Source organism: Clostridium aciditolerans (genome assembly GCF_016316925.1).
GTDB classification, from domain to species: Bacteria; Bacillota; Clostridia; order Clostridiales; family Clostridiaceae; genus Clostridium_AM; species Clostridium_AM aciditolerans.
Genome location: NZ_JAEEGB010000026.1, coordinates 173,014 through 230,684, shown reverse-complemented (window position 1 = coordinate 230,684; position 57,671 = coordinate 173,014). Strand labels below are relative to the sequence as shown.

61 protein-coding genes, 1 pseudogene and 1 other annotated feature (2 of these 63 only partly in view) are annotated in these 57,671 nt (G+C 29.9%); of the genes and pseudogenes, 45 read left to right on the top strand and 17 right to left on the bottom strand.

Annotation, left to right across the window (positions count from 1 at the left end; translation table 11 throughout):
• The 3 genes from I6U51_RS17810 to I6U51_RS17800 form a co-directional block, all read left to right on the top strand.
• Positions 1 to 428 carry the 3' portion of a GNAT family N-acetyltransferase gene (locus I6U51_RS17810; protein WP_211143905.1) on the top strand. Its footprint begins 115 nt before the window's first position, so 428 of the gene's 543 nt are visible here — the last part of the coding sequence; its start codon lies beyond the left edge, outside the window; the stop codon is at positions 426 to 428.
• A gap of 122 nt (positions 429 to 550) precedes the next feature.
• A complete protein-coding gene (locus I6U51_RS17805) occupies positions 551 to 976 on the top strand; it encodes a MarR family winged helix-turn-helix transcriptional regulator (protein WP_246517428.1) in 426 nt (141 codons plus the stop codon).
• On the top strand, positions 964 to 1,293 hold the full coding sequence (locus I6U51_RS17800; RefSeq protein ID WP_211143904.1) for a DUF3147 family protein: 330 nt from the start codon (positions 964 to 966) through the stop codon (positions 1,291 to 1,293). Before I6U51_RS17805 ends, I6U51_RS17800 begins: the two co-directional genes overlap by 13 nt.
• Positions 1,294 to 1,421: 128 nt before the next feature.
• On the opposite strand, the gene I6U51_RS17795 is transcribed toward I6U51_RS17800, so the two are convergent.
• Entirely contained in the window at positions 1,422 to 2,870 is a 1,449-nt protein-coding gene (locus I6U51_RS17795; RefSeq protein ID WP_425489777.1) for a thiol-activated cytolysin family protein, read from the bottom strand.
• A gap of 456 nt (positions 2,871 to 3,326) precedes the next feature.
• On the opposite strand from I6U51_RS17795, the gene I6U51_RS17790 reads away from it, so the two are divergent.
• The 7 genes from I6U51_RS17790 to I6U51_RS17765 all read left to right on the top strand — a co-directional run bounded on the left by I6U51_RS17790 (position 3,327) and on the right by I6U51_RS17765 (position 8,828).
• Positions 3,327 to 3,887: a hypothetical protein gene (locus I6U51_RS17790; RefSeq protein WP_211143902.1), complete on the top strand. Its 561-nt coding sequence runs from the start codon at positions 3,327 to 3,329 to the stop codon at positions 3,885 to 3,887.
• An 8-nt stretch (positions 3,888 to 3,895) separates the two neighbouring features.
• Positions 3,896 to 4,030: a hypothetical protein gene (locus I6U51_RS25160; protein WP_281396000.1), complete on the top strand. Its 135-nt coding sequence runs from the start codon at positions 3,896 to 3,898 to the stop codon at positions 4,028 to 4,030.
• Positions 4,031 to 4,105: 75 nt separating this feature from the next.
• A complete protein-coding gene (locus I6U51_RS17785; protein ID WP_178909926.1) occupies positions 4,106 to 4,717 on the top strand; it encodes a helix-turn-helix domain-containing protein in 612 nt (203 codons plus the stop codon).
• A gap of 200 nt (positions 4,718 to 4,917) precedes the next feature.
• Positions 4,918 to 6,234, top strand: coding sequence for an amidohydrolase family protein (locus I6U51_RS17780; RefSeq protein WP_211143901.1), 1,317 nt, complete (start codon positions 4,918 to 4,920; stop codon positions 6,232 to 6,234).
• A 138-nt stretch (positions 6,235 to 6,372) separates the two neighbouring features.
• Entirely contained in the window at positions 6,373 to 7,551 is a 1,179-nt protein-coding gene (locus I6U51_RS17775) for a M24 family metallopeptidase (protein ID WP_211143900.1), read from the top strand.
• 174 nt (positions 7,552 to 7,725) lie between these two features.
• Complete coding sequence (locus I6U51_RS17770) at positions 7,726 to 8,190, top strand: hypothetical protein (protein ID WP_211143899.1); 465 nt, start codon at positions 7,726 to 7,728, stop codon at positions 8,188 to 8,190.
• A gap of 236 nt (positions 8,191 to 8,426) precedes the next feature.
• Positions 8,427 to 8,828, top strand: coding sequence for a DUF4829 domain-containing protein (locus I6U51_RS17765; RefSeq protein WP_211143898.1), 402 nt, complete (start codon positions 8,427 to 8,429; stop codon positions 8,826 to 8,828).
• A 66-nt stretch (positions 8,829 to 8,894) separates the two neighbouring features.
• Here I6U51_RS17765 and I6U51_RS17760 read toward each other — a convergent pair whose 3' ends face one another.
• Positions 8,895 to 9,794 (bottom strand): SDR family oxidoreductase, encoded by a 900-nt coding sequence (locus tag I6U51_RS17760; RefSeq protein ID WP_211143897.1) that lies wholly within the window; start codon positions 9,792 to 9,794, stop codon positions 8,895 to 8,897.
• 306 nt (positions 9,795 to 10,100) lie between these two features.
• Here I6U51_RS17760 and I6U51_RS24850 point away from each other — a divergent pair, with 306 nt between their 5' ends.
• The 5 genes from I6U51_RS24850 to I6U51_RS17735 all read left to right on the top strand — a co-directional run bounded on the left by I6U51_RS24850 (position 10,101) and on the right by I6U51_RS17735 (position 13,638).
• On the top strand, positions 10,101 to 10,640 hold the full coding sequence (locus I6U51_RS24850) for an AarF/UbiB family protein (protein ID WP_211143896.1): 540 nt from the start codon (positions 10,101 to 10,103) through the stop codon (positions 10,638 to 10,640).
• A 319-nt stretch (positions 10,641 to 10,959) separates the two neighbouring features.
• On the top strand, positions 10,960 to 11,259 hold the full coding sequence (locus tag I6U51_RS17750) for a hypothetical protein (RefSeq protein ID WP_211143895.1): 300 nt from the start codon (positions 10,960 to 10,962) through the stop codon (positions 11,257 to 11,259).
• A gap of 221 nt (positions 11,260 to 11,480) precedes the next feature.
• Positions 11,481 to 11,783: a hypothetical protein gene (locus tag I6U51_RS17745; protein ID WP_211143894.1), complete on the top strand. Its 303-nt coding sequence runs from the start codon at positions 11,481 to 11,483 to the stop codon at positions 11,781 to 11,783.
• Between the two features lie 244 nt (positions 11,784 to 12,027).
• Positions 12,028 to 12,222, top strand: a complete 195-nt coding sequence (locus tag I6U51_RS17740) for a transcription initiation factor TFIIIB (RefSeq protein WP_211143893.1) — start codon at positions 12,028 to 12,030, stop codon at positions 12,220 to 12,222.
• A gap of 117 nt (positions 12,223 to 12,339) precedes the next feature.
• Positions 12,340 to 13,638, top strand: a complete 1,299-nt coding sequence (locus tag I6U51_RS17735) for a hemolysin family protein (protein ID WP_211143892.1) — start codon at positions 12,340 to 12,342, stop codon at positions 13,636 to 13,638.
• 126 nt (positions 13,639 to 13,764) lie between these two features.
• On the opposite strand, the gene I6U51_RS17730 is transcribed toward I6U51_RS17735, so the two are convergent.
• Complete coding sequence (locus I6U51_RS17730; protein ID WP_211143891.1) at positions 13,765 to 14,340, bottom strand: methyltransferase family protein; 576 nt, start codon at positions 14,338 to 14,340, stop codon at positions 13,765 to 13,767.
• A gap of 562 nt (positions 14,341 to 14,902) precedes the next feature.
• Between I6U51_RS17730 and I6U51_RS17725 the strand changes: the two genes are divergently transcribed.
• The 6 genes from I6U51_RS17725 to I6U51_RS17700 all read left to right on the top strand — a co-directional run bounded on the left by I6U51_RS17725 (position 14,903) and on the right by I6U51_RS17700 (position 20,804).
• Positions 14,903 to 15,937, top strand: a complete 1,035-nt coding sequence (locus tag I6U51_RS17725) for a sensor histidine kinase (RefSeq protein ID WP_246517422.1) — start codon at positions 14,903 to 14,905, stop codon at positions 15,935 to 15,937.
• A 2-nt stretch (positions 15,938 to 15,939) separates the two neighbouring features.
• Entirely contained in the window at positions 15,940 to 16,590 is a 651-nt protein-coding gene (locus tag I6U51_RS17720) for a response regulator (protein WP_211143889.1), read from the top strand.
• 51 nt (positions 16,591 to 16,641) lie between these two features.
• Positions 16,642 to 17,490: a YihY/virulence factor BrkB family protein gene (locus I6U51_RS17715; RefSeq protein WP_211143888.1), complete on the top strand. Its 849-nt coding sequence runs from the start codon at positions 16,642 to 16,644 to the stop codon at positions 17,488 to 17,490.
• A 207-nt stretch (positions 17,491 to 17,697) separates the two neighbouring features.
• Positions 17,698 to 18,195, top strand: coding sequence for an RNA polymerase sigma factor SigV (sigV, locus tag I6U51_RS17710; protein ID WP_211143887.1), 498 nt, complete (start codon positions 17,698 to 17,700; stop codon positions 18,193 to 18,195).
• 1 nt (position 18,196) lies between these two features.
• Positions 18,197 to 19,099 carry an anti-sigma-V factor RsiV gene (rsiV, locus tag I6U51_RS17705; protein ID WP_211143886.1) on the top strand — a complete coding sequence of 301 codons (903 nt, stop codon included), beginning with the start codon at positions 18,197 to 18,199 and terminating at the stop codon, positions 19,097 to 19,099.
• A 259-nt stretch (positions 19,100 to 19,358) separates the two neighbouring features.
• Positions 19,359 to 20,804: a cell wall-binding repeat-containing protein gene (locus I6U51_RS17700; protein WP_211143885.1), complete on the top strand. Its 1,446-nt coding sequence runs from the start codon at positions 19,359 to 19,361 to the stop codon at positions 20,802 to 20,804.
• A 134-nt stretch (positions 20,805 to 20,938) separates the two neighbouring features.
• Here the strand turns inward: I6U51_RS17700 and I6U51_RS17695 are convergent, their stop codons facing one another.
• Genes I6U51_RS17695 through I6U51_RS17680 form a run of 4 tightly spaced genes read right to left on the bottom strand, consistent with a single transcriptional unit; the run spans position 20,939 to position 24,331 of the window.
• Positions 20,939 to 21,790: an ABC transporter permease gene (locus I6U51_RS17695; RefSeq protein WP_211143884.1), complete on the bottom strand. Its 852-nt coding sequence runs from the start codon at positions 21,788 to 21,790 to the stop codon at positions 20,939 to 20,941.
• Positions 21,790 to 22,695, bottom strand: coding sequence for an ABC transporter ATP-binding protein (locus tag I6U51_RS17690; RefSeq protein ID WP_211143883.1), 906 nt, complete (start codon positions 22,693 to 22,695; stop codon positions 21,790 to 21,792). Before I6U51_RS17690 ends, I6U51_RS17695 begins: the two co-directional genes overlap by 1 nt.
• Before the next feature lie 5 nt (positions 22,696 to 22,700).
• On the bottom strand, positions 22,701 to 23,798 hold the full coding sequence (locus I6U51_RS17685) for an anti-sigma factor family protein (protein ID WP_211143882.1): 1,098 nt from the start codon (positions 23,796 to 23,798) through the stop codon (positions 22,701 to 22,703).
• A gap of 2 nt (positions 23,799 to 23,800) precedes the next feature.
• Complete coding sequence (locus I6U51_RS17680; protein ID WP_211143881.1) at positions 23,801 to 24,331, bottom strand: sigma-70 family RNA polymerase sigma factor; 531 nt, start codon at positions 24,329 to 24,331, stop codon at positions 23,801 to 23,803.
• Between the two features lie 375 nt (positions 24,332 to 24,706).
• On the opposite strand from I6U51_RS17680, the gene I6U51_RS17675 reads away from it, so the two are divergent.
• Positions 24,707 to 25,276, top strand: coding sequence for a phosphatase PAP2 family protein (locus I6U51_RS17675; protein ID WP_211143880.1), 570 nt, complete (start codon positions 24,707 to 24,709; stop codon positions 25,274 to 25,276).
• Between the two features lie 46 nt (positions 25,277 to 25,322).
• On the opposite strand, the gene I6U51_RS25440 is transcribed toward I6U51_RS17675, so the two are convergent.
• Positions 25,323 to 25,931 carry a DUF1361 domain-containing protein gene (locus tag I6U51_RS25440; protein ID WP_425489776.1) on the bottom strand — a complete coding sequence of 203 codons (609 nt, stop codon included), beginning with the start codon at positions 25,929 to 25,931 and terminating at the stop codon, positions 25,323 to 25,325.
• A gap of 820 nt (positions 25,932 to 26,751) precedes the next feature.
• On the opposite strand from I6U51_RS25440, the gene I6U51_RS17665 reads away from it, so the two are divergent.
• Together I6U51_RS17665 and serS are read left to right on the top strand one after the other, a co-directional pair.
• Positions 26,752 to 27,993, top strand: coding sequence for an MFS transporter (locus I6U51_RS17665; RefSeq protein WP_211143878.1), 1,242 nt, complete (start codon positions 26,752 to 26,754; stop codon positions 27,991 to 27,993).
• A 165-nt stretch (positions 27,994 to 28,158) separates the two neighbouring features.
• Positions 28,159 to 28,364: a binding site (T-box leader), on the top strand.
• Between the two features lie 87 nt (positions 28,365 to 28,451).
• Complete coding sequence (gene serS, locus I6U51_RS17660) at positions 28,452 to 29,729, top strand: serine--tRNA ligase (protein WP_211143877.1); 1,278 nt, start codon at positions 28,452 to 28,454, stop codon at positions 29,727 to 29,729.
• A 71-nt stretch (positions 29,730 to 29,800) separates the two neighbouring features.
• Here the strand turns inward: serS and I6U51_RS17655 are convergent, their stop codons facing one another.
• Both I6U51_RS17655 and I6U51_RS17650 read right to left on the bottom strand, forming a co-directional pair.
• Positions 29,801 to 30,679: a hypothetical protein gene (locus I6U51_RS17655; protein ID WP_211143876.1), complete on the bottom strand. Its 879-nt coding sequence runs from the start codon at positions 30,677 to 30,679 to the stop codon at positions 29,801 to 29,803.
• Positions 30,657 to 31,268 (bottom strand): sigma-70 family RNA polymerase sigma factor, encoded by a 612-nt coding sequence (locus tag I6U51_RS17650; RefSeq protein ID WP_211143875.1) that lies wholly within the window; start codon positions 31,266 to 31,268, stop codon positions 30,657 to 30,659. Before I6U51_RS17650 ends, I6U51_RS17655 begins: the two co-directional genes overlap by 23 nt.
• Before the next feature lie 246 nt (positions 31,269 to 31,514).
• Here I6U51_RS17650 and I6U51_RS17645 point away from each other — a divergent pair, with 246 nt between their 5' ends.
• Positions 31,515 to 32,339 (top strand): hypothetical protein, encoded by an 825-nt coding sequence (locus tag I6U51_RS17645; protein WP_211143874.1) that lies wholly within the window; start codon positions 31,515 to 31,517, stop codon positions 32,337 to 32,339.
• 5 nt (positions 32,340 to 32,344) lie between these two features.
• Positions 32,345 to 32,905, top strand: a complete 561-nt coding sequence (locus tag I6U51_RS17640) for a hypothetical protein (protein WP_211143873.1) — start codon at positions 32,345 to 32,347, stop codon at positions 32,903 to 32,905.
• 123 nt (positions 32,906 to 33,028) lie between these two features.
• Here the strand turns inward: I6U51_RS17640 and I6U51_RS17635 are convergent, their stop codons facing one another.
• Positions 33,029 to 33,520 (bottom strand): hypothetical protein, encoded by a 492-nt coding sequence (locus I6U51_RS17635; protein WP_211143980.1) that lies wholly within the window; start codon positions 33,518 to 33,520, stop codon positions 33,029 to 33,031.
• Positions 33,521 to 33,769: 249 nt separating this feature from the next.
• Here I6U51_RS17635 and I6U51_RS17630 point away from each other — a divergent pair, with 249 nt between their 5' ends.
• Positions 33,770 to 34,996, top strand: coding sequence for an MFS transporter (locus I6U51_RS17630; RefSeq protein WP_211143872.1), 1,227 nt, complete (start codon positions 33,770 to 33,772; stop codon positions 34,994 to 34,996).
• Positions 34,997 to 35,115: 119 nt separating this feature from the next.
• Positions 35,116 to 35,739, top strand: a complete 624-nt coding sequence (locus I6U51_RS17625; RefSeq protein WP_211143871.1) for a hypothetical protein — start codon at positions 35,116 to 35,118, stop codon at positions 35,737 to 35,739.
• Positions 35,740 to 35,827: 88 nt separating this feature from the next.
• Here the strand turns inward: I6U51_RS17625 and I6U51_RS17620 are convergent, their stop codons facing one another.
• Both I6U51_RS17620 and I6U51_RS17615 read right to left on the bottom strand, forming a co-directional pair.
• Positions 35,828 to 37,264: a DUF4179 domain-containing protein gene (locus tag I6U51_RS17620; RefSeq protein ID WP_211143870.1), complete on the bottom strand. Its 1,437-nt coding sequence runs from the start codon at positions 37,262 to 37,264 to the stop codon at positions 35,828 to 35,830.
• On the bottom strand, positions 37,264 to 37,830 hold the full coding sequence (locus tag I6U51_RS17615; RefSeq protein WP_211143869.1) for a sigma-70 family RNA polymerase sigma factor: 567 nt from the start codon (positions 37,828 to 37,830) through the stop codon (positions 37,264 to 37,266). The genes I6U51_RS17620 and I6U51_RS17615 overlap by 1 nt, the downstream gene beginning before the upstream one ends.
• A 347-nt stretch (positions 37,831 to 38,177) precedes the next feature.
• Between I6U51_RS17615 and I6U51_RS17610 the strand changes: the two genes are divergently transcribed.
• The 14 genes from I6U51_RS17610 to I6U51_RS17545 all read left to right on the top strand — a co-directional run bounded on the left by I6U51_RS17610 (position 38,178) and on the right by I6U51_RS17545 (position 50,501).
• Entirely contained in the window at positions 38,178 to 38,648 is a 471-nt protein-coding gene (locus tag I6U51_RS17610) for a MarR family transcriptional regulator (RefSeq protein WP_211143868.1), read from the top strand.
• Position 38,649: 1 nt separating this feature from the next.
• Positions 38,650 to 39,195, top strand: a complete 546-nt coding sequence (locus I6U51_RS17605; protein ID WP_211143867.1) for a cyclase family protein — start codon at positions 38,650 to 38,652, stop codon at positions 39,193 to 39,195.
• Between the two features lie 692 nt (positions 39,196 to 39,887).
• Positions 39,888 to 40,781, top strand: a complete 894-nt coding sequence (locus I6U51_RS17600) for a GNAT family N-acetyltransferase (RefSeq protein ID WP_211143866.1) — start codon at positions 39,888 to 39,890, stop codon at positions 40,779 to 40,781.
• 93 nt (positions 40,782 to 40,874) lie between these two features.
• A complete protein-coding gene (gene pdxR, locus I6U51_RS17595) occupies positions 40,875 to 42,320 on the top strand; it encodes a MocR-like pyridoxine biosynthesis transcription factor PdxR (RefSeq protein WP_211143865.1) in 1,446 nt (481 codons plus the stop codon).
• A gap of 200 nt (positions 42,321 to 42,520) precedes the next feature.
• Positions 42,521 to 42,826: a YciI family protein gene (locus I6U51_RS17590; protein ID WP_211143864.1), complete on the top strand. Its 306-nt coding sequence runs from the start codon at positions 42,521 to 42,523 to the stop codon at positions 42,824 to 42,826.
• A complete protein-coding gene (locus I6U51_RS17585) occupies positions 42,816 to 43,634 on the top strand; it encodes an alpha/beta fold hydrolase (protein WP_211143863.1) in 819 nt (272 codons plus the stop codon). Before I6U51_RS17590 ends, I6U51_RS17585 begins: the two co-directional genes overlap by 11 nt.
• A gap of 434 nt (positions 43,635 to 44,068) precedes the next feature.
• Positions 44,069 to 44,716 carry a Vat family streptogramin A O-acetyltransferase gene (locus tag I6U51_RS17580; protein ID WP_425489775.1) on the top strand — a complete coding sequence of 216 codons (648 nt, stop codon included), beginning with the start codon at positions 44,069 to 44,071 and terminating at the stop codon, positions 44,714 to 44,716.
• Between the two features lie 174 nt (positions 44,717 to 44,890).
• A complete protein-coding gene (locus tag I6U51_RS17575) occupies positions 44,891 to 45,163 on the top strand; it encodes a CD3324 family protein (protein ID WP_211143861.1) in 273 nt (90 codons plus the stop codon).
• Positions 45,164 to 45,303: 140 nt separating this feature from the next.
• Positions 45,304 to 45,759: a hypothetical protein gene (locus tag I6U51_RS17570; RefSeq protein ID WP_211143860.1), complete on the top strand. Its 456-nt coding sequence runs from the start codon at positions 45,304 to 45,306 to the stop codon at positions 45,757 to 45,759.
• A 176-nt stretch (positions 45,760 to 45,935) separates the two neighbouring features.
• Entirely contained in the window at positions 45,936 to 46,385 is a 450-nt protein-coding gene (locus I6U51_RS17565) for a GNAT family N-acetyltransferase (RefSeq protein ID WP_211143859.1), read from the top strand.
• A gap of 98 nt (positions 46,386 to 46,483) precedes the next feature.
• Positions 46,484 to 46,909, top strand: a complete 426-nt coding sequence (locus I6U51_RS17560; protein WP_211143858.1) for a GNAT family N-acetyltransferase — start codon at positions 46,484 to 46,486, stop codon at positions 46,907 to 46,909.
• A gap of 67 nt (positions 46,910 to 46,976) precedes the next feature.
• Positions 46,977 to 47,405: an N-acetyltransferase gene (locus I6U51_RS17555; RefSeq protein ID WP_211143857.1), complete on the top strand. Its 429-nt coding sequence runs from the start codon at positions 46,977 to 46,979 to the stop codon at positions 47,403 to 47,405.
• Between the two features lie 224 nt (positions 47,406 to 47,629).
• A complete protein-coding gene (locus I6U51_RS17550; protein ID WP_211143856.1) occupies positions 47,630 to 48,334 on the top strand; it encodes a response regulator transcription factor in 705 nt (234 codons plus the stop codon).
• On the top strand, positions 48,306 to 50,501 hold the full coding sequence (locus I6U51_RS17545; RefSeq protein WP_211143855.1) for a histidine kinase dimerization/phospho-acceptor domain-containing protein: 2,196 nt from the start codon (positions 48,306 to 48,308) through the stop codon (positions 50,499 to 50,501). Before I6U51_RS17550 ends, I6U51_RS17545 begins: the two co-directional genes overlap by 29 nt.
• A 209-nt stretch (positions 50,502 to 50,710) precedes the next feature.
• Here the strand turns inward: I6U51_RS17545 and feoB are convergent, their stop codons facing one another.
• From feoB to I6U51_RS17525, 4 genes and pseudogenes are all read right to left on the bottom strand, one after another.
• Positions 50,711 to 52,828 (bottom strand): ferrous iron transport protein B, encoded by a 2,118-nt coding sequence (gene feoB, locus I6U51_RS17540; RefSeq protein WP_211143854.1) that lies wholly within the window; start codon positions 52,826 to 52,828, stop codon positions 50,711 to 50,713.
• Positions 52,829 to 52,892: 64 nt separating this feature from the next.
• Positions 52,893 to 53,117: a FeoA family protein gene (locus I6U51_RS17535; protein ID WP_425489774.1), complete on the bottom strand. Its 225-nt coding sequence runs from the start codon at positions 53,115 to 53,117 to the stop codon at positions 52,893 to 52,895.
• Between the two features lie 187 nt (positions 53,118 to 53,304).
• Positions 53,305 to 54,708, bottom strand: a complete 1,404-nt coding sequence (locus I6U51_RS17530) for a DUF4179 domain-containing protein (protein ID WP_211143853.1) — start codon at positions 54,706 to 54,708, stop codon at positions 53,305 to 53,307.
• A pseudogene (locus I6U51_RS17525) lies at positions 54,692 to 55,093 on the bottom strand (sigma-70 family RNA polymerase sigma factor); the annotation flags it as partial. The pseudogene I6U51_RS17525 and the gene I6U51_RS17530, both read right to left, overlap by 17 nt.
• 431 nt (positions 55,094 to 55,524) lie before the next feature.
• Here I6U51_RS17525 and I6U51_RS25350 point away from each other — a divergent pair.
• The 3 genes from I6U51_RS25350 to I6U51_RS17510 form a co-directional block, all read left to right on the top strand.
• Positions 55,525 to 56,661 (top strand): tetratricopeptide repeat protein, encoded by a 1,137-nt coding sequence (locus tag I6U51_RS25350; RefSeq protein ID WP_211143852.1) that lies wholly within the window; start codon positions 55,525 to 55,527, stop codon positions 56,659 to 56,661.
• 191 nt (positions 56,662 to 56,852) lie between these two features.
• Positions 56,853 to 57,572: a LytR/AlgR family response regulator transcription factor gene (locus I6U51_RS17515; protein WP_211143851.1), complete on the top strand. Its 720-nt coding sequence runs from the start codon at positions 56,853 to 56,855 to the stop codon at positions 57,570 to 57,572.
• Positions 57,569 to 57,671 carry the start of a sensor histidine kinase gene (locus tag I6U51_RS17510; protein ID WP_246517420.1) on the top strand. The gene runs 1,247 nt beyond the window's last position, so only the first 103 of its 1,350 coding nucleotides appear in the window; the start codon lies at positions 57,569 to 57,571; its stop codon lies beyond the right edge, outside the window. Before I6U51_RS17515 ends, I6U51_RS17510 begins: the two co-directional genes overlap by 4 nt.

Genomic DNA, 57,671 nt, shown 5'->3' with positions numbered 1-57,671 from the left:
ATGACATGTGTTTTGAAACTAGAATGATTCCATCTGTCAAGAGTGCTAAAGCTAACTACATAATAGTAGCTAAAGATGATGATGAAATTGTTGGATATGCCTATAGTACAATTGCACCAAAGGAGATATATTCTGATGATTTTGCTACTTTAAAATGTCATGCCTTCTTTGACTTTAATTCTGTAAAAAGTGATGACGTAGGTTGTCTTTCTCAGTTTTATATAAAAGAAGATTATCGAAATGCTGGCATTGGTACAGTTTTGTTTAAAAAGTCTATGGATTGGTTAAATTCATTTAAATCAATAAGTGATTTGTTTATCTTTGTATCAAACGGAAACGATAATGCGCTAAAATTCTATGAAGGTAAAGGCTTCAAAATAAGTCACCAGATACTGAATGGATTTATTACAGTATTAAGGAATACTTAAAGAATGAATAAATCGTTATGGACTACCTCTTTCAAGTAGTATAGCTGCCATTTTTGACTATACTATTTATATCTTGACAAACGATTATATCGTATAATAAGATATAAATAGAGGTGATTATTATGGAATTAGAAAATAGTATTAAAATAATTAATGAACAATGGACGGATATTTACTATCTATTACATAATGTAGATAAAGAAAACTTGACTCACCAAGCAATTAGATTGTTACAGTATATTGATAAAAATAAAGAGGCAACTATTGGAGATTTAGCAAAGCATATAGATACATCCTCAAATACAGCTTCTGAACACATTAAAAGACTAATAAAGAAGGGTTTCGTTACTAAGCAAAGAAGTGAAGTAGATGAAAGAAAAACTATAGTCAAAATAACTGAAGAAGGTAAATATAAGCTGTATCAACATACAAAATTGGATGAGGCTAAATTAAAGAAAATTTTTGAATCTCTTAGTAACTCTGAATTGGAAATAATACAGAAGGCATTTTTGATATTTAGCGAGGAGGCTAAAAAGTGTTTGCGATAGTAAAAGTTTTGATTTCAGCGGTAATAATTGGAGCAGTAACAGAAATAGCAAAGAGATCTCCTACATATGGTGGAATTATTGCAGCATTGCCATTAGTTAGTTTGTTAAGCTTAATCTGGATTTCCATACAAGGTGAGCAAACACAAAATCTTAGCAAATTCGTATTTGGTGTTTTAAAAGGATTTCCAGCAACAATAATATTGCTATTGATTGTAGCAATGTCATTAAGAGCTTATATATCGTTATCTTTATCAATTGTCTTAGGGATTTGTGGTTGGGGAATTTTCTTGGTTATCCAAAATTTTGTATTTAATTGATGATTAGCAAGACGTACCCAAGGTCCGCTAATGATTCCTGAGGGGCATTAGAAAATTGTTTTGCTGCAAAAAAAGGCACCCTTTTGGTGATATGTTAAATACCGAAACCAAAAGGGTGTCTATCATGGTTAATAGCTAATATTAGCTTTTGGGTATAATGTAGTTCCTCCAATTGAAACTTTTATTTCATTTGATAATGGAACATTATATTCGTCAATAATTGTTCTCCACCACTCCCATGCAAGGCCTGTACATTCTCTTGCCATAATTCTTATATTTTTTGAATTAGGTGGAAGTGGTATTACTGTAGAGTAATGAGCCGTTTTGTCTTGGTAGTTTCCTGACCATGTTTTATGTGTTAATATTTCTTTTCCATTCTCATCATATGAAAATTCATCCCAGGATACTTCAAATTGAGCAACATATGCACCATAATGATCAAGAAGTATTTTACCTTTAGAATATTCTGTTGATGTAGTCTCAATATAATCTGTTTTATTATGAACAGCAGCAACTGAGTTATCTTTTAAGAAAACACTTGTATATGAAATTGGGTATGCTGGATTTTTAGGACTAAATTCTGCATTATCTTTAATTACATTTCGTATTTCATCAAAATCTTTTGAGATAATTTTGTTATGTTCTTTTGAATCTCCACCCAACACTACTGCAGTAAATGAACTTTCATCAAGAATATCTTTGTATTGTGCACTAGATTTTACATTGTTATTCTTAATTAATGCTTCAAAGGCAGCTTGTACATCTTTGCTCTTAGAGGTTGTCTCTAATTTTACATAAATTGTTCTTCCATAAGCTACATTTGACACCATAACAGGTGGCGCTGAATTACTTACTCCCTTACGGGTTAATTCCTCAAAAGTAACGCTATCATCAAAAAGATCTGATGGATTGTTAGGTAATTCTGCACTTACGGTATAAAATATTTGCTTATATGCAGCAACCATAACTTTTTTCTCTCCATTTGCTATAGCATTAAAGTCAATTCCAAGTGAGTTGTCAAGAACTTTAGCGTTAACATTAAGAGCACTTGCTATTTGAGATTTACTATGAACCATAGATTCTGAATACTGTGTTCTTGCAGGTAAAGTGTGTGTTGATGAATACTTGTCATTCCAAGTAGATACTAACTCATCTATGGCTCCAGATACATTACCGTATGTTGGATTTTGAACGGTTATTGTATTTTCTTTTTTCATACCTGGCAAATCTATACTGATATTTAAAGGTTTTCTCTTGCACATCAATACATTAGGTTGATTGTCGGCAAAAGCATCATTTGCAAGTTGTAATGCTCCTGGATATGTTCTATCAGTCATAGAATCAATAATTGAAATATCCACTGGTGAAGTCGTAAGTGATTTTTTATTACGTTCAACTACTATAAATTTTCCATTTGAATTTAAGCCTTCTTTTGGAATAAAACTTTCTATGTTATCACCATTTACTGCTAAAACTTGGTTTTTATTATAGTTTAAGTTTGCTATGCCAGTATCAATATCACTAGTTTTGCTTGTCCCACTAGTCAAACTAGTTGTAGGTGCTTCAGCAAAGCAAATAAGTGGATTTTGAATAACAAATAAACTAACCAATAGGCATACTAATAATTTTGTCCCCTTAAAATGCTTTATAATCTTCAAGAAATCCCCTCCTTTTTTAAACAAATTATACCATAACTTTCCATAGAAGTCAATTCAAGCTGATAAATATTTAACTAGATTAAAATTTGCATTATATTTTAAAAATGACTATGCTTATTTAATACTTGGAGATGGACAGATACAGTTAAATAAATGATGAAATAAGAGGAGCTAGAGTAGCTGCAATAACATCTCTATAGTGACGTTTATATACTAATTTAGTAGTTTTAGGCATAAAGTAAAGGGGAATGGCACTATTTGTAGAATATATAATATACATGGAAGAAGTAAATGTAGTGTATAGAATGGATATAAGATATAACTTACCAGTAGATAGAGGGAGGGGTTATTATCAGTAAGAAAGTTAAAGGAATCATGTCAATTATGTTATTATCAATTTCTTTTTATATGATGATAACAACAAGGTATACGCATGCATTAGGGGATTATGTTCTTGAATTTATTGGTTTAAAATCATGGACTGGGGAGTATAGTGGAGTTCACTTAACCATTTTTTACTTTAGTATACTAGTAATCTTAGGGTTATATCTGGTCCGAAAATATGTTATTGGTGGGTTAGGCATAAGAACAAGAAATGTAATATTTTTAGTCATAGCATTTATTACTACATTTTCCTTAATTACAAATGCCGCTGTTATAAGTATAAAAAGACATTCAAATGGCTTGTTATCAGTAGGCTATAATTCTAAGAATAGTAAAATGGAATACAAATCAGAAGCGATGAAATATACTGAATTTAATGCAGAGATTCAGGTGAAAAATTATGCAAGTAAAAGCAAGGAGTTCTATTTAACAATTGACAGTCCCTTTTACAGAGAAGAAGGTACTGAGCACATTGACATTTTTACTAAGGATGGAAATAGGGCTATTTTTAGATTAAATGCGATGAAACTAAAACCTTTAAAATTAATTTAGATGAATATATGATAAAAGGAGGACGACTTTCATCAAATGGTAACGGGAACGGCATTATTGATGAAATAATACTAACAGATATGCAGGGGAATACCATAAGACTAGATGATGATAATTTTTTTGGCATTGAAATAAGCAGATAAATTATATTGACAAAAGCTATTAATAGTATTAAACTCAAAAATGAATTTGTTATTCAATTTTATAAGGAGATTTATATGGTGCAGGCAAAAAAAGAGGAAGTAAAAAAAGAAGTAGAAAATGCGGCCCTTAAAATTTTTTCTCAAAAAGGCTATTTAGATACTAAAATGAGTGATATAGCAAAAGAAGCTAATGTCTCTGTAGGCAATATATATACTTACTTTAAAAATAAAGAAGATTTATTTTACTCTGTAGTTCCAGAAAGACTTATGATTTTTTTGAAGGAATATCTTGTTGAAAGTGTTCATACTTATAATAAGAACTATTTAAATAATCATCAAATTGGAGAGCATGATTTTTTAACTGAAGAGCATATAAATATGGTTATAAAATACCGTATGCAGCTTTTAATTATTTTTGAAAAAAGCAAAGGAACAAGATATGAAAAGGCTAAAGAGGATTTAATAAATTCTATTGTTGTAGCAAAAAGAACATACTTAAGAAAAGATCATAAAAGATACAATTTATGTGTTGAGGAAAGCGTTAGATTAATGAAAATAATAATAAATAGTCTTATAAATATGGTGCTGGATGTATTAAAGGAAGAAATGAGTGAAGAGAGTAGAATAACTATTTTTAAAGCACTTAATATATATAGACTATATGGTATCAATGGCTTGAATGAATAGCATATAGATATCCAAGATGAGTGATTGACTTAGTATCAGTATTTATAGGGGTACCTTAGCAAGGTTAATTATTGAAGCTGGATATCTATATAAGAACTTTAAAGGCGCGAAAAAATCGGCAATTCCAAGGTTGACTTGGCGATTTTTTTTAATCCAAAAGTGAATAACGTATTCAATATTCAAAAATAAAGGGGGAAAATATGAATAAGAATTATGCTTTTATAAACTGCAATGTAATTGATGGCAGTGCAGAGGAGCCTAAAAATAACATGATAATTTTAGTTAATGACAAAGGAGTTATTCACAAAATAGGGAATAAGAGCGAAATAGAAATTCCTTCAAATTATGAGATAGTAGATATAGCAAATAAATATGTAATGCCTGGTTTAATAAATGCTCATGTACATTTATTTTCTAAGGGCAAACCTTTGAAAATTGCTAAAAATGATAAACAACAAAAAATAGTTTTTAAATTATTAAAGACAAAACTAGGAGAAAACTTTTTAAAGCGTAGAATGAAAAGCAATGTAATTGATACCTTAAATTCAGGAGTTACCACTATACGATGTGTAGGAGACTTTTTATATAAAGATGTAGAGATAAGAGAAGATATAAATAGCAACAAATATTTAGGTCCTAATCTTATAGTTTCTGGATATATGCTAAGTGTAACAGGAGGTCATGGCGCTCCATATTTATCTTTAGTTAGTGATTCACCTTGGGAAGGAAGAAAATCTGTTAGAACAAATCTCAAAAATGGAGTGGACTTTATTAAGATTTGTGTTACTGGAGGAGTTACTGATGGTAAAGCGGTAGGACAGGCAGGTAGACTGGAAATGACTGAAGAAGAAGTAAGAGCTATTTGTGATGAAGCTCATAAAAAAGGATTGCTAGTAGCTGCACATGTAGAAAGTAAAGAAGGTCTAAGAATTGCTTTAAAAGGAGGAGTTGACACCATAGAACATGGAGGAGAAATGGATGATGAAATTATAGGCCTTTTTAAAGATAACCCTAAAGCATTAAGAGGCTATTCAGCTCTTATAACAACTCTACATGCTTCAATTCCAATGAGTATTTTAGATGAAAAGATTACTAAAATAGATGATGTAACTAAGCAAAATTCACTTATTGTTTGTGATGAAATGCTTAAGTGTGCAAAACAAGCCTTTGAAAATGATATAAAAGTTGGACTAGGTACTGATGCTTCCATGCCTTATGTAACACATTATAATACATGGAGAGAGTTAGACTATCTTATTAGATATGTAGGGATAACTCCAAAGCAGGCAATTTATCATGCAACTAAGTCAAATGCTGAAATTCTTGGCATTGATAACTATACTGGCTCTATAGATATAGGGAAAAATGCGGATTTAGTAGTGTTAGATGAAAATCCTCTAAAGAATATTAGAGCTTTATCAAAGCCATCTATGGTTGTCATTAGAGGCAATGTTATAAATAATCCTAGAGTAAAAAAATCAAAGGAAATTGACGATCTTTTAGAGTCAATACAATAGTTTTAAGGTTAAGATTAGATAGGTCAGATAATAAATTTATTTATAAATATAGATATCTAACTTCATTTCTCGGGAAATATATTCCGTTGTGTAAATCAATTTTATGAACTTGATATCTATGTATAGGAGGATTTAATTATGAATAAAGAACTTTCTAAAAGAATTAAGTGTTTACAAAATGAAATAACAAAAAATAATATAGATGCATATATTCTTACAGATCAGGATAGTTTATTATATTTTACTGGAATGGCATATAAACCGGAAGAAAGAGTATTTTTTATGATTGTTCCATCAAAGGGAAAGCCAATATTTTTATCGCCTAAGCTGGAAGAAAAGCACTTAAGTAAAATAACTATAGAATGTGAAATAATGTCCTATTGGGAGGCTACTTCAACGCAGGGGGAAAACTGGTATGATATTCTTGAAACTATAATTAGACCTTTCAAAAAAGTTGGAGTTGAAAATAATATTGCACATAATATCTTAAGTAAAATAGTGGCCAATGAAATTATTATTTTAAATATAGTAGAGGAAATGAGAAAAGTCAAAACTCCATACGAGATAGAAATGATTCGCAACACATGTAAGCTAGCAGATTTAGGAATGAAAAACATATTTAAAAATGCATATATAGGTGCTTCGGTTTTAGAAATGCATACATTGTCAGGAGCTATTCAGCGACAATTAATACGGGGAAAAAATTTTGATCCAATACTTACTTCTTTAACCTCTGTAGTATGGCCATCACCTATAAGCTCAATGCCACATAGTATTCCTCATTTAGATAATAAATTGACTAAAGGGTCAAATGTAGCAATGACATATTTTAAGGTTAATGGATACGCTGCTGAATGTGAAAGAACCTTTTTCCTAGAGGAGGCTATAACTGAAGATAGAGAACATTTTAATCATATGATTAATGCACGTAATATTTCATTAAATCTTGTAAAGCCAGGGGTTAAGTGTTCAGATATAGACATAGCTGCAAGAGAATATCTTATAAAACAAGGGTATGAAAATAATTTATTGCATAGAACAGGACATGGCATAGGCCTTAGTAACCATGAAAAACCATTTATATCTATTGGCGATGATGAGGTTCTTAAAGAAAACATGATTATAAGCATAGAGCCAGGAATATATATTGATGGAATAGGAGGATATAGACATTCAGATACAGTTCTTGTAACAAAAGGGGGCTATGAGCTTTTAACTAAATTTCCAATAGATATGGAATCTATGATTATAACCAATAAAAATGTGGCATCTAGAATTAAAGGAAGATATATAAGATCATTACTAAAATTAAACTAAAAATAGGAGTAGATATGCTAAGACTAGAGATATAGCTTAAGAAATGGAAACGGTGATTATATAGCAGAAATTATTCCAGATACAAAAACGTTAAAAGGAAAAAGTCAATATATACCTTCATTATCTGATAAAAATTCTGAATTAGATTTAGCAAATGGTGAAGCTCAGTATGATGTGATTCTTGAATCTATTAGCGGTTCCATACCTAAGCTAGAAAATGCAGTAGTAGAAGTAGAAGCTGTTAAAATATTTTATAAGAGCTCTGAAAATTTTAAAAGTATTGATGGAAGATGGGATTTAAAACTTAGTGGAGGGAAATCAGATACAGTTAATTCAGTTGAATACAAGGTAGAAAGTAATAAATCTGGAATAGAAATAATATCAGCTAAATCAAGACCAACATCATTTAATGTAACTTTTGCGGTAGATGAAAAATATAAAGATGGAGATGCATTTTTGGGGAAGAATATGAAGTTAGTAGATGAAGAAGGAAAAGAATATCTATCAAGTAGTTTTAGTATTGACTCAAAGGATAATAAGATAGTAATATCTACAAACTTTCCTTTAAGTTCTTATGAGAATGTTAATAAATTTAAATTAGTTATAACATCCATAGGAGAAGTAGAATTAGTAAAATAATACGTTAAAAAGTCTACGTTATACCTGTTACGGGGAATTACATTATAATTGGCAATAAAAAAAGTAAGAAATGTAATTCTCAGTATATAGTATAATTATTTTGAAATGTTTTGTTCACATAAATAGATATTTGGAAGGGGTCGGTTATTATTAAGAAAGTTGGATTAATAATTTTATGCCTATTAATAATTTTAACAGGATGTACAACTCAAAATTCAAAAGATAAAAGCGTTGAAATGCCTTTCTTAGAGCCGAAGAATGTGATAGAAGAGTATTTTAAATACTATAATCAAAAGAATTTGGAAGGTATGAATTCATTAACAACGGAAAAAAATCAATCTTCAAAATCGGCATTGGGATTTGATAATTTAGAGTATATTAAGGTTACCGATATAATAGAAGACACCGATCAAACTAATAAGGAAATCTACCTACGCAGTAGAAAAAAGGGTCAGATAATAGATATGGAAAAGGAAAAATCAGAATTAGAAAATATAATTATTTTTAAAGTAGGTTTTGAAGTTAAATATAAAAAAGAGGGAGTAGGTCCAAAGGATAGTGGGAATTATGAATATAATTACATTTTAATCAGGAAAGACAAAAATTCACCTTGGTTAATAGATTCTTATGGACATTAGTATAATCTAGAAATACGCTAACATCTAAAAAGATATTAGCGCAAAGAAATAGCTGCATTTAAAGTTTTAAGATCCTAAGAAGCTGCCGCCATCTACGTGAAGAATTTGGCCAGTAACATAGGTAGAATCATTAGATGCTAAGTAAACATAAGTAGGTGCTAGCTCTACAGGTTGAGCAGCTCTTTTCATAGGAGTATTTGAACCAAAGAATGCTACATACCATGCTGGATAGCTTGCAGGTTGAAGAGGTGTCCAAGTAGGCCCAGGAGCAACTCCATTAACTCTTATACCCTTTGATACAAGAGAAAGAGCTAATGAACGAGTAAAGCTTACAACAGCTCCCTTTGTAGAAGAATAATCAATAAGTAGTTCAGCACCTCTGTAGGCTGTAACGGAAGCAGTGTTTATAATAGCACTTCCTTTTTTGAGGTGAGGTAGAGCAGCCTTAGTAACATAAAACATTGGAAAAATATTTGTTCTGAAGGTAGCTTCCAATTGCTCTGATGTAATATTCTCAAGACTTATCTGTGGGAATTGTACTCCAGCATTATTAACTAATATGTCTAGGTGACCAAAAGCACAAAGGGTATCTTCAACTATTTTTTTACAGAAGGACTCTTCCCTCAGGTCACCAGCAATTAAAATACACTTTCTTCCTTGAGCTTCTACCAATGATTTTGTTTCTCTCGCATCAATATGCTCGTTAAGATATACAATAACAATGTCTGCGCCTTCTTTGGCAAAGGCTAAGGATACGGCTCTTCCAATACCACTATCTCCACCAGTAATTAAAGCAACTTTATTTTTTAATTTGCCACTTCCAGTATAGTCTGGATCATTGAATATGGGCCTTGGAAACATAAGGTACTCTAATCCAGGCTGTACAGGCTGGTGTTGAGGTGGAAAGGTTATAGGATGCCTTTTACATTTGGTTATATAACCGAAATATGGATAGTAATGGATCAAATCTATTCCTCCTAAAACACACTACATACTAATATATGTAGAAATATTAAAAGCGTTACAATAGAGTGTGCATTTTATCGTAAAATTCAGACCTTTGAACTGAATTTTACGATATTCTTTTGTTGTAATGATAAGATTTAGTGACAAAGACATATTTAATTAATGCTTTAATCAATAAAACCATTAATTACTGTTTGAATTTCTCTTGTATCATTAACATTATTAAATACATATTATAATTTCAAAAACAAAAATATTTTTATATAGTATATTAGAAATGATAAAAAATATACTGGAGCTGAGAAAGTGAGAAATAAAAATTTAAAAGGATTACCTTTGATAGGGAAGGGGTGTCATGGTAAAGTTTATAGGCTAGATGAAAATCGCTGCATAAAAATTTGTAAGCACGCTAAAGATATGCAGATGGAATATCGTGTACTAAAACACGCTTCAGGATATCCTCAATTTCCTAAAGTATATGAATGTAAGGACAGATATATGATACGTGAATATATTGATGGGCAAAATATTCAAGATTATATTAAAGAAAATGGATTTGATAATAATTTAGCAAGAGAATTAACAGAGCTCATTAATGTATTTATTAAATTAAAATTTACAAGAATAGATATCAGAATGCAAGAAGTATTTGTAACTAGAGATCATAAAATTAGAATTGTTGATACTACACGTTATTTAGATAAAAGGTCATCATATCCGCGAAAAATGCTAAAAACGCTTAAAAGACTTAGATGCTATAAACAATATATGAAATTTTTAAAAGAAAACTCGCCTAAGCTCTATAAATTCTGGAATAAAAGACCAAGCAGCAGGAGCTTTTTTTAAGTCAGTGTAGGAATCAAAGTTGATATGTTTCAGGATTTACTTCAGATAGAGTGTGTAGTAAAACAGCAAAGGCAACACATATAAGTAATATCAATGGTTTGAAGCCCTAGATGTACTTAGTTACACCTAAGGGCTTTAATTTATTTTTTATTTTTTATAAAGAGTATGTAATTTTATTCAATAATGTATTATAAAAGATATTAGATCATGTATAGATGCCTTACTGAAATAATATGGAAAGTATGATATAATTTCCATGAGAATTAAGTGGGGTTGGCAAAAAATTATTGTGTGGCAATAATATAGAAAGGTGAATAAAATGAGAAGGATACAAACTTGGGAATGTAAATTAAGTATATTAATTACTATAATTCTTTCCTTTATTATACCGGCAAATATAGGACAAAATGGAACTTTAATAAAATATAACTTTGGATTTCCTTGTGAGTATTGGTTAATATATCAAGGGAATAAAGGAAGTTCTCAACTCTTTAGTAATCTATTTGATGGAAATAAAGGAATGAACATTAATATATTAGGTTTCTTTGCTAATGTGTTTATTATTTATATCTTATTGGTGTTAGTAAAGAAAATATATATAAAAGTTAACATGAAATAATTGGTAAAGCTATAAATTAAATATAATTAGCAATACAAAAACTTATTATAAAATTTTGTAATCTTAGTGTGCATTTTGGCGTTAAATTCAGACCTTTGAACTGAATTTTTGTACAGTCCAGCCAATATATATTAAAGTTTAAGCATTACTTTGATAGAATATTATACAAATAAACCGTAAGTGGGTTAAAAGCCCATAAAGAACAGAGTAGGGGGATTTTTATGAGTTTTCTAGAAAGAAAGAATTTATACAGAATTGAACTTACAGAAGTATGCTATTATCCACCTATAAGTAGATTTAGTGTTCCAATGCCATCATTTGAGTCAGTTAAAAAGAATGGTAATTGGGGCTCAATTCCATCTGGAACTAAAGGTTGGGTAATAGAAAAGTATGGGAAAAAATATTTTAGACCAGATGAAAATCAAGAGGGTATAGATCTATTTACACCAGCGGATCAACCTATTGTTTTAATTCCTTATAGTAAAATAAGTGGACATTATAAAAAGATATCTGAAAAGGAATAATCTTTTAGTTTTCTGATAGTAATATTATAAATTATATAACCTGTAAAAATATCGTATTATTTAGAAATGAATTTTACGATATTTTTGTGTTGTAATGCAAAAACAATTTATAGTTATTATAGATATATAATAGTTACATAGTCTTCTTGTGAATTACTGAACCTGTAAGGTATTATGTCTTTGTTCTAACAATAAATTTCTACGAATATCATTGAAATAAAAAATAATATAGGAGATGAATATCATGGAACAAGAAAAGAAATGTCCTGAATGTAGTTGTACAGAATTTGCACAAGGAACATTTGGTGCTGATTCAAAACTATTTCCTATTAATATAATATTTAAGCCAGGAAAAGGCTCAGAAGTTCTTGCAGAGATATGTACTAAATGTGGATACATATTGAATATGAGAGTTTCAAAGCCCGAAAAGTTTAAATAAAAGATATTAGTTCATGCAAATTATAATATTTGAGAATAGTAAAGGAATGTTGTAAAATAGATTGAGAGACTATAGATGAAAATATATATTATAACTCGGAGGGGAAACTATTAATATATGATTATTCTAATAAACATTATCATTGTATTTTTACTTGTATTTATGAACGGGTTTTTCGTTGCCACAGAATTTGCAATGGTAAAAGTACGAAAATCCAGGATAGAAACATTAGTATTTGAAGGAGATAGAACTGCAAAAAATACTTTAAAAGTTGTTAATGATTTGAATTCATATTTATCTGCATGTCAGCTAGGAATAACTTTAGCATCCTTAGGTTTAGGATGGATAGGGGAACCTGCTGTTTCAGATATGCTAGCTCCAATATTTAAATTATTCCATTTGCCAGAAGGTGTTATACACTCAATTTCTTTTATTTTAGGGTTTGCAATTATAACAGCCTTTCATATTGTACTTGGGGAGTTAGCACCTAAATCTCTAGCGATTATAAGTGCAGAAAAGATAGCAATGCACACAGCACTACCGCTTATAATGTTCTATAAATTGACTTATCCAATAATGTGGGCTTTTAATCATAGTACTAATTTAGTTCTAAAGATATTTGGAATTTCACAAGTTGATGAACATGAAGCAGCTCATACCGATGAAGAAATAAAGCTGTTAGTTGAAGATAGCTATAAGCACGGTTTAATTGATAAAACTGAATTAACTTTTGTAGATAACATATTTGATTTTTCTGAGAAAACCGTAAAGGAAATAATGATACCCCGTACTGATATGGCGTGTATTTTTTTAGAGGATTCTTTTGATGAGATTATAGCATTTGCCTTAGATGAACAGATAACTAGATATCCAGTATGTAAAAACAGTAAAGATAATGTTATTGGATTCATACATATTAAGGATTTATATAAGCAGAAAATTGAGGGTAATAATCAAAATATAGAAGGCATTATTCGTGAGCTTAAGTTTGTTCCAGAGTCACTTTCAATAAGCAAATTGTTAAAGATATTTAAGCAAGAAAGAGTACAAATGGCTATAATAATTGACGAATATGGAGGAACGGCAGGCTTAGTAACTATCGAGGATATTTTAGAAGAGATTGTTGGTGAAATTCAGGATGAGTTTGATGAAGAGTGTGATGAGATTACTAAAAATGAAGATGGTAATTACATTGTAGATGGGAAACTTGTTCTTGAGGATATAAATGAACTACTAAAAATTGACATTGAATCGGAAAATATTGATACCATAGGAGGATGGATATATTCACAGCTAAAGTCATATCCACAAGTTAATGATAAAATTAATTATGAGGATTATGAATTTATAATATTAAAATGTGATAGGAAAAGAATAAGCAAGGTATTAATTAAAAAATTACCTGGGAAAAGTTAAAATGCAAGTAAGGTGCTGCTAGAGCATTTGCTTATTCATAAGAATAATACTTGTCTTTCTATATTAAGAAAAACAGGTATTATTCTTTAATTATTTTTTGAAACTAGTTTGAGAGAACTTAAGTAATTAGAATACAAATGGTATTAAAGCCCAACTTTTAGTAATATATTTCTTATATTCTTCACCAAACTCTTCTATCAGAAATTTTTGTTCCTTACTTATTTTAATGATGTAAATAAATAAAATAATAATAAACCCTACTAATGAAGCAATAGTTCCAAAGGTAATAAACGTACCGAAAAAACCACAAACAATTCCTGTATAAATTGGATTCCTAATATATTTATATGGGCCATTGCAAACCAATCTTTGCCCTTCTACCTTTTGTATTGCTCCACTCCAATTTTTGCCTAATACTACTCTTGCCCATATAGCAAATAGAAGTGATAACACTAAAATTATTACACCAATGTATTCAACAGGTGGGGTATGGGGTATTATTTCATTCCACAAAAAGATATTTCTAAATTGAAAAAATGTAATAATAAAAGCTATTACTACAAAGGTCAAATGAATAGCTCTCTGCGTCTCTTTTTGTCCACTTGATTCCTTTTTCACTTTTGAACGAGTGTTTATTGCTGATAATATCCAATAAATCCAAAAGGCACTCCAAATATAGATAGCGATTGTAACTCCACTCATAAAAAATACCTCCTTAATTTGTATATAATTTAAATTACAAAACTTTATTTTTCCTATTTCGCCTATTCCTTCTACGGGCTTTCTTATTACTACGCTGCTGCAAATATAGAGTCCATACCTGAGGAGACCTTAAAAATACAGTTAAGCTTCTACTGATAAGTTGAGAAGAAAGCATAATAAGGTAAGAAATGCCTGTGCTCTGAAGCACTTCACCTCATGAACATTTTTAAAATTTATTTGCCATGAGTAAATATTAATATAGAACTAGCTATATTTGTAGTTACCTTAGTTATCAAATAATATATGACTTAAGTAATATATTGCCTAATGTATGTACAATGCTATAATGTAAAAAAAGGACGTTTGCTATAAAGTGCAACTTGAATTAAATGGAGTTTATCTACGACTTAAATAAAGAGAGGTTATAAAAATGCCTGTGTCTAAAAAGTACTTAGTAGTTTTTAAATATTTTTTATTAATATCCATATTTATTCGTACTTATTTTTTATATCATAATAAGATTGTTGCGATGATATTACTATTAGTCTTTAGTACTATACTAATGATAAATGACTATACTAGAAGTGTTAAATTAGATATAGATTCTAATTATATGTATTTCTCCTTACTCTTCACCATTTGTGGAGCTGCAGTGTTAACATATTTTGTAAGGGGATTTGGAACTAACGTTTATATATTTTTCCCTTTAATAGAACTTTTAAAATTAAAAGGAATAAGGCTAAAAACTTTATTTTTAGTGCATTTACTATTATTTTTAATACTATTAATTTTAGATACAGGAATGTCTAACAACTGGGATAGTCTTTCAAGTTTAGGCCTTAACCTATTAAGTTATTTTGCTGTAGCTAGCATAGCATACTCTGTAAAAATTATTCGAACAGAAAAAGAAGAAGTAAATAAATTAAATGAAAAGCTACAGCTTGCGAATATAAAGCTTCAGCAATATACATTGGAAGTGGAAGAGTTAACTGCGTCAAAGGAGAGAACAATAATGGCCCAAGAGCTTCATGATTCAGTAGGTCATTCTCTAATGGCTCTCATTATGCATTTGGAATTTGCCAAGAAGATATGCGATACAAAACCTGAGAAATTGAAAGAAGTATTAACTAAGTCTGAAGATATTGCAAAATCCAGCATTAGCAGCTTGCGAGAAGCTGTTAATTTACTTAAGGAAGAACGGGAAATAAAAGACTTTAATGGTTCTGTTGAGGAAATAATTAATAATTTTCATATGCTTAATAATATAAAAATTAGTTTTAATCCAGATAAAAATCTGGATAACCTAAGCTCAATTATTAAGAATTCTATGTATAAAACTATCAAGGAATCTATAACTAATAGTATAAAACATGGAAAGGCAACAGAAATCAATATAAGTATTACAAGAGAAAAGAAAGGTATAAGGCTTATTTTAACTGATAATGGAATTGGCTGTAATAAAATTATAAAGTCAAATGGATTAATTGGAATTGAAAATAGAGTAACTTCATTGAATGGATCAGTGAAGTATTTTAGTAATGATGATTTAGGATTTGGTATAGATATATGCATTCCAATATTAATGGAGGAAGTATAAATATGATAAATGTTATAGTTGCTGATGACCAGGAACTAGTAAGAGAAGGAATAAAGATGATTTTAAGCTTGTATGAAGAGATAAATATACTTGGAGAAGCAGAAAACGGAAAACAACTAATTATGCTTCTAGAAAAGTTACAACCGGATGTGATTCTTATGGATGTTAGAATGCCAATAATGGATGGGGTGGAAGCCACTAAAATTATTAAAGAAAAATATAAAAATGTAAAAGTGATAATCCTTACAACCTTTAATGAAGATGAGTATATATTTAAAGCAATTAAAAATAGAGCAGACGGCTACCTCTTAAAAGATGCTGGGTCAGAGTATATAATCAAAGCAATAAAATCAGTTTACAATGGAGCTATGCTGCTTGACCCTGAGGTAACAGTAAAGGTAGTTAAAGCTTTTAATTTAATTACTAATGAAAAGCAGAGTTTTGATAATCTAAAGCATAAATTAGATGTACTTACACCAAGAGAGATTGATGTTGCAAAGCTAGTTGCCCAGGGTAAGAGTAACAAAGACATTTGTAAGATTCTCTTTTTAACAGAGGGAACTGTAAAGAATTATGTTACAAGAGTACTTGAGAAACTAGAGCTAAATAGTAGAACTGAGCTAGCAGTATTTGTTAGTCAAGCTGGCATATAATAGGAATATGCACAATATAATAGAAAGAATATTGTAGGAGACTGTTGTAATATGAGGAGACTATTATTAGATTTGATTTCGAGATTCAATAATGATGATGTTCCTGCTTTGGGGTATCAGCTTGCATATAATTTAGTTTTATCTTTCTTTCCTTTTATAATTTTTCTTATGACTCTTATAGGACATACTTCTTTGAGCAATAATGAAATTCTAGTAGCTCTAAGCAGGCTTATGCCAGCAAGTGCCTTCAACCTTATAAGTAATGCCATTTCTGAGGTGATTACTACCAAGCACAATCAACTTATGTCTTTTAGTTTAATACTTACTATATGGTCTGCTTCTGCTGGCTTTAATGCAGTTATAAAAGGCCTCAATAAAGCTTATGGAGTTCCTGAGTCAAGAAATTTTATTAAAGTTAGGATTATTTCAATTCTTTGTACTCTTGGAATGGCTTTTATAATACTTATTATGATGTTTTTATTAATATTAGGACGTATTATATGGAACTATGCTGCTTATAAATTAGGCTTTTCCCATGAGTTGATTACTTTGTGGGCAGTTATCAGATATTCTATAGTTATATCTACTGCTATATTTATTTTTACTGCTCTCTACCGTTATGCTCCATGTAAAAGGCTTACTTGGCTGGAGGTTTTGCCAGGATCTCTACTAGCAACTCTTAACCTTATACTTGTATCTGCTGCCTTTGCATATTATGTAAATAACTTTGCTAATTATTCAGTTATCTATGGCAGCATAGGTGCTATAATTATCCTACTAACCTGGCTTTTTCTCGTAGCTGTTATTGTTATAATAGGCGGAGAAGTAAATGCTTCGCTATACCATGAAAATAGTAGTACAAAAATAGCATATTCAAAGACTTTTAAAAGTTCAGAGTGATATTATGGAGCTCTGAACTTTTTATGTATTAACCCAAGAAAAGCTTGCTTTGATTGTCTGCTATAATGCTAATTAGGGAATATTAAGGATTGGACTGATCATATTTAATTTTGAAAGAGTTAAAAACTTTTTATGCTGCATGAACGTCTATAAAGTGTAAAGCCGTTAAGATACGTATCTAAAAGAAAAAAGGAGGCGTTGGTGCCAATGCACAAAAGTTGTTTGAAAGAACAAATAGCAGAATATGTTATTAAATATAAAGAAAAGCACTATAGGTTAGCATACAGCTATGTAAAAAACGTTGATGATGCTTTGGATATTGTCCAAGAATCTATATGTAAAGCAATTTCTTCTATGGACTCACTAAAAAACCCAGAATACATAAAAACTTGGTTTTATAGGATTTTAGTGAATACTTCTCTAGATTTTCTGCGGAGAAAAGGAAAGGTAGATATTGTGGAAGAAGAGATTCTGATAAGCTTAGACACTGGAGCGGTTGATGAGTATGAAAACTTTGACTTGCAAAGAGCATTGAATAATCTACCGGATAACTTTCGTACTTTAATAATATTAAGGTATTTTGAAGACCTAAAGATAGAGGAAATTGCAGAAATTCTTGATGAAAATACTAATACTGTAAAAACTCGTTTATATAAGTCTCTTGAAATGCTGCGTATAAAAATGAATAATTATAAGGAGGTCTAATATGAAAAGTAAAAGCTTACATCAACTTAAAAAGAATTATGAAGAAATCCCTATTCCAGAAGAGCTGGACTTTTTAGTAAGAAAGACGTTAAAAGACAACGGTGTGTATAGTACGAAAAGAAAAGGTATATTTAAAAGACTAGGCACTGTAGCCGCTTCGGTAGCTGTATTCGTAATCATACTTACAGTAGGGGTTAATAGTAGCCCAGCATTTGCAGCAACACTGTCAAAAACACCTATAGTAGGCAGTATTGTTAAAGTGTTGACCTTTAAAGAATATGCTGTAAATGAAGATAAACACAAAGCTAATATAAAAACACCTTCCATACAAGGCTTGAAAAATAAGGAGCTAGAGAACAGCTTAAATGAGAAATACATCACTGAAAATAAGAAGCTATATGAGGATTTTATGGCTGACATGGAAGATTTGAAGAAAAAAGGTGATGGTCATTTAGGGGTAGATAGCGGATATGTTGTAAAAACGGATACGGATAAGCTATTATCTGTGGGACGTTATGTTGTAAATACTGTAGGTTCTTCTTCAACAACATTTAAATATGATACCATCGATAAGAAAAAAGAAGTTTTAATAACCCTGCCAAGCTTATTTAAAGATAACCGCTATGTAGAAGTCATAAGCGAGAACATAAAAAAGCAAATGAGAGAACAGGTGCAGTCAGATTCCAATAAAGTTTATTGGATTGCTAATGGCGGTGGTGGGAAAAACATGGAAATTTTTGATAAAATATCAGAAAATCAAAATTTCTATATCAATGCAGAAGGTAAATTGGTAATTTCCTTTAATAAATATGAGGTGGCTCCTGGATATATGGGTGTTGTAGAATTTGTAATTCCAACGGAGGTAATATCTGATATTTTAGTTGGTAATGAGTATATTAAATAAATAATAAACTAGCGGTTGCATCCCAAAAAGGATACAGCCGCTTTTTTACATAACAATTTAATTCAAATTTCATTAATTAAAAATACAAAAGTAAGAGTAATTTTAGATTAGTTGTTAGAATTATAAATCTATGGAATTACAGGTAATTTAATGATAAAATATTACTGTTTAGAAAAGGAGAGCACTGAAGCGAGTACAAAATAAAAGTAACAATATTACAAAGAGATATTTATATAAAGAAATAAATGGAGGTACTAAGATGATAAAAAATAAATTAATGCTTATGCTATGTGCTGTAGGTATAACATTTTTTACTGCAACTAAGGTAATGGCTTCAGCTGAGATTCACCGTATTTGGGGAAGTGACAGATATGATACTGCCATTGAAATTTCTAAAAGCGGTTGGTCTGATGGCTCGGAATACGCTATTATAGCTAATGGAGAAAATTTTCCAGATGCCTTAAGTGCTGCTCCACTTGCAAAAAAATATAACGCACCTATATTGCTAAACTCAGGAAAGAGTATTGATAGTAAGGTAGAGAGTGAACTAAAAAGATTAAATGTAAAAAAGGTATTTATCATAGGTGGAACAGCAGTTGTACCTAGTAGTGTAGAAAAAAGACTTTCACAAATAAATATTGAAGCTATACGTCTTTATGGACAAGATAGATATGAAACTGCAGTTAAAGTTGCTGAACAACTTGGTTTTAATGGTGAACTAGCGATAGCTTCCGGTGAGAACTTTCCAGATGCAATGTCAATGGCACCAATTGCAGCACAAAAAGGTATGCCTATAATACTCACATCAGGAGAAAATTTACCTAGTAGTGTTGCTAAGTATATAAAAGATAAAAAGATAAATAAAACATATGTAATTGGTGGAAATGATGTAGTAAGTGATAACATTTTTAATACGCTGCCTAATGCTGAAAGATTATATGGGGATAGTAGATATGATACAAATATTGCAGTATTAAAGAAATTTGAAAATGAGCTCAATTTTAACAATATTTATTTATCTAACGGTGAAAATTTCCCAGATGCTTTAGCGGGCTCAGCTTTAGCTGCAAAGAATTCATCAGCAGTTATATTGGTAAGCTCATATTCTGGAGTATCCACCGGAAACTTCTTATCATCAAGACTAACATCATTTAAAACCGCTAACATATTAGGGGGAACTGGAGTAGTTGATGATATATTAGTTCAAATCGTATTACCAATGAATACAATAATTTCTTCAGATGCTGCAGGAGATTATATTTATCAATTAGAGCAATCAGCTGGAGGTAAGTGTAGAATATATAAAACTAAACTTAAAGGTTCTGATAGAATACAAATATCTGATGAATTAACTCAAATAGTAAACTTTAAGATATATAAAGATAACATATATTTTACAACTTCCTCTAATCAGCTATATAAAATGAACCTAGATGGAGGTAACAAAACTTATATTGCAGATGTATATCCAGATGGATTCGATATATCAGAAGATTGGATTTATTATTTTACCTCTGATAGGCATTCCATATCTAAAATTAAAATAGATGGCAGTGGAATTAGTAAAATAGCAGATGTGTATGGATATTATCCAAAAGTGACTGATGGGTGGATATACTATAATCGCATTTTTGATGAAGCACCATCAGTTCCTTATAAAATTAAGCTAGACGGTACTAACGACACACCGATAAATAACAATTAATTTTAGAGTTTGAATTGATAACAAAAATAATTTAGATTGGTTGTTAAAAAGATTACAGAAGTTTAACTTAAAAAAGCATCGCCACTTCCATTAAGTGGTGATGCTTTTCTTAAGTGCTTTACATTATCTAAAACCTATCCAATGTCCTTCTTATCAAATACCTTGATACTCATAAATATAAAAAATACTAAATATACAGATACATAAACCATCATCCATGCACTTGGCGTAGTTGAATTTCCTGGCATACCAAAGCCCATAACAAAATTAAAGGAGCCTAAGGATGTAAAGATAGTCGAGATCATTTTTCTATATATTACTTCAAAGGGAGAAATTAAACTTGAAATTATTCCAATGGTGGAAAGGGAAGCGTTATTAGTAAATGCACCTGCTTGCTCTATTACCCCGCCAATTGTTCCGAGTATATATATAGCTATTATTAAAATTCCATTATTTAAGGTTTTGAATTTAGTGCTTCCATAAAGAGCTAGTGCCAATATGGTTAAAGGCTGAAGAATAAAAAACAAAAATCCTTTAACCAGTGCTGCTACTCCAAAAGTTTCTACAATAGATATTTTACTTACAGTAGAAATAATAATTACTGCTATGTAAAGAATAGCACTGTATAAAATAATAAGAATAGCTGTTCCTAGATACTTTCCTAGTATATATTCGCATCTTTTAATTGGCTTTGTTAAAATGGTCAAAATTGTTCCGCTTTCTAGTTCAGATGAAACTATCCCTATGGACAGCATTACTGTTAGAAAGGCTATAAGCATACTAGAAAAGTAAAAGCCAACTATAGAAATAGTGGAAGAAAGATCTACAATCACATTTATCATGCTATTATTTTGAGGGGAATTTTTGCCCATATAACTAAAAATAACAGTTAAAAGAACAAGATATAATATAGTTAAAATACCTATAATGTGAAAAATTCTCTTCCTGTAGATTTCTTTAAAAGTGGAGAGTGCAATAGCAAACATTACTCTTGCCCCCTTTCAACAAGTTTTATAAATAGCTCTTCAAGACTATTCCTGTGAGGGGTAAGGCCATAGAGCTTTCCACCGCCTTCTATAATTAATGAGGCAATTTCGTGTATCTCACCATTCTCCTTTACATGCATTTTAATGCTTTTTCCATCAAAAATTACATCTTCATCAATCTTTTCAAGCTTATTTAAAATTTCATTATTTATATCCTCTGCATGAATATCTAAAACAGTGTCTCCTTCTAAAAGATCATTCATTTTCCCTTGTTTTATAATGGTTCCTTTACTAATAATAGCAGCACTATCGCAAACCATCTCTACTTCACTTAAAAGATGACTGTTTAAAAATACAGTTTTCCCCATGTTTTTTAGTTCCAACATAATATCTCTAACTTCTTTTCTTCCTATAGGGTCTAGGGCAGAAGTAGGCTCATCTAAAAAGAGAAGCTCTGGGTCACAAAGAAGGGCACTGGCAATGCCTATTCGCTGCTGCATTCCTTTACTATAGGTACCTATTTTATTTTTTTCAGCGCCTTTTAGGTTAACAATTTCAAGGACTTCTTCTATTTTTATAGAAGCAGCTCTCTTATCAAGCTTATATAATGAGGAGTGGAAAGACAGGAGATCTAATCCTGTCATCCATTCCTGATATTTAAAAAGTTCAGGTAAATATCCTATTTTTTTCTTTGCTCCAATATCTCCAATAGGTCTGCCTAGTATACGTGCAGTTCCTGAAGTAGGAAACAATAATCCTACAATAGTTTTTATAAAGGTACTTTTCCCAGCACCATTAGGACCTAAAAATCCATAAATTTCACCTTGGGGCACAGAGATGTTTATGTCTCTGCAGCCCTTATTGTTTTCATATATTTTAGAAAGATTTTCTGTTTCAATTACCAATAATATCACCTCATAGATTTTGCAATTTCAAGCATTTCATTTTTATCTACATTACCATTAATATTAACTAAAACACCATCATTAAGAATTAAAATGGAAGAAGATTTGTTTCCGTTATTATTTTCAAAGGATCCAACTGCTTTCATTCCATCAATATTTAATTCTTCAAGCTGATTTCCTACGTTAGGGACATATAAGGTGCTCTTCCAGTCCTTCATGGATTTCAGCTGTTTTTGCATCTCTGGTGGCAATACAGAAAGCTCTGAAAGAGCATTGAATATTTCATCAACATTTGCCTCCGCAGGTGCAATAATTTCTGGTACTTTGCTTTCTGTTATGTTTATATATTTGTCATTTGCAGCATCTTTATATCTAATATTTAATGTTCCAGCCATGTTTAGAGAAAAAGTTTTTCCATCTAAATCTTTAGGAAATACCTTTTTTCCTCCTAAAGATTTAAGGAGTTGATTCACATTTTCTACGTTTAGAGTAAAATCAATTTTTGAAGGTGCATTTATAACAATACTCTCTGTATTTTTCTCTGGTATATTTTTAGGAACTGATATTGTGAATGGTAATGTCTTTTTTGCTTCCTCCATAGTTACAGTTTTTTCTTCGCCGCCTTGGAAATTAACTTTACCTATTTTATCAATATTAATATCTGTCTTATGATCTTCAAGTGCTTTTTCAAGCTTTTTAACATCATCTAATGAAATATTTACACTTTTAATATCCTTTGCTCTAAAAATTGAAACCGCATTAATAACTGATGCTCTTATAGGTTCCACCGTAACACAAGTAGTTAGTACAAGGGCTGCGCAGGCAGCTGTTGCTATTTTTTTATATCTTTTCATATCTTTAAACGCTCCTTTTTTATTCTTTACTTCAATATTCATATTTCCTGTTTTTATATTATTTATATCAAACTCTTTCTTATAATCCTGAAGCTTTCCCATAGCGAAACTGTTTACAGAGTTTAATTCTTTATAAATTTCCTTGCATTTTTCACATTCAAAAAGATGCATTTCTATCTCTTTCATTTCAACATCATTAAGTTCTCCGTCAATATATGATTGAATGCTTCCTCCACTTGGACACTTCATTTCTATTCACCCCTTTTTTCTAATTTTAAGTAGTTATCCTTAAATTTTGTTTGTGCTCTCGATATAAGCGTGCCCACAGAGTTTTTATCTACTCCGATTACTTCTGCAATTTCACTATATTTGTATCCTGAAAATTTGAGAAGCAGACACATACGGTCTCTAGTGGAAAGTATATTTAGCGCCTTTTTAGTTAAGTCTACTTCACAATTGTTAATTGCAGCTTCTTCAATTGAAACTACGTTATCCATTTCTTTTTCATAAATCACTTCGTTTTTTCCCTCATGAATTTTTCTATCTCTTATATAGTTATATGAAATATTAGTAGAAACCTTATTTAGCCATGCAGCAATGTTATTATGATCAGGTGGTGAATTATATAACTTCATAAATACCTCCTGTGTTAAATCTTCAGCTGCATGCATATCCCCAGTGAGGTAGGAGATTCTTTTGAAAATGGTGTCATAATATTTTTCATATGTAGTTCTAAAATTTTGCTCATCTTTTTTCTTCTTAAAATAACTGATAACACCCATACTTTTGCTGCGTTCCTCCTCTCTAGGTAACCTTGTTCAAAAGCTTTTGATTGATATATTCTAGAATATTTTTGATACCTTTTTCTTCCTTCAATTTTGGCATCTATAATATTAACACATAAGTATTAAAAGTTGTGACAAAGATTTTTGAAAATTTTTGTTAGGTGTCAGTTAAGTTTCAGTTCAAATCGATATTATTAGAGAATAATTTTAAGATTTTCTTAAGATATTTCTAATCTGTTCTTAACATTTCTATCGCATAATGAATATATTAAGTACAGGATTTTAAAGAAATATGAGAAGGATGAATTTGACTGAGATACATTTAAAGACAACCCATTTGTATATAAAACATAGAAGGGAAGTGATTGTTATATGATGAGTTATTTACAGAATATTGATATAAAGATGTTGGATTTACTAAATAAAAAATTTCGATGTACAATACTTGATAAAATAATGCCACTGATTACTGCCATGGGTAACGGTGGTATAGTGTGGGTAATTATTTCAATATATTTGATAAGTAATGATAATTATAGAGCTGAGGGTTATATGTTAATTACTTCTCTGATTGTAACCACAATTATTGGCGAAGGGATAATAAAACATCTAATAAAGAGGACAAGACCCTTTGTTACTATGAAAGAAAATAAGCTGCTAATATCAAAGCCTATAACATATTCCTTTCCATCAGGACACACTGCATCTTCCTTTGCGGCGGCAGGTATATTTATTATGATGAACAATCGATTAAGCATTTTCGTGTTAATTTTAGCTTCATTAATTGCTTTTTCTAGGATTTATTTAAATGTACATTATCCTACAGATGTTGTTACAGGAATTGTTTTAGGACTTTTGTGTTCTATTTTGGTAATAAATATATTTAACAGTGAAATCATAGACTATTTAAATCTTGTTTATAAATGTTTAACTTATTATTAGCATCTTTGTTAATTTGGATATAACTATAGTTATCATAGGCAAATTTTTAAGAATGATATTTATTCATTAAGAAAAAGGTTAAATAGAAAATGAGAATTAGAATGCCAAATAGTATAGTAAAAATTAGTCCTTGAAGATTAAAACTATTAAAAATAACATTTAATAAATACAAAGGATTAGTTACTAATTCCCAACTATTTACCCTTGCAAATCTTCCTAAATAGATTCCGAAACTGCTTAGCATACAAATTATAAGAATAAAAAGCCACCCTAAGGTATAGTCATATTTTTCCTTTATATATTTGTGCATAATAGATAATGATATAAAACTCAATACTAAACCGATAATTACAAAAATGCTAATTAAAAAGAAATCATACCATATAGCAAAGTTTGAATTAAAGATTATTTCATATGATTTATTTTCATAAAATTTATATTTTGATAGGTGAATAAAGTCTGTTAATATATAGGGCGCATTAGGATAAAAGATAAGCCATAATAAGCCAATCATATATTGACTAAAATTTATTCTAAAATTATAGTTCGTATAAATTAAACTAAAATAAAATGGAAGCCATGCTAAAAATATATTCCATATTAAAAAAAGGTAGCCTCCAGAGTCGCGGTAAATGATTCTACAAAATACAAACATGCTGGCTATTATGGTTATTACAATAAGTTTTGTAGTTAAATGATATAAGTTTTTATTAGACTGTTTTAAAAATGATAGCATACTTTTTCCTCAATTCCAATATTAAATAATATACCAAAATTATACTTTTTATATACTAATTATAGTACTATTTTAATTGTAGTGTATATAGTCTATGTAAAGTATATATATCACCTATACCTGATATGGCTTCTGGTTAAAATTGAGAATGTATCATAATTGAGGTAAAAGTGTATTGAAAAAATCCTAAGTTTATGTATAATATAAATAGACTCAAATATAAACATGAAAAAATATAAGTGTAAAGGTGTTGTAAATATGCGCAAAGAGGTAGTTTTTAACTAAACTAACTGAATAGGGATTATTTTTAGGAAGTACGTAGAAAAATCTTGAATTGTTCAAGGTTTATTCGTGGTAGAATTAATTTTTAAAATCTTGATTCTTACCATATTTATTTGTGTGCTTCAAAAATAGTCAATATTATAATGAGCATGTTACACCTTATTTGCATAGTAGGAAAACCGTGTTCTAAACACGGTATTTTTATGCCTATTTTTGCTGCATTTATAGATATGATATAAGATTTTAATCTATATAATTTAATGATAAGTTGTATAAATTAAAGTCCTATATTTCATGTTTATATTTAGGTCATATAATTATGAGGCTGTAAGTGAACCTGTGTTCATTTGCGGCTTTTTTTATTCAAGGAGATTATTATGATGATTTATATATTTAAAATATTTAGATTACAAATTACAAACAAACTTTTTCAAAATATAGGGACGGTGAATGATTAATGGTTAAAAAATTTTCAGCATATAAAATTTATTTATTATTTTCAGCTATTACAGCAATGTGTTTTTCATTGGCAGCTACAGTTATGATAGTTTATCATATTGAAAAGGTTCATTTAAATCCACTTCAACTTATACTTGTTGGAACTACACTGGAAGCAGCATGCTTTCTATTTGAAATTCCTACAGGTATAGTTGCAGATGTATACAGCCGTAAGCTATCTATTATTATCGGTGCAGTTCTAATAGGATTAGGATTCATTTTAGAAGGTTCATTTGCTAGCTTTATCTTTATACTTGCAGCACAGGTAATATGGGGATTAGGTTCTACCTTTGTCAGCGGCTCTGTTGAGGCGTGGATTGCAGAAGAAGAGAAAACTAAGTACTTAGATCAAATATATATAAAAGGAGCGCAAGCAGGGCAAATAGGCACAGTTATTGGAATAATACTAAGCACAATAATAGGTAATTTATCTGTTAGGCTGCCTATTATAGTCAGTGGATGTCTATTTATAGTTTTTGCATTATTTTTAGGATTGTATATGCCAGAAAACAATTTTAAACCATCTGCTCCTAAAGATTTAAACACTTTTAAAAAGATGGGGTACACTTTTAAAACAGGATTTAAATTTGTGAAAAGTAAAGCCATATTAATGATTTTGCTTTCTATAACTCTGTTTCATGGTTTATCTAGTGAAGGTTATGATAGACTTTCCAATGCGCATTTTCTACAGGATACCACGCTTCCGCAGCTTGGAAATCTTCAGCCAGTAACCTGGTTCGGTATATTCGGAATTACAGGGATGATATTAAGTGCTATAGTAATGCAGTTTATATCAAATAAGTTAGAGAAAGAAGATGAAAATCATAGTGGAAAGATATTATTAGCTATAAACATATTTTATGTTTTATGCATGCTAGTATTTGCACTTACAAAAAACTTTAGTTTAATGCTAATAGCTTATTTATCAACAAACATGTTTAGAACTATAAATGAGCCTATATTTAGTGCATGGTTAAATAACCATATCGATGACAATGCAAGAGCTACTATACTTTCTATGAATGGACAAATTAATGCTTTAGGGCAAATTTTAGGTGGGCCAATTATTGGAGTTATAGCTACAAAAATTTCTATAAGCATTGGGATAGCATGTACTTCATTATTAGTAACGCCAGTATTGGTTTTATATATCATTTCTCTGATGATGGATAAAAGTGGTGTTAATAAGGTTAGAGGGTGAGATGACATATATGATGGTTCGATTTTTATATTGTTATTTACTTTTTGAAAATTATATGATATTGTATTTCATAAGATGTTATAAATTGGTGAGAAATATTAAATTAAGTCTTTACTTGCAAATAAGTATAAGATTATGTATAATTAGGATATACTATATATTAGGAAAACAGTGTTGATAAAAGCTATGATTTATAAATTTCTTCAGAGAGCCGATGGTTGGTGAGAATCGGTGAAAGGTTAAATCGTTCCACTTTTGGAGCTGTCGGTGATGAATCGAAAGGTTGGTAGCCTTTATACTACTGTCGAGTGGCTGTTTCTTATTATAGATCAGCAATTTGGGTGGCAACGCGGATTCCTTCCGTCCCATATATAAATGTTTATATATGGGACGGAAGTTTTTTTTATCTTATGGTTTAATACAAAATAATATTTACATTTAACTTAGGAGGGAAAATTATGTTAGATTTAAGATTTGTAAGAGAAAACCCTGAAATTGTTAAGGAAAACATGAAGAAAAAGTTTCAGGATAATAAGTTAGGTTTAGTAGATGAGGTAATCGCTATGGACCTTGAACTTAGAAATGTAAAGACAGAAGCAGATGCTTTAAGAGCTGATAGAAACAAGATTTCAAAGGAAATCGGTGGATTAATGGCTCAAGGTAAAAAAGAAGAAGCAGAAGAAATGAAGAAAAAGGTTACAGCAGAGTCTGAGCGTTTAGCAGAATTAGAAGCAAAAGAAGGCGAATTAGAAGAAAAAATCAAAAAGAATATGATGACTATTCCAAATATAATTGATCCAAGTGTTCCAATTGGTAAAGACGATAGTGAAAACGTAGAAGTAGAGCGTTATGGAGAGCCAGTTGTACCTGATTTTGAGGTTCCATATCATACTGATATTATGGAAAAATTCAATGGCGTTGACTTAGATAGTGCTAGAAAAGTTGCTGGTAATGGTTTCTATTACCTAATGGGAGATATTGCTAGACTTCATTCTGCAGTAATTTCCTATGCTAGAGATTTTATGATAAATCGTGGCTTTACATATTGCATTCCACCTTTCATGATTCGTAGCGAAGTTGTAACTGGTGTTATGAGCTTTGCTGAAATGGATGCTATGATGTACAAAATAGAAGGTGAAGATTTATACTTAATTGGAACTAGTGAGCATTCTATGATTGGTAAATTTATTGATACTATATTACCAGAAGAATCTTTACCACATACATTAACTAGTTACTCACCTTGCTTCAGAAAAGAAAAAGGAGCTCATGGTATTGAAGAAAGAGGAGTATATAGAATTCACCAATTTGAAAAGCAAGAAATGATTGTTGTATGTAAGCCAGAAGACAGCATGATGTGGTACGATAAACTATGGCAAAATACAGTAGATCTATTCCGTTCTTTAGATATACCAGTAAGAACTTTAGAATGCTGCTCAGGTGACTTAGCAGACTTAAAGGTAAAATCAGTAGACGTAGAAGCTTGGTCTCCTAGACAAAAAAAATACTTTGAAATAGGAAGCTGCTCTAACTTAGGTGATGCACAAGCACGTAGATTAAAAATTCGTGTAAATGGTGAAAATGGTAAATACTTTGCGCATACATTAAATAATACAGTTGTTGCACCTCCAAGAATGCTAATTGCTTTCTTAGAGAACAACTTAAATGCAGATGGTTCTATAAACATTCCAGTTGCATTACAACCATATATGGGCGGAATGACAGTAATTAAATAATAGCAAAGGCTGCGTATTAAATTTGATACGCAGCCTTTATTGTTAATTTGCTTCAGGTCTTTTTTATTAGGTTATTTTGAGTTTATTATACTCTCAGCCATTTTTGACATTTGTTCAAAAGTCAATTTATTATTTTGATCAGCAAGTTTATAATTTACCCCGTTTTCTGTCCATCTCAATGAATGTGCAGTTTTGAATTGCTCATTAAGCTTTTTGCCCTTATTACTTCCGACCATAACTAAAAGTTCTTTTCCATTTTCAGAAGCTTTATTAATTTCATCTTTTTGCTGTTGTGACATTTTATCAAACAGATCATTAGGTAATATATGCACTGTATATTCTGTCCAGTAAGCAGTAGTAGTTCCAATAGTTACTGTTTTAGAATTTTTAAATATTGGTAAATCTTCTTCTGTTCCCGCTTTAAAAGCATCCAATGATATGGCTTCTTTTCTTAACATATCCTTTGAATATGTTGCACATGCTGCCTTCTTATCATATTGATTCTCTGGTGGTGCTGAGCCATCAATATGACCATATATTTCACTATCAACTAATTTATATCCTCCTGGAAGGGAAGCTGGCATTTTTATTTCGTATCCTAAATCTTTTTTTAGTGCATCTTTTGATGGTACTTTATCGTAATTCCTCATACTTGTATAACCATTAACACGTTTATCTATGGCTTGAAAAGCTGAAGCCCTAATATTAGGTGAAAATGTAAGAACTGATCCCGCAATTATAAATATACCGCATGATGCAGTAATAATAGATTTTTTTAAATTTAAATTTAATGGGAAAAACTTTTCTTTTAACATAAACCTTTTTTCACTCCTATTCGATTGAATTTCATATTTAATACTCTCAAACATGTTATCCGATGGAGACACTTCTTCAGCCTTATCAAGCAAAGCTGCTTTTACTATATCTTTAAATTGTTGTTGGTTTGGCATTTTTATCTTGCTCCTTCCTAATAGAGTTATCAGCAAAAGAGTAGCCTTCAAATTTTTTGCTACGTAATTCTTTTTCAAGCAATTTTCTAGAGTTACAAAGTCTTGATTTAACTGTGCCTTGAAAACAGCCTAAGATTTTTGATATTTCTTTGATAGATAGTTCATTATAATAATAGAGAATCACAGTTGTTTTTAAAGGCAAACTCAGTTTGTTGATAGCTTCATTCACAAATTTTTTAAGTTCGTCTCTTTCTGCTATATCAGATAACACTAAACTATCCGCAATTGTATCCTTACTATCATTAATACTTTCTATAGACAAATGATTTTTTTCTTTTGAACAATAACGCCATACTATTCTTGTAAGTAGACGATAGAACCAAGCTTGAAATGTTTTAGGATTTTTTAAGCTTTTTATTTCGCTATAGCATTTTATAAAAGCTTCTTGTACCACATCTTCTGCTATATCATTTCGTCCACTTATAAGATACACTGTTCTAAGGGCTTGTTTGCTATATTTTTCAAATAAATCGTTAAAGGCATCCATGTCGCCTTCCTTACAGCGCTGTATCAAACTGATCTCATCCACGTCATTACCTCCTTTTTTAGGTGCACCTATTATATAAGAGACATTAAATACAAAAAAGGTTCAAAAGAATTTTTTATAAAAGAAATAGTATAATTGCTTGTGATTACCAATAAATTCATTTTATCAAGATATTTAAATTGCATAAAGGGAAAAAGAATTATCTGTAGCCCCTATAAGCATGATTTACTTTTATTAAAATGTATTGCATAATATAGTAAATAGAGCTAATTATTGAGAGGAATTAATATGAATTTGAACAAAAAGTTTGCAATCTTTGGATTAGTGTTTTTGATGCTTTCTTGGGTGGGAAACATTTATTTTTATGAGAAGCATATTCTTAAGGAGCCAATATTTATCAAGCATTATTATGATATTCAAAGTGCTATGAATAACATTCAGTTTTATTATATTCAAAATATTAATTCACAGGAACAGGTTCAAAATATTGAATTTCCTGAAATAGGACAAGAATATATAAGCTTTACTGAAAGTGATAGAAATAATGACAAGCGCTATTATAAGCTTAAATGTATATCTGTAAATTTTTGTGATTTAGATCAAAATAAAGCTCCTGATAATCTTAAAAATAAGGTCATTACAAAGGCTAAAATTACTTTTACAAATGGAAAAATTATTAACGAAGATATAGGCAGGATATATCTACATGGCGATAACACAAATAGTCCAACTTTAACTATGGCAAATGCTACTTCAAGCAGTGATAACACTGGGGCTTCTACACATAGAGCAACTAAGGATACAAAGGTTACAGGTTTATACACAAAATTTCCTGATATTATTGAAGATGTAGCATTAATTAAAGTTAATGGAAAACCATTAAAGGAGATTAAATTTCCTTTAGAATTGAAAGCAGGGGATAACTTAGAAGTTAGTTATGAATTCAAATTTAATAAGAATGACATTAGAAAAAATAATGCATATAACATTACTTTAGATATTCTTACCGAAGATACCGATGGAAATAAGGGACATAGTCTGTGCTTTATGAATTATTGGCTTCAGTCTCCAGGTAAATATGATATTGAATCACTTAGAATAGGTAGGAGGTAGAGGGTATGTATGCTTCAAGCTATAATAAATTATTTTGGGCAATGATCTTCATAATTTTTGATATAAACCTTGGACCAATAAACATTTTACCTAATTTTATAGGATATATATTAATTTACTCAGCTTTAAATGAACTTCAGTTGCAGCACAAAATCTATGAGAAAGGTAAGATGCCTTCAATTATATTAACTATCCTTACTGTAAAAGATGTAATTCATGTAAGTAATGATAATTTGTTATCAGGACAGTTTGTTCCACCGAATTTTTGGGTTATGGCACTAAGCTCAGTAATCTCAATTATAAATATTTATTTAATATATATAATATGTAAAGGAATATACTTGTTGTGCTTGGAGAGAGGACTTCAGGAATTAAAAGAAAGTGCTAAAAATCGATGGATAGCTTTTCTAGTGGTATCCATTATTTCTATATTTTATATACCATTCTCCTTAAATATTAGTCTGCAATTTAGAAGTGCAATGATAATTTTTGCATTTATTAATGTAATAGTAGAACTATCAATTGCTTTTTTATTTAGAAAGTCAACAATTCTACTGAAATCATGATGATAAGATGTGTATAGCTAGTTTTTGAAATGTATGAAATACAATTAATAATGAAAATAACCTGCTAATTAGAAATAGAATTAGCAGGTTATTTTTTGAAGGGAATTTTAATCTTCCTAATACTTAACACATAACAATAATTTCATATGGTGTGGTTTGAGCTGGTATACTCATTGTGGTAGGACCATAGATAACAATTAGATTTCGGTTTGCAGGGTTTTGGGTAAAAGTTTGATCATTCTCCAGTAATATCTGAGTAGATGGGCCAATATTTAATTTTAATTGGTTATCGCTGCTCACTAACTGACTGTTAAAATAGTCTACTTTTACATTTTGAAATTGTGTATCTTTTGCCATAACAATTGCTCTATATTGTGGCGGAAAAATGAGAGGAACAGGTGCATTTGCATCATAAAATCCCGTTACCATATCTCCTACTTCCATCGTTACATGGTCTACAAAGTAAGTATTTGGTGCCACCACAAAATTCACTGTATTTCCAGATCCGTCTTCTACAGACATTAATTTATAACATCCCGGGTTTGTTTCATTTGTAGCTATTGAAAAGTCATTAATCATGGTAATTATCCCATGAAAAGTTAGAAATTTTTCCACTTTTATTCCTCCACTCCTAATTAAATGCACATTCTATATAGTTTATGCATCATTAAGACTTTGTGTTACATTTACTATTAAACAAATTATCTTTGAAAAATGAGTATAATGTCTACCAGTTAAAGAAATTTTTATCTTTCTTCAGGTTCAATATTATGGTAATATAATTTCAAGTTAACCATAGTTGATTGAATTAAGAATTGATTATAAGTAAACTTATTAAAAACAATAGGAGTATATATGACAAATATGAATAGAAATTGGAAAAGAGACATAATATTATTTTTGACCAGCCAGACCATATCTCTATTTGGGTCTTCGCTGGTTCAGTATGCAATTACCTGGTATATTACATTAAAAACTCAATCCGGTGTAATGATGACCATATCAATTATTTGCGGCTTTCTACCTACATTTTTTCTTTCTCCTTTTGCAGGAGTGTGGGCTGATCGTTATAATCGAAAGATACTGATCATGTTGTCTGATTCTATGATTGCAGCAGCAACTCTTGTTTTGGCTATATTATTTCTTACAGGACATAAATACACATGGCTTTTATTTGTGGTTTCTGCCATACGTGCGTTAGGTGCAGCAATTCAAATACCAGCTGTTGGAGCCTTTATTCCACAAATCGTACCTGAGGATAAACTTACAAAGGTGAATGCAACAAATGGTAGCATACAATCATTAGTTATGCTTATATCGCCTATGCTTAGTGGCGCACTTTTAACCATGGCTTCCATAGAAGCAATATTTTTTATAGATGTTGTTACAGCAGCTATAGGGGTTTCGACATTGCTTTTATTTTTACATGTTCCTGTTCATGCAAAAGCTATGGAGAAGCAAGCAACTGGCTACTTTAGTGACATGGATGAGGGGTTTAATTATATCAAAAACCATGAATATGTTAAAAAGTTCTTTATATTTTGTGCATTTTTCTTTGTACTTGTGTCACCTGCTGCATTTTTAACACCACTGCAAGTTTCACGTACTTTTGGAAATGATGTTTGGCGTCTTACGGCAGTTGAAATTACTTTTTCTGCAGGTATGATGGTAGGTGGTATAATCATGGCCTATTGGGGTGGATTTAAAAATAAGATTCATACAATGACAATGTCATGCATTATTATTGGAATAAGTACCTTTGCACTTGGAGTTATTCCTATATTTTGGGTATACCTAGCCTTCATGATTTTAATTGGAATTGCTATGCCAATCTTTAACACACCATCTACAGTTTTACTACAGGAAAAAGTAGAGGGAGATTTTCTGGGTAGAGTATTTGGCGTTCTAGCTATGATATCAAGTGTTATGATGCCGATGGGAATGCTTATATTTGGACCACTGTCTGATATCATAAAAATAGAATGGCTACTTATTATAACCGGCATTCTGATGTTTATTCAGAGCTTTTTCTTAATAGGTGATAAAGCATTAATTGAGGCTGGCAAGTCAGTTACAAAAACTGAAACGTAGTTTGGTATTTATTAAAGAAAGAAGCAGCATAAATTGACTGCTTCTTTTTCAGTAAACAATTTATAAAGCTTATGATACAATATAGGAACTAAGAAATTTTAAAACAGTAAGGAGAATATATGGATAAAGAAATATTATTAAATAACATTGAATTTCAAAAATTAACTGCACATGAAATTTGGGAAAGGCTATATAATAAGGAGCTCAATTGCAAGAAGAACATTCTAGAGTATATTGATATAACAAAGGTGCTTAAAAAGGAAAATGTAAATGAGGAACAGATTAAAGATACATATAATTATATTTATGAACACATAGAGGGGTTAAAGGATTCAGTAAAGCCAAATACACTGATGTACTTGAAGAATAACCTAAAATCACAGCTTGGAAAGTATGTTAAAGAAAAAGATCCAAAGCCAGTAAATCATTTTATAGAGTTTTTTAAGGCGGCATATCCTGAAGATACTAGAAGAAAAGATTTTACCTGGGTTTTAATGAATATAAATAGTATTTCAGAGGAGCAGATATGGACTACTTTAACCTATATCAATAGAGAATGTCTAAATAAAAATCTTATTCTGAATACTAGTCAAAAAAAAGATATAGTAGAAATGATTGAAAAGTTAGTTAGTAAGAATAATATTAAGTATATAAATAATCTTAAAAGCCTCAAACAATTAACTAATATATTAAATATAAGCATTGTAGGTGTTGGTGAATTATTTAAAGTAAAACATAAGTAAAAGCTTATTAGATTCTTCAATTTCTGCAAGGGGATTTCCCCTTGCAAAAATTGGAATAGAATTAATGGAATACATTGTTATTTCATATCTATTGGTTAAGCTCGATTTTAAATTTCAAGTCTTCCCTAAACTCAATATTACTTAAGTCATTAGTGTATATAGTATATTTTTTACTTGAATCTAACAATGGAAGCTCTAGTGTAAATTCATTAGGTTTTTGTCCATTCCTATGCAGATTATAACTTTTAGGCGTAACGAATTCTCCTTTATTATCTTTTATATGAAGCTCTGTTGCTTGAAAATAAGGTGCTTTACCAACGGCTGTGAATTTAACTATAGTTTTATCTTTCTCATTTTTCACATCATTTATTATAATTTTTCCCATACTGCCTTGAGGAAGCTCCTTTGGATAAACTCCATCCATAACTTGACTTACTTCTACAGGCTTCTTTCCTTTTATAGCAGTATAAGTTTCTTTTCCATCCTTATCTACACTTACACTACCGCCGCCAGAAGGAGTAATTTTACAAGGAACAATAGTTAAATACTTTGGAATATTTTTAGACTTAGCATACTGCATTTCAATTTGGAAAATTCCCGTTTTAGTATCATGACTTCCACCACCAAGACTTTTAGGTATGAGCTCTACCCCTGCATCATCAAAGGCAATCCAATAATCATAGTCAAACATCGAACCTCCATTTGGCTCCTTTTTATATTTATCCTTTCCACTTAAGAAAATAGAAGTATCTATAGGAGATAGAACTACCTTATCTATAGTTACAGTACTATCTGGAAAATCAATTTTATTAACTGGTTTAAATATCTTACTATTTTTAGTCAATTCTTCTTTTGACACGCTGAAGGCAAATTTCCAGCTACCTTTTGTATCCATTATTTCATCAACATTTAAGTCGATATTAAATTTATCGGATGTTTTTGGCAAATTAGTATGGAATTCTTCATTACCTACATAAGTATAAGCATCAATATTTTCTCCATAGCTAGAGCCATGTCCACCGTTTTGTTTTCCATTAACTTTTAAAAATCTGGATAAGCCTATACCGTGAAATTCTTTAAGTTCTTTATCACTCTTAACTGTATAACCTATAACTAATTTTGAATCATCGGCTAAAACTTCATTTATAGTAAGGGTTATACCCTTATCAGTAATACTTTTATTTATTATTTGAGAGTATTCAACATAATTTCCACCTAGTCCAAGTCTATCATTAAGGGTTTGTGTTATAGAACTTAAAACTGGAATATTCTGAGCTAAGGCTGGAGAAACTGTCCCTATAGCCATAATGCCGATTAAAGCTGCAGCAGCTGCTACAGAGCCTCTTTTAAACATTTTAAGATTATTTTTGTTTTTTATTTTTTTATTTAAATTTTTCTTTATTCTTTCCTTTTGCATTTCGTCTACCTCTCCATTCATATCATTAAACTCACTTTCCTCAAGTTTTATGTGATTAAATAACTTGTATATATCTTTTTCTTCTAAATTAAAATTTTTATTATTCATTACACTACATCTCCCTTCAAAAGAGTAAGCTTTTCCTTTAAAAATTTACGTCCTCTCGAAAGTCTTTTATCTATAAGATTTCTATTTACACCAAAAGCTTCTGCTATATTATCTACACCTTCGTATAAGAAATATCTTCTTATAAATATTTCTTTGTCTTCATCCTTCATATGGTTTATTGCTTCTAAAAGTTCTTCTTTATTCTCCTTTGATATTATTATTTTCTCTGTACTGAATTCGTCTGGTAATGTGTAATCATCTATACATTCAACATTATTACTTTGATTAAAGAGCTTTCTTTGGTAATCTATAGCTTTGTATTTAGCTACAGCAGCAATCCAATATTTAAAATCTCCTTTTTCTTCATCAAAGCTCTTAATATTATTCCATACAGACCAAAATACATCATTTGCACATTCTTCTGCATATTGAGCGTGAAAACTTGAATTTAAAACGCTCCGCACAACTTTAAAAACTAAATTACTATAGTTGTCCACTACAAAATCTAATGCTTTTGAATTTTTATTTTGTAGTTGATTTATAAAGTTTGTTTCATTTATATTCATATATATCTCTCCTTTGAGAAGCTTCTCATAGATTAATACGAAGTAACTATTACTTTTCTGACATTGGGAATCTTAAAAAATAACTAGTCAGTGTGCTAGTCTATTTTGTACAACTATTATGATAAAGTAAATTTTTATGTAAGTATAGTTTTAGAAGCATCGCAATCAGCATATCTAGGAAGGATGCCTAGATTTTTTTAAGATATAAAAAAGGTGAGTGAGCTTATAGGTAAATCATAGAATAAATTAAATTCTATAAAATTATTGACACGGAAACAAAAATATATTAATATTGTGTCCAAGGAAACAAAATATCATATTATTGTTTTGTTGAAAATAACAGGAAGGTGTTTGAAGTGGATAATATTAATAACATTATGAAGAGTTTAAAAGAAATATATGAAAAAGAAGAAACTCTAGGAAGGATAGCCTTTAGGGGAGAATATGAAAAGTATGGAATCTCAGAAATACATTGTTTAGATTTCATAGGGAAAATAAAAGATCCTAACGTTACTAAAATATCTCAAAGTATGAATATGACGAGAAGTGCAATAAGTAAGATTAGCAAAAAACTTTTGAATAGTAAGCTTATTGATAAGTATAAGAATCCTGAGAATGATAAGGAAATATATTTTAAGTTAACAGAATTAGGGGAAATGTTATATAAAGATCATCAAATAAAACATAAGAAGTGGGAAGAAAGAAATAATAAGTTTTTTAAAAATATAGATAAAGAAGAACAAGAAGTTGTAGCTAGTTTTTTAAAAAAGTTTAATAACTATTTGGATAAGATAATAGAATTGGAAGGAGATATGTAATATGAATTTGCATTTAAAGGAATTTAATATTCCTCAAGAAGTATTAAAATGGGGAGATTCGCAGCCAGCACATCAAAGACAACATATAGGAACTCATATAGATTGCTATAATCTATCAAGAATAGAGTTCCCATCAGAAATAGATGTTACTGTAGTAGATGTTAGAAATCTAGATATTATAGATATTAATATATTAGATAATATATCGATTAAAGAAGATTCTTTTGTAATATTTAGAACCGGATATTTAGAAAACTATGGATACGGAAGTGAAGAGTATTTTAATTCTAAATCGAGTCCGTATTTAACCAATAAACTTGTAGATAAATTATTAGATTTTAATGTAAAATTAATAGGAATTGACTTAAGTGGAATACAACATGGAAAAGATCACGTAGCAATAGATAAATATGTTGAAAATAGAGGAGCTTATGTTATAGAGAATATATGTAATTTAAATAAGGTTGGTTCAAAATTTAAAGCAAATTTAAAATGGCTTCAATTAGAAGGTGCTACAGCAATAAAAGTTGAGATTGAAACTTTATAAACTTATAGACACCCAAGGCCGACATTTAACTTATATTATGAGAATTATTGGTAATGTTTAGAAGATATAAATATATTTTTAGAGGACAATTGACAGAGGAGAGAGGACAGTGAAGGTGAGTTTTCTTCCTTACGTCAGAAAACCAATTTATTTTTTTAAGATTGTTTTGCTAATGCAAAACATCGCTTATTCAGATACTAAGAAAGTAGTCCTGCGAAACAAGAGAGCAGGAGTTTCTTTTAAATTAAAGATTATTCGTAGTGTAGCGGAGAAAAATCCTCCTTCACTGTCCTCTGTCAATTGTTCACTGTCCTCTAAAAAATATTTAATTTGTGTTAATTGTTACCAATAAATATTTTTTATAAGTTAACTTTCAGCGGTGGGTATCTATAAAGTACAGTTTTCTGTAAATATATATTTAAATATTGAAATTATAAAATGTTCATGGTATAATTTGGTATATGAATTTTGAAAGGAGTGGTTGAACATGAGTAAGATAAATAATAGATTTGTAATTGAATTTTTATGTCCAACTACTTCAAGTAAAAGTTATTAAATGTAATTTTGATTTGTAACTATTGTTACTGTTATGATCAATATTATAAAGATAAGTTTATCAACCCTGGAGTAGTTAGGACAACTATTTCAGGGTATTTTTATGTCCAAATTTTGATTTCAAGAGGTGTCTTAAAATGTCAGAAAAAATATTAAATGAAACTATTTCTTTAAAACAATATATATCAGAAAAGGAGTATAAAGAAATAAATCAACTTGAAGAGCTTTGCTGTTCACAGGATAAAACAAATCTAAAGTTAGAATTAGACTATAAGTTAAATATAAGGAGAAATTCTGAAATAGGACTAAAAGAGATTAATGAGTTTCTCTATTATGTTGAAGATATTTTAGTAGCTTACCTGGGTATTTCAAGTTTTGGAGGTAGTAATATTGGTGAAATCAATGGAATGACTCATCCCGACTTTCGAAGAAAGGGGTTGTTTAAAAAGATTTTTGAACTTGCAATGGAGGAGTGTAAGAAGAGAAACTTTAATAAGGTATTGTTATTATCAGATGGTAATTCTAATTCAGGTGTTAAATTTATAAATTCTGTTTGCGGTGAATATGATTTTTCAGAGTATAGAATGAAGTTATTTAACAAAACTACTTTAGAAAGTACAAGTTCTATTAGACTAAGAAAAGCTGGAAAGTTAGATGGAAAAGAAATTAGTAGACAAAATGCAATATTTTTTAACCATTCAGAGGAATTTGAATGCTTTTTGGAAGAAGAGGAAGAATTAAATAAAATCACATATATGGTTGAACTAAATGAAAGGGCTATTGGGAAAATTGCGGTAAGCTATAGTGATGATTCAACTTTTATAAGTGGTTTTGGAATATTGCCTAATTTCCGAGGTAAAGGATATGGAAAAGCAGCATTAAAAGAAGCTTTACGTTTAATAAATGAAAAAAACATTTATGAGATAGAATTGGATGTGGAGTGTAAAAACAATACTGCACTTAATTTATACAAAGCTTGTGGTTTTGAAGAGCTATCTGTAATGAATTATTATAAGTTACAATATTTTTAAATGATGAATTTGTAATAAAGTATGCAAAACGACTTCCATTAGGAAGTTAAATGCAAAGAACACATTCCGATAGAGGGGATAGGATATCAATATATGATAAGTATTAATTGGAAGCCAAATAAAAATTCTTCTATTCCATTATATAAGCAGATTGTTGATTACATCAAGGAAAAAATAGCAACAGGTGAATGGAGTATTTCGAGCAAGCTGCCAGCTCAAAGAGAACTGGCAGAAAGATTTGAAGTAAACAGGAGTACTGTTGTGGAAGCTTTAGATGAGCTGAAGGCAGAGGGATTAATTGAAGGAAAAAGTGGTGGAGGAACAATTATAGTTAATAATACATGGTCTTTGCTAGCATCAACGCCACCACCTAATTGGCAGAGCTATATTTCAAGTGGAATACATAAACCTAATTTATCTATAATTCAAGCAATCAATAAATTTGAGTATAAAGAAAATATGATACGGTTAGGTACAGGAGAACTTTCTCCTGAGTTATTTCCGAAAGAAATGATGAAAGTAGTATTAGATAGTGTTGGAGATAAAATAGAATCTTTAGGATACGAAGAGCCAAAAGGATCATTGTATTTAAGACAAATTATAAGCCAATATCTAAAGAAATATGAAATAAACGCTTCACCAGATTCAATATTGATTGTGTCAGGTTCACTACAGGCATTGCAATTGATCTCCCTTGGTATCCTGCACCCTGGTTCTGCTGTACTTTCAGAAAAACCATCTTATATAAAATCACTCCATGTATTCCAATCAGCAGGAATGAGAGTAAAGGGAATACCGATGGATGATCAGGGAATTAGAATAAGTGAAATTATGAATAACTTAAATAAAGCAACCACGCTGCTCTATACTATACCTACATTTCATAATCCTACTGGAATTGTTATGCCGCAGCATAAAAGAAATGAACTACTAGAAGTATGTGAAAAAGCAAGACTACCTATTATTGAGGATGATGCATATAGAGATCTGTGGCTTGATACAGAACCGCCATTGCCTTTAAAAGCTAAAGATAAAAATGGCAGTGTACTATACATGGGGACTATTTCAAAATCCTTAGCAGCTGGAATTAGAATTGGTTGGTTAATTGGGCCGGAGCCTGTTATAGAGCGTTTAGGAGATATAAAAATGCAGACGGATTATGGCTCAAGTTCACTTTCACAATGGGCGTTAGCAGAATGGATCTCAAGCGGACTTTATGAAAAATATCTTGAAGAACTTAGAGAGAAGCTGAGAGTTAGAAGACAGGTGGCACTAAATGCTCTTGAAAAGTATTTTTCTGATATAGCTACGTGGAACAAACCTAGTGGAGGGTTTTATATATGGCTAAAATTAAAAAAACAGATATCAATGGAAAAATTATTTTACCTGTGTTGCGACAATGGTATATTAATTAATCCAGGAAACGTATATGATTTTTCTGAAAATCTAAACCTTAGAATTTCTTATTCATACTCTTCTTTATATGATTTAGAAAATGGATTAAAAAAACTTTCACAAATAATTAGGCTGTTAAATTAAATTTTAACAGCTTTTTTGGTTGGGTTAAAAAAACTTTCTTGGTTGGAGACAGAGAGCTTTTTAATTAGTATACATTCATAATGCAAACATATAAAACTTTATTGACACTATTATGCAAACGTGCTATTATTTTGATGAACATATGTTCTGATTCTTGCAAATTTAGCATGAGTAATTAAAGAATTGAAGGAGCAAGTTATATGAAAAAAGGTGATAAATTATTTGTAAGAATTGATTATAAAAACAGTGAGTTAGAGACTACCTCAAAAGATTTCCAAGACCATGCAGAGTATCTAAAGAGTGTTGCTGCTGAAAGATATTTTATTGGAGGTGGATTTGCTAATTCCAACGGTGGAATGATTATATTCAAGGCTAAGGATTTAGATGAGGCAAAAATGATTGCTAAAAAGGACCCGATAATTGAAAGAGGTCTATATAGAGTTGAGCTGCATGAATGGGATTTACTGATATTATCAGAAAACAAGGAGAAAAATAATGAAATGTAAGATAAAAGATATATCTATAAACTATGAAGTAATAGGTAGTGGGAAACCAATTATTATGATACATGGCTATCACGTAGACCATAGATTAATGACAGGATGTATGGAGCCTGTATTTAATAATAGAGATGGATATAAGAGGATATATATTGACTTACCAGGGATGGGAAAAACCAAAGGTGAAAATTGGATCATAAATTCAGATATAATGCTGGACATTTTAATTAATTTTATTGAAAAAGTTATTCCAAATGAAAACTTTTTACTTGCAGGTGAATCCTATGGTGGATATTTAGCAAGAGGAATAGTACATAAAATGAAAGATAGAGTAGATGGGCTATTTTTATTATGTCCTGTTATTATTGCAGATTTTAAGAAACGTAACCTTCCAGCGCATATTATTTTAAAGAGAGATGATGAATTATTATCACAGCTTGAGCCATCCGATGCGAAAGGTTTTTCTTCTATGCAGGTAGTACAAAGTAAAGAAATTTGGGATAGGTATAGAGAAGAAATTTTATCTGGTATAAGACTGGCAGATAATGATTTTTTACTTAATCTTCAACAAAATGGGTATGCGTTTTCATTCGATGTAGATAGAATGAATGAAAAGTTTAATAAGCCAACTCTTATACTATTAGGGCGTCAAGATTCAACAGTAGGTTATAAAGATGCTTGGAGTATTTTAGACAACTATCCGAGAGCAACTTTTGCTGTATTGGATAGAGCAGGACATAATTTGCAGATAGAACAGAGAGAACTATTTAATTCATTAGTTAATGAATGGCTTGAAAGGGTCAATGAAGCATAATTAAGTTGTAAACAATTTGTTTTATTAAATGTATATTGACAATAATAGGGTTTTATTATAAGATTAACTAGAAATTTAATTATAGAAAAAGGAGATTTAATCAGATGATTATAGTTGTTCTTAACTAAACTATTAAAATTAAATAGTTTGCATTGCTTTAAAAGTTCTAGAACAGAACTTTATTTAATCATGCATTTTAAGAACAATATCTTCTATTATACTCTTTTCTATATAAACAAAATAACTACAAATACACACATATAAAAATATATGTTTATATTAGTTGCAATTAAAATATAGGATATATATTGTGTATTAAGTTTAATTTAAATATAATGAAAGAGCTTCATGTAAATAAAATCCCCACTGATGATATTGTTCATCTGTGGGGATTTTTAATTTTTAAATTTAAGAAGAATTTAATTACTAAGGAGATGATATATATGAATAAATTTGGACCAAATCCAAATAGTATTTACCCTAATGAAAATATAAAAAGCATTTGCTATATAAAAAACGTTATAAAAAATCCTAATATTAAGATTGGAGATTACACTTATTATAGTGATATAAATGGAGCAGAAAAGTTTGAAGAACATGTTACTCATCATTATGAATTTATAGGAGATAAACTTATTATAGGTAAGTTTTGTGCCATTGCAAAAGGGATAGAGTTTGTCATGAATGGTGCAAATCATAGGATGAAATCTGTAACTACATATCCTTTTAATATCATGGGGAATGGATGGGAGAAAGTCACGCCTACCCTTGAAGATTTACCCTTTAAAGGTGATACTGTAGTTGGAAATGATGTATGGATTGGACAGAATGTTACAGTAATGCCTGGCGTGCATATTGGAGATGGTTCAATTATTGCTGCTAATTCCGTAGTAACAAAAGATATTCCTCCATACCATATCGCTGGAGGTAATCCGTGTAAAATTATAAAAAAGAGATTTGATGATGAACTAATTGATTATTTATTAAAATTAAAATGGTGGAATTGGTCAGAAGAAAAGATATTTAAAAATATTGAAGCACTTTGTAGTGCAGACTTAGATAGAATTAAGTCTATCAAATAACTTTTTAAAGTGAGTATAATTTTGATAGGAGAAACTATAGCAGAAAAAAGGAGGTAAGTAGTTATGAGAAAACTTATTATTAACGCATAGCAAAGGCTATTGTGTTAATAACATAATCAAGAAAATAGCCTTTGTTTAATCCTAAGTAAGAAAGTTAAATTTAGGAGGAACATAATGTGCTATATTAAAGCTGAAGATATATTTCCCCAAGAGATAATTGACCTAATCCATCAGTATGTGGATGGAGAATATATATATATTCCTAAAAAAGAAGGTAATAAAAAGAAATGGGGAGAAACAACTAATATAAGAAAAGAAATTGAAGTTAGAAATGCAGCTATTTACGAAGAGTTTAATAGAGGTATAGATAAAGAGTATCTTGCTAACAAGTATTTTTTATCAAGAAAAAGTATAGACAGAATTATTTTACAGCAAAAAAGAAAATAATTAGGTCAATGAGTCATAAATTAATTTTATATAGCTTATGGCTCATTTTTATTTAGCAAAAGTTATTAAGGTTGTTCCATAAAAAATGCTAAGATAAGATATAAGGAAATAATGTAAATATAGGAAAGGAGAAGCCAAAAATGAGTGAAATTTTATCAATTAATAATAAAAAATATATTTATAGATGTAATTATAAAGATGACAGTATGTTAAGAAATAGTTTTAATAGTTTAACAGAAAAAACTTATAGTTTTAATTTTAAACAATGGTATGAGTATGGGTATTGGGAGGACAAATATATACCATATTCTCTGTTAGATGGAGACAAAGTTGTATCTAATGTTTCAGTAAATATCATGGATTTTTTGATTTTAGGAGAGCAAAAGAGAGATATTTTATATGTACAAGATGTGTTTGCAATAAAAGAGGTAAAGTTAGATAAAATTATTAATGCAATGATGAGCGAAAAAACTAAGAAAGTAGTTTTGGGGTTTACTCCCAATAATATTTATCATTGTGAGAAAAGCTTGATAAATGGGAAAGATGATCCATTTAAAACAAGAGACTTAATGTTCCCAGTATTGTCTCATGCATAATGATAAATAAAAGAGGAAAGGATTCTATTTATACAAGTGATAACATGATATATATGTTATAATTTTTATAGAAATTAGGCTGAAGCTATAATTTGACTTGAAACAACAGTAAATAATGGATTTATCAAGGTTATATTTTATAGAATCGCATTAAATGATTAAAAGGAGGCAAAACATTGAATTGGGAACTAAAAAAATTTGAAGAATTAAAAGTTGAAGAAATATACAAAATTTTAAAAATAAGAAATGAAGTATTTATTGTAGAACAACAGTGTGCTTACCAAGATTGTGACAGTAAAGACGAAAACTCATATCATTTATACCTTGAAGATAATGGTGAAATTATTGCATATTTAAGAATCCTAAAGAAAGGAGTTTCATATGATGAAATATCTATTGGACGAGTATTGGTACATAAAAATTATCGAGGAAAAGGTATATCAAGAGAAATGATGTTAAAAGCAATTAAGTTTATAGAACTAAATTTAAATGAAAAAGAGATTAAGATTCAAGCACAATCATACTTGGTTAATTTTTATGGAAGTCTTGGTTTTAAGGAAACTTCAAATGAGTATTTAGAAGATAATATTCCACATATAGATATGCTATATAAAAAAATAGAATAATATAATATGCTATAAAATAAAAATTGTATTATTCTTATTGTATTGAATTTATACCTGTAATGATGTAATTAAATAGCTCTATATAAGGAGTGAATAATATGAGGCAAATCTTAAATTTAAGACCATCTGAAGAAGACATATTAAAAATTCGAAGAAAATTGCAAGACTATAATTCTAATTTTTTTGAAATAAGAGATGAACCACAGTTTACAATTTCAGAAATTGATAAATATAACGAATTAGTTGGAGGAATTGTATGTACTATTGTTGGACAATGGTTAGAAGTTGACTTTTTATGGGTTAGAGATGAACAGCGTGGAAAAGGTTTAGGTAAAAAACTGTTGCATGAAGCTGAAAGAATAGCAATGGGAAATAAATGTAAGAAAGCATTTTTAACTACTATGAATTTTCAAGCACAACCATTCTATTTAAAATATGGATATAAAACAGTATATGTACAAAGGGAATATCCAATAACAAATGAAAAGTATTTTATGGAAAAGGAATTAAATAAAAATGTATAAAATGAAAGGAAGTGAACTTTAGTGAGCGTTTGGTATTTGTGACATACTATCTCACTAAATATAAAAAATGATTAAGGAATTAGAAAAATCTCAAATTGAAGAAGTTATGAATATATGGTTAAAGACTAATATTACTGCTCATGGATTTATACAAGAAGAGTATTGGAACAAAAATTATGACCTTGTCAAAGACGAGTATATGCCTGTTTCTACCACCTTTGTTTATAAAGAAGAGGGAATAATTAAAGGATTTATAAGTATTATAGACAATTCATTTATTGGCGCATTATTTGTTTTAGAAGAGTATCATGGACAAGGTATTGGTAAAAAACTAATAAATTATTGTAAATCTCTATATTCAAGTTTAGAACTAGGGGTTTATGTTGAAAATGTGTCTGCAATTGATTTCTATAAGTATTGTGGTTTTAAGGTAGAAAAAGAGCAGATTAATGAAGACTCTGGTTTTAGAGAATACATAATGTCATGGGGAAAATAAATATAGTATGAGAGATGGTGAAAATTATTTAATGTTCATCATCTCTTTATTTTTGAGGACAATCTTTAGAAATTCTTTAGATTTATAACAAGATTATCTTTAAAAAATACGTGTATTATAAAGGCAGAGAAATGAGGGAGGCAGTAAAGAATGACTATGGAGTAGAATTTAACTATGATATTATATAATTTGGAACGATTTCATAGAAAGAGGTATGCGAATAAATGAATATATATAATATTTTAGTGGTGGAAGATGAGATAGATATAGCAATTGCAATAGAAGCTTATCTAGTGAATCAAGGTTATAAGGTTTTCATCGGACATAATGGATTTGAAGGTTTAGAAATATTAGAAAAAGAGGAAATACATCTAGCAATTGTAGATGTAATGATGCCAAAAATGGATGGTATAACATTTACCATGAAGCTTAGAGAAAATTATGATTTCCCAGTAATAATGTTATCTGCAAAATCTGAAGAGGTAGACAAGATAATGGGGCTAAACATTGGAGCGGATGATTATGTAACAAAACCATTTAAACCACTTGAACTTTTGGCAAGGGTAAATTCTCAGCTCAGAAGGTATACAAAGTTTTTAAATATGGTTAAGGGGACAATTATTGAAGAGAATGTTTATGTAATTGGTGGATTAGAACTTAATACAGATACAAAAGAAGTAACTGTAGATGGAAATTTTATAAAAACTACTCCCAGTGAGTTTAAGATTCTTACATTGCTTATAAAAAGTCCCGGGAGAGTTTTCCCTGCAGAAGAAATATATGAAAGGGTTTGGAAAGAACAGGCCATAAACACAGACACGATAATGGTTCATGTAAGAAATATAAGAGAAAAAATAGAGATAAACCCGAAAAATCCAAAATATTTAAAGGTGGTGTGGGGTGTTGGATACAAAATTGAAAAGCAGTAAAAGTAAATATATTATAAACATAATTATTCTACTAGTGCTACTAGCTTCTTCCGTAGGAATGTATTCTACATATCCTATAATAAAGGAAGGTAGCAAAAAATATAAAGAAAATGTTTTTGAAAGAGGTGGGTTTTTTTCAAGTTATATAGCAAATAGTAATTATTGCATATATGTTGATATTTTAAATAGAAAAGAAAATAAAAATATTGAACCATCAAATATCTTGTTAAACCTTGATAAAAAATATGATAATTACACGCAGGAAAATGTAGAAGTTTATAAAGATACATTTAATAAAGAGATAAGTGAATATAAAAGAAACTTAGATGAAGGTTTAAAGAATTTAGAGTATTATGCAATAGAAAAAGATAGTAAATTAGTAGCAGAGAGAAGGCAAGGTGGCATAAACTCTCTAATAGAGGATAATGCTGTCATTAATCCTATTGAGCAAAGCCTTAATAAAAAATATAGCTTCTATATAGTTATTGACTATGATAATCAAGGTAATAGAACAATTAAAAAGCTTTATGGCGCAGATATGTTAAGCTTATCAAACCAGTTTAAAAATGATGAAGCAAACAGCAGAAGTGCTTTAGAAATTAAGCCTATTAAGAATATGACTTATGTTTATGCTATTCCAAAAGAGTTAAAATATAAAGATTTAATATTTTCTCATATAGAGAATAGTGAAAGAAACTCTTACCAAAATAAATTAACATTTTGTACGATTATAGCCTTTTTTATCTGCATAGCAATAGTTGCTCTCATAACCCCATATAAAATATCAAAAGAGTTAATTGGATTTAAAAAGATTGCTAAGTTACCTATAGAGATAATTGGTTTTGTAATTTTTATGATATATCTACTGATATATCTACTGATATGTGCAGCACCTAAGCTTATTACTATCAGCATAATAAATAAAGAATTACCTAAACTTTTACCAATAGATGTGAGTCAAGAACTTGTTTACAGGTCAGTAAATATTCTTTATTGGTTCATATGCTTTTGGGCAGTATTTGTTTTAATTATCATTTTAAAGCACATTTTCAAAACTGGAATTAGAGAATATACAAAAGGAAATTCCTTGATATATAAAATTTTAAGAAGCATTTGGAGAGCTAGTGGAAGAGTCAATAAAAAGTTCTGTGGTTATCTAAGAAATATAGACTTAAAAGAAAAAAATACTAAAAAACTTGCAATATTATTAGGAATAAATCTGATTATAGTATCAATAATAAGCTGTTTTTGGTTTTTGGGAATAATAGCAGCAATAATATACACTGGTGTATTATTTGTAATAATAAGAAAGCATTATAATAATATAAGTAATAAATATAATAAGCTCTTTGAAGCTGCAAACAAAATAGCAGAAGGTAATTTGGATATAACTATCGAAGATGATTTAGGAGTGTTTAATGCTTTTAAGAAAGAAATAGAAAGTATACAGAAGGGATTTAAAAAAGCTGTAAATGAAGAAGTAAAAAGTCAAAGAATGAAGACAGAGCTTATTACAAATGTTTCTCACGATCTAAAAACGCCCTTAACATCTATCATTACTTATGTAGATTTATTAAAAGATGAAAATCTCTCAGTAGAAAAACGAAAGGACTATTTAAATACATTAGACAGAAAATCACAAAGACTGCAGGAACTAATAGAGGATTTATTTGAAGTGAGCAAGGCCACAAGTGGAAACATACATTTGAATATTGTGGATGTGGATGTGGTGGACTTAATGAAGCAAACCATACTTGAATTAGATGATAAAATATTAAAGGCATCACTTATAATAAAAACAAACTTCCCAAAATCAAAGGTAATATTGCCACTAGATAGTCAACGTATCTTTAGAGTCTTTGAGAATTTAATAATTAATATAACCAAGTATGCCATGAAGGGTTCAAGAGTTTATATAGATATTACTTCCATAGAAGATAAGGTTGAAATAACGTTAAAAAATATAGCAGCCAATGAAATAGATTTTAATGTAGATGAGATAGCTGAACGATTCGTAAGAGGAGATAAGGCACGTAATGCAGAGGGTTCAGGCTTAGGACTAGCTATAGCGAAAAGCTTCGTAGAACTCCAAGGTGGAGAGCTAAATATAAGTGTGGATGGGGATTTATTTAAGGTTATTATAACTTTCCCCAAAATAAATATATAATATAGCTGGCTGAAATAAACAGGATTCTTGGCTTCAAGTGGAGTTTTAAACTCCATCTGAAGCTTAGAAGCCGTTATCCAGGGTCGTAGCGCCACTTATCCCCAACTTTAAGAAGTTGGGGTGTTAGTGGCGATAGACATCGGATAAATAGTATAATGTTGATTATTATAAAGTTATAAGGGAAGTTCACTTTGGACTTCCCTTATAAGTTACCCTAAGCCTAAAGCCTTAAATACTATGGTTGTCATAAAGCATACAATAAATGCTATGCAGGTTGGAATAAGTGCTGAAAGTGCTGTCCATTTTAAACTGCCTGTTTCTTTTCTTATAGTCAAGAGAGTCGTAGCACAAGGCCAATGGAGTAAGCTGAACAACATAACATTAAGTGCTGTGAGATATGTCCAACCATGATCAAGTAATATCTTTCTTAAGGACTCTATGCTGTCAAATTCAATCATATAACCTGTTGCTAAATAAGACATCAACAGTATTGGCAGTACAATTTCGTTTGCAGGAAGTCCAAGTATAAAGGCTATTAATATAAATCCATCAAGACCGATAATTTTGCCAAGAGGATCAAGAAAAGCTGCAGCATGACCTATAATACTTAAATCACCAATATATATGTTTCCAAGTATCCAGGTTATGGCGCCTGCCGGAGCAGCAACGACTGCCGCTCTCCATAGTACAAATATGGTTCTGTCGATTATGGAAGTATAAAGAACTCTTCCTATTTGAGGTACTCTATAAGGAGGAAGTTCCAGAGTAAAGGTAGAAGGAACGCCTTTTAATATTGTCTTTGATAATCCATAGGATACTAATAGCGTTACAGCTATACCTATAACTACTAAACCTGTTATTGATAATGCTGGTAATAAGCTTGAACCATTGCCAGTTTTTGCAACAAGAAAAACCGTAGATATAGCTATTAAAGTTGGAAATCTTCCATTGCAGGGAACAAAATTGTTTGTTAAAGTTGCAATAAGTCTTTCTCGTGGAGATTCAATTATTCTGCAGGCTATTATTCCAGCTGCATTACATCCAAAACCCATGCACATTGTCAAACATTGCTTGCCGTGAGCGCAGGCTTTTTTAAACATATGGTCCAGATTAAAAGCTACTCTAGGTAGATATCCAAGGTCCTCTAGTATTGTAAAGAGAGGGAAAAATATTGCCATTGGAGGGAGCATAACAGATACTACCCAGGCCAAAGTTCTGTAAAGCCCAAGCACTAGAACTCCGTGCAGCCAGCTTGGAGAATTCATGTTATTAAACCATAAAGTAAGCTTATCTTGTATACCGAAAAGTACATTAGCTATAATTTCAGAAGGTACATTAGCTCCAGTAATAGTGATCCAGAATACTATAGCTAAAGTTAAAAGCATCAGCGGAATACCAAAAATTTTTGATGTAACATAATTATCAATTAATTTATCTCTATTAATTTTAGCTTTATCTTCTTTTACGTATTTATCTCTTATTTCTTCAGCTTTCCTGTAAATCTGCTCCGATATATCATCTCTAATATTTAGCTTATCACTATCCTCAGTAGATGAATTTGCGATTTTCAATATTTCCTCTAATGAATTCTTGTCAATATTGCTGAAGATAGAAGTCATTATTTTTGAATCTCCATCTATAGCTCTTAAAGAAAGCCATCTTGAATTAATATCACTTATATTTTTTTTGATAAGTGGCTCTATGGATTTTATCTTTTTTTCTATATAATCTTGATATTTTACTACTTTAGGATTAGGCTTAATCTGGCCTGTAGTAACCTTATACACTGCTTCTTTCAGCTCTTTTATACCTATACCACTTCGCGCTGCGCATAAAACTACAGGAACACCAAGTTCTTTTTCTATGCCTTGCCCATCAATAATTATATTTTTCTTTTTTGCCTCGTCTATGAGGTTTATACATAGCACTACCTTATCAGTAAGTTCCATTACCTGATAAACAAGATTAAGGTTTCTTTCAAGGCAGGTCGCATCGGTAACTACTATTACTGCATCAGAATTACCAAAACATATAAAGTCTCTAGCTACTTCTTCCTCTACAGAGGATGCAAACAGAGAATAGGTTCCAGGTAGATCTATCAGGATATTCTCTTTATCCTTATGTGTAAATTCTCCTCTTGCGTTCACTACTGTTTTCCCAGGCCAGTTGCCAGTATGTTGATGAAGTCCAGTTAATGCATTGAAAACGGTGCTTTTACCGGTGTTTGGATTGCCAGCAAGTGCAATAATATATTGTTCTTCCTTTTTCTCAATGGCAAATATGTCTGTCATAGCATCGTTTTTGGTGGACTGAAAGGTAAGTCCCATTTTTAGTAACCTCCTAAAAATTTTTGCTAATTAAAAGCAGGTATTAACCTGCTTGAATACGTATTTAATTATGAGTAACTGAAATTAAGGATGCCTCTTCTTTTCTAAGGGCTATCATTGCCCCTCTTATATTGTAGACAGTAGGGTCTCCTGATGGCCCCCTTCTTACAACTTCTATTCGAGCACCTTTAGTTAGGCCAAGTGCAAGCATTCTCTCTCTTAACATTCCAGTAGATGATAAATCTTCAACGGTTACGTAATTTCCTACAGATACACTATTAAGTTCCAAGATAATATTCCTCCTCATAGAATTAGTTGTTATTTTATAAAGTGAAACTTACTTCAGATGTAAACATTAGAGCGGGTAGTTATTGAATAGAAATAATATTTCACTAGCTTAATTTAGTTTCTTTGTATTAATTTTGTTACCCTAAGCTAACTTTAATATAATTTATGCTTATAGTTCTAAAAGGGTGCTACTGTAAATAAAATAATAAGTTAGTATGTAAAAAAGATGGGGTTATAACTTTACTATCTTTAAGGATGATTACATCCTTCATATTAAGAGTTCCAACATAAATATTGCCACCATTTCTATCTTTAAAAATCTTTGTAATTATGTCTTTATTATTATCTATTTTTCTTGAATTTCCTACATCTTCTATATCTAATTCTTTTTTGTTGTCATCATATAAATATAATAAATTTCCTGGTATACCAAAACAGATTCCTTCAGCTCTATAATCCACATATATTTTTCCGTTTTTCCGTTGTACATTACTTATAGTTATTTTGCTTTCATTGTTTTGTTTTAAAATAATAGGTAAATCATCACTGTAGAGCATAGGTTCTGTAGGTTTGGAGTTAAAAGAATCATAATAAGGCGTTATATAAAGTTTTTTTGAATCACTAGGTACTGCTGAAAAACTAAGAAAACTAGGAGTTTCTTTATTATCATAATTTATTTTATCTTTGTTAGGAAGAAAGTATCCACCAGTATATCTTAAATATCTTCCTTTATCATCTGTAATTATAAAATACAAAGGATCACACATAGAATCAACGGGCATATCACGTTTAAAATCAAAGAATATAGTTGTACTAATAGGTGTAATAGTAATATTTTTAATATCCATATCTATATCCTTAAACTTTAAATTCTTATTTATTTTTATGGTATTTGTTTTATTTTGAATTTCGTTTTTCGATACATTAAATTCAAATTCCCAAGGTCCGTTTATTGTTTTAAAATCTTTTTGATTTTTCTGATAAATTACAAAGTTTTCATAAACAATTTTTATATTAACATTATTAGGTATTTTAATATTATGAACATCAAGTTTATTTACAGCTACATAAGTATAATCATCAATAAACTGACTACCACCACCACCGCCCGAAACATTGATTAGCTTTCCGTTAATAAATAGTTGAAGACTCATTGTAGCAGGAAGTGAGGATTTAGGAAGTTTTTCATTATTTTTAAAGGTTGATGCAATTATAAGACTATTGTCATCAAGTACTACTTCATCTAAAGTAACCTTAAGGCCATTTTTTTCTATAGTTTTATTTATTACTGAAGTGTATTTATCAAATTCATTAGTATTATAACCATAGCTATTTTTAATTAGGGTTCCTATTAGAGGTATTGTTCTTGCAAAGGTTGGATTAGCTTTAAAAGTGGCAATTCCTATTAAAGTTAAAATAGCTAAAGATATGGCCACATATTTAATGATTCTACGAAAATTATATCTTTTATTTTTTATGGAATGTTGAAGTTTCTTTTTAATTTTTTTTCTTTCCAAATCATTTAATTGAGTTTCATCATATTCTTCTAAATCTACTTCAACATAATTTAATAAATCATATATGTCTTTCACTACTATTTACCTCACTAAAAATTAATTTTTTTAGTTTTTTTCTTCCTCTGCTGAGTCGATTATTTATAACTTCTTTATTTACATTTAGGCTTGAAGCTATTTCTTTAGTGCTTTCATCATTAAGATATTTACGAACAAATATTTCTTTGTCTTGTGGTTTTAGCTTGGACAACAGCTTTAATAACTCTTCATAGTTTTCTTTTTCCAAAAGTTTCTTATCTATTGTAGTAGTATCTTCTATTTCTAGGTTATCGATGTTTTCATTATTTAATTCTTTAATCAGTTTTCTTTGATAATCTATTGCCTTGTATTTAGCAATGGCAGCTATCCAGCTTTTTAATTTATTATCCTTATGAAACTTGTCTATGTTATTCCAAATTCCTAAGAAGACATCATTTCTGCAACTACATTGTCATTATTAATCTTCACGAGTTGTCTCCTTTCTGTAAAAACTTCTACATCAATTAAGTCGTAAGAAGCATGAAAATTATATCGAAAATAGCATAAAATTATTAAAAATATAAAATAAAATTTACATATACTTTTGAATCGCAGGTAACAGACCGGATTTAAGAGAGTAATGATATAGATATAGTTTTATCTTTTTCTTTTTTGATTTTAATCTCATCAATGTTATGCCTTGAATATTTCATAAAAAATATTATTTTTTTGCAATGCATTGAAAGAAAATGTCTAAAATTATATAATTAATATATAAAATTTAGCGTTATTTGTAATATGTAGAAATTTAAGATGCTTTTTTGACGTTTTATGGTAAAAATAGAATTGTATTTGAAACAAAGGGGGACTGGGTTCGTGAATTTTGATTACGAAATAGAAAAAATAAATCCTATAAATATTAGTGATGAGGAATTTAACGTATATAAAATTCCCAATAATGTTCGAAAATCCATAGCCCTGTATAACAAATCCGTTATAAATTTTAAAATAAGTTGTGTGGATTTAGCTATAGCCGATCTAAAAAAGTCATTATCTCTTAATCCAGATTTTTCTGAGGCAATAAAGCTTTTAGGGCTCTGTTATGTTTATAAAAAGGATTTTGACAAAGCTGAAAAGTTGTTCAAAAAACTAGCTAAATATGATATATATACTGTGCAAGCAAATAAGTATTTAAAGGAAATGGAGACTGACAAAACTGTCTCAAAGGCCCTTGACACCATAAAAAGTGCTAGTTCAACTTCAGCTAATGATATGAAGAGAGATAGTGTTGCAAAATTACCTGCATATAGAGATAAAATAAAAAAGATTAAAAATTTACCTAAAAAGTTTATTGTATCATTCTTAGCAGCTACTATAACAATTGCTATTGCAGGAGTGGCTTATTGTAATCGTTCTAATATCCAAAGTATGTTTAATAAATCTCAAAAGGTTGAGCTTGAGAAAAGCAAAGAACTTGTACAGCAAAAAGCAGTAAGTGAAAAAAATAAGGAAATGGATGAGAAGCAGAAGAGATTGCAAAAAAACATAGAAGCTGCAAAAGCAGAACTTGATAATTATAAGAATAAAGATAATACTATTTCAGTTCTTAACGATGCTGAGAAGTTTTACTCTGAGGGAAATTATGAAAGATCATTGGACAATTTGATAACGTTAAAGTCTTTAAAACTGGATGATGCAGAAAAATCAAGGTTTGACAAACTTTGGAATAGCATAAAAGCAAATGATGTATGGACTATATATAACCAGGGAAATAAATTATATAAGCAGGGAAATTACCAAGAGGCATTGCCAAAGCTTTTAAAAGTTCAACAGGTTGCACCGGAATTAGAGGTTATGCCGTGGAACCTATATCAGATAGGAAATTGTTATAAACAAACTAATGATACTAAAAATGCGATTTTATATTTTGAAAAAGTTAAAAATGATTATCCAAATACTGAATATGCAAGATACTCTGAAGGTATGATTAATGAAATAAATAGCAAGAAATAGCTAGCCTGCAAACTTGTAAGTTATATTATAAATCTATTGATACCATTTAGTGTAATAAACACTATCCTTAGTTGGTAACAATAGATTTTTATATGTTATAATAATTTATATGGTTAATAAGTAGCTCCAAGAGCTTTAAAACTAACATAGAAATTGCAGAAGTATGAATTATTACGAAATGGAGTGAAAAAATGCTGCAGGTTATAATTTGTGACGACAATTTAGCTTATAGGGATAAGCTAAAAAAAATCATAGAAAATACTATTTTGAGAGAAAACTTAGATTTAGATGTAACTCTTTGTACAGGAGAACCCGAAGAGGTAATAAACTATATCGAGGAAAATAGCATTACTGGTATATATTTTTTAGATGTTGATTTGAAAAGCAATATAAATGGAATAAGGCTTGGTGAAAAGATAAGAGATTTGGACTCACAGGGATTTATAATATTCACAACTATACATATGGAAATGAGTTATTTAGCATTTAAATATAAAGTAGAAGCTATGGATTATGTAATTAAAGATGATGACGACTTTAAATATAGAATAAATAGCTGCCTTATAAAAGCGTATAATGCTTATTATAAAAATAATTCTAAAGAAGAGTACATAACGGTAAATGAAGATTCAAGAATAGTATATATAAAGCTTTCAGATATTTTGTTTATAGAAACTACAGGTACAGCTCATAAAATAAGGGTTCATGAAGAAAACAGACAAATTGAGTTTTATGGTAATCTCAAAGATATGCAAAAAAAGCTTACTTCTAATTTTTATAGATGTCATAAATCCTACATTGTAAATAAAGATAAAATTCATGAAATAGATAGAAAAAGCAATAAAATTATTATGACAAATGAAGAAGAATGTTATGTTTCTTTTAGGTATATGAGGGGGCTTTTGTTTTGAAATCCACAGTTTCTGTACATGCATTTCTAAGTTACATATTTGTTCCATCTGTATTAATGAGTATTTTATGTTGTAGTTCAATATACATTTTATATAAAA

Coding starts and splice junctions, on each gene's coding strand:
- I6U51_RS17605 (WP_211143867.1), top strand. CDS start 38,650: ATGAATTTGCATTTAAAGGAATTTAATATTCCTCAAGAAGTATTAAAA.
- I6U51_RS17790 (WP_211143902.1), top strand. CDS start 3,327: ATGTCAATTATGTTATTATCAATTTCTTTTTATATGATGATAACAACA.
- feoB (WP_211143854.1), bottom strand. CDS start 52,828: ATGGGACTTACCTTTCAGTCCACCAAAAACGATGCTATGACAGACATA.
- I6U51_RS17745 (WP_211143894.1), top strand. CDS start 11,481: ATGAGTTTTCTAGAAAGAAAGAATTTATACAGAATTGAACTTACAGAA.
- I6U51_RS17580 (WP_425489775.1), top strand. CDS start 44,069: ATGATATATATGAATAAATTTGGACCAAATCCAAATAGTATTTACCCT.
- I6U51_RS17600 (WP_211143866.1), top strand. CDS start 39,888: ATGTCAGAAAAAATATTAAATGAAACTATTTCTTTAAAACAATATATA.
- I6U51_RS17655 (WP_211143876.1), bottom strand. CDS start 30,679: ATGCCAAACCAACAACAATTTAAAGATATAGTAAAAGCAGCTTTGCTT.
- I6U51_RS17640 (WP_211143873.1), top strand. CDS start 32,345: ATGTATGCTTCAAGCTATAATAAATTATTTTGGGCAATGATCTTCATA.
- I6U51_RS17625 (WP_211143871.1), top strand. CDS start 35,116: ATGGATAAAGAAATATTATTAAATAACATTGAATTTCAAAAATTAACT.
- I6U51_RS17805 (WP_246517428.1), top strand. CDS start 551: ATGGAATTAGAAAATAGTATTAAAATAATTAATGAACAATGGACGGAT.
- I6U51_RS17680 (WP_211143881.1), bottom strand. CDS start 24,331: ATGGGTGTTATCAGTTATTTTAAGAAGAAAAAAGATGAGCAAAATTTT.
- sigV (WP_211143887.1), top strand. CDS start 17,698: ATGCACAAAAGTTGTTTGAAAGAACAAATAGCAGAATATGTTATTAAA.
- I6U51_RS25160 (WP_281396000.1), top strand. CDS start 3,896: ATGATAAAAGGAGGACGACTTTCATCAAATGGTAACGGGAACGGCATT.
- I6U51_RS17515 (WP_211143851.1), top strand. CDS start 56,853: ATGCTGCAGGTTATAATTTGTGACGACAATTTAGCTTATAGGGATAAG.
- I6U51_RS17585 (WP_211143863.1), top strand. CDS start 42,816: ATGAAATGTAAGATAAAAGATATATCTATAAACTATGAAGTAATAGGT.
- I6U51_RS17695 (WP_211143884.1), bottom strand. CDS start 21,790: ATGTTTGCTATTGCACTCTCCACTTTTAAAGAAATCTACAGGAAGAGA.
- pdxR (WP_211143865.1), top strand. CDS start 40,875: ATGATAAGTATTAATTGGAAGCCAAATAAAAATTCTTCTATTCCATTA.
- I6U51_RS17630 (WP_211143872.1), top strand. CDS start 33,770: ATGAATAGAAATTGGAAAAGAGACATAATATTATTTTTGACCAGCCAG.
- I6U51_RS17675 (WP_211143880.1), top strand. CDS start 24,707: ATGATGAGTTATTTACAGAATATTGATATAAAGATGTTGGATTTACTA.
- I6U51_RS17720 (WP_211143889.1), top strand. CDS start 15,940: ATGATAAATGTTATAGTTGCTGATGACCAGGAACTAGTAAGAGAAGGA.
- I6U51_RS17740 (WP_211143893.1), top strand. CDS start 12,028: ATGGAACAAGAAAAGAAATGTCCTGAATGTAGTTGTACAGAATTTGCA.
- I6U51_RS17615 (WP_211143869.1), bottom strand. CDS start 37,830: ATGAATATAAATGAAACAAACTTTATAAATCAACTACAAAATAAAAAT.
- I6U51_RS17765 (WP_211143898.1), top strand. CDS start 8,427: ATGCCTTTCTTAGAGCCGAAGAATGTGATAGAAGAGTATTTTAAATAC.
- I6U51_RS17725 (WP_246517422.1), top strand. CDS start 14,903: ATGATAAATGACTATACTAGAAGTGTTAAATTAGATATAGATTCTAAT.
- I6U51_RS17735 (WP_211143892.1), top strand. CDS start 12,340: ATGATTATTCTAATAAACATTATCATTGTATTTTTACTTGTATTTATG.
- I6U51_RS25440 (WP_425489776.1), bottom strand. CDS start 25,931: ATGTTTGTATTTTGTAGAATCATTTACCGCGACTCTGGAGGCTACCTT.
- I6U51_RS17560 (WP_211143858.1), top strand. CDS start 46,484: ATGAGGCAAATCTTAAATTTAAGACCATCTGAAGAAGACATATTAAAA.
- rsiV (WP_211143886.1), top strand. CDS start 18,197: ATGAAAAGTAAAAGCTTACATCAACTTAAAAAGAATTATGAAGAAATC.
- I6U51_RS17775 (WP_211143900.1), top strand. CDS start 6,373: ATGAATAAAGAACTTTCTAAAAGAATTAAGTGTTTACAAAATGAAATA.
- I6U51_RS17685 (WP_211143882.1), bottom strand. CDS start 23,798: ATGAAGTGTCCAAGTGGAGGAAGCATTCAATCATATATTGACGGAGAA.
- I6U51_RS17550 (WP_211143856.1), top strand. CDS start 47,630: ATGAATATATATAATATTTTAGTGGTGGAAGATGAGATAGATATAGCA.
- I6U51_RS17620 (WP_211143870.1), bottom strand. CDS start 37,264: ATGAATAATAAAAATTTTAATTTAGAAGAAAAAGATATATACAAGTTA.
- serS (WP_211143877.1), top strand. CDS start 28,452: ATGTTAGATTTAAGATTTGTAAGAGAAAACCCTGAAATTGTTAAGGAA.
- I6U51_RS17590 (WP_211143864.1), top strand. CDS start 42,521: ATGAAAAAAGGTGATAAATTATTTGTAAGAATTGATTATAAAAACAGT.
- I6U51_RS17715 (WP_211143888.1), top strand. CDS start 16,642: ATGAGGAGACTATTATTAGATTTGATTTCGAGATTCAATAATGATGAT.
- I6U51_RS17700 (WP_211143885.1), top strand. CDS start 19,359: ATGATAAAAAATAAATTAATGCTTATGCTATGTGCTGTAGGTATAACA.
- I6U51_RS17575 (WP_211143861.1), top strand. CDS start 44,891: ATGTGCTATATTAAAGCTGAAGATATATTTCCCCAAGAGATAATTGAC.
- I6U51_RS17645 (WP_211143874.1), top strand. CDS start 31,515: ATGAATTTGAACAAAAAGTTTGCAATCTTTGGATTAGTGTTTTTGATG.
- I6U51_RS17785 (WP_178909926.1), top strand. CDS start 4,106: ATGGTGCAGGCAAAAAAAGAGGAAGTAAAAAAAGAAGTAGAAAATGCG.
- I6U51_RS17750 (WP_211143895.1), top strand. CDS start 10,960: ATGAGAAGGATACAAACTTGGGAATGTAAATTAAGTATATTAATTACT.
- I6U51_RS17665 (WP_211143878.1), top strand. CDS start 26,752: ATGGTTAAAAAATTTTCAGCATATAAAATTTATTTATTATTTTCAGCT.
- I6U51_RS17730 (WP_211143891.1), bottom strand. CDS start 14,340: ATGAGTGGAGTTACAATCGCTATCTATATTTGGAGTGCCTTTTGGATT.
- I6U51_RS17780 (WP_211143901.1), top strand. CDS start 4,918: ATGAATAAGAATTATGCTTTTATAAACTGCAATGTAATTGATGGCAGT.
- I6U51_RS17555 (WP_211143857.1), top strand. CDS start 46,977: ATGATTAAGGAATTAGAAAAATCTCAAATTGAAGAAGTTATGAATATA.
- I6U51_RS17570 (WP_211143860.1), top strand. CDS start 45,304: ATGAGTGAAATTTTATCAATTAATAATAAAAAATATATTTATAGATGT.